Source organism: Synechocystis sp. FACHB-908 (assembly GCF_014698595.1).
Classification (GTDB): Bacteria; Cyanobacteriota; Cyanobacteriia; order Cyanobacteriales; family Microcystaceae; genus Synechocystis.
The window spans coordinates 1-56,794 of sequence record NZ_JACJTH010000023.1; the positions used below are offsets into that span (position 1 = coordinate 1).

Annotated in this window: 57 protein-coding genes and 1 tRNA gene (1 of these 58 cut by a window edge); 29 read left to right on the plus strand and 29 right to left on the minus strand. The window is 47.6% G+C overall.

Annotated features, from left to right (window positions below):
• On the minus strand, positions 1-143 hold a 143-nt coding region (locus H6G46_RS07680; protein ID WP_242021173.1), incomplete at its 3' end, for an IS630 transposase-related protein.
• A 173-nt stretch (positions 144-316) separates the two neighbouring features.
• On the opposite strand from H6G46_RS07680, the gene H6G46_RS07685 reads away from it, so the two are divergent.
• The 7 genes from H6G46_RS07685 (at position 317) to H6G46_RS07715 (ending at position 5,209) form a co-directional block, all read left to right on the plus strand.
• The gene (locus H6G46_RS07685; RefSeq protein ID WP_041428174.1) at positions 317-565 is read left to right on the plus strand and encodes a hypothetical protein; all 249 of its coding nucleotides are present in this window, start codon (positions 317-319) and stop codon (positions 563-565) included.
• A 97-nt stretch (positions 566-662) separates the two neighbouring features.
• The gene (locus tag H6G46_RS07690; RefSeq protein WP_010872426.1) at positions 663-1,223 is read left to right on the plus strand and encodes a phycobiliprotein lyase; all 561 of its coding nucleotides are present in this window, start codon (positions 663-665) and stop codon (positions 1,221-1,223) included.
• 50 nt (positions 1,224-1,273) lie between these two features.
• A complete protein-coding gene (locus H6G46_RS07695) occupies positions 1,274-2,200 on the plus strand; it encodes a serine hydrolase (protein WP_010872425.1) in 927 nt (308 codons plus the stop codon).
• Positions 2,201-2,209: 9 nt separating this feature from the next.
• Complete coding sequence (clcA, locus tag H6G46_RS07700; RefSeq protein ID WP_010872424.1) at positions 2,210-3,565, plus strand: H(+)/Cl(-) exchange transporter ClcA; 1,356 nt, start codon at positions 2,210-2,212, stop codon at positions 3,563-3,565.
• Between the two features lie 111 nt (positions 3,566-3,676).
• Positions 3,677-4,288: a sigma-70 family RNA polymerase sigma factor gene (locus H6G46_RS07705; protein WP_020861689.1), complete on the plus strand. Its 612-nt coding sequence runs from the start codon at positions 3,677-3,679 to the stop codon at positions 4,286-4,288.
• The gene (locus tag H6G46_RS07710) at positions 4,278-4,646 is read left to right on the plus strand and encodes a hypothetical protein (RefSeq protein WP_020861688.1); all 369 of its coding nucleotides are present in this window, start codon (positions 4,278-4,280) and stop codon (positions 4,644-4,646) included. The genes H6G46_RS07705 and H6G46_RS07710 overlap by 11 nt, the downstream gene beginning before the upstream one ends.
• 56 nt (positions 4,647-4,702) lie before the next feature.
• Positions 4,703-5,209 (plus strand): Spy/CpxP family protein refolding chaperone, encoded by a 507-nt coding sequence (locus H6G46_RS07715; RefSeq protein ID WP_020861687.1) that lies wholly within the window; start codon positions 4,703-4,705, stop codon positions 5,207-5,209.
• Between the two features lie 8 nt (positions 5,210-5,217).
• Here the strand turns inward: H6G46_RS07715 and H6G46_RS07720 are convergent, their stop codons facing one another.
• The 9 genes from H6G46_RS07720 to H6G46_RS07760 form a co-directional block, all read right to left on the minus strand.
• Positions 5,218-6,684 (minus strand): deoxyribodipyrimidine photo-lyase, 8-HDF type, encoded by a 1,467-nt coding sequence (locus H6G46_RS07720; protein ID WP_010872420.1) that lies wholly within the window; start codon positions 6,682-6,684, stop codon positions 5,218-5,220.
• Between the two features lie 24 nt (positions 6,685-6,708).
• Entirely contained in the window at positions 6,709-7,185 is a 477-nt protein-coding gene (gene rimI / locus H6G46_RS07725; protein WP_010872419.1) for a ribosomal protein S18-alanine N-acetyltransferase, read from the minus strand.
• The gene (locus H6G46_RS07730) at positions 7,185-7,613 is read right to left on the minus strand and encodes a hypothetical protein (protein ID WP_010872418.1); all 429 of its coding nucleotides are present in this window, start codon (positions 7,611-7,613) and stop codon (positions 7,185-7,187) included. Before H6G46_RS07730 ends, rimI begins: the two co-directional genes overlap by 1 nt.
• Positions 7,614-7,703: 90 nt before the next feature.
• Positions 7,704-9,041: an NAD(P)/FAD-dependent oxidoreductase gene (locus tag H6G46_RS07735; protein ID WP_010872417.1), complete on the minus strand. Its 1,338-nt coding sequence runs from the start codon at positions 9,039-9,041 to the stop codon at positions 7,704-7,706.
• Between the two features lie 318 nt (positions 9,042-9,359).
• On the minus strand, positions 9,360-10,769 hold the full coding sequence (locus tag H6G46_RS07740) for a Rieske 2Fe-2S domain-containing protein (RefSeq protein WP_010872416.1): 1,410 nt from the start codon (positions 10,767-10,769) through the stop codon (positions 9,360-9,362).
• Between the two features lie 209 nt (positions 10,770-10,978).
• Positions 10,979-11,818, minus strand: coding sequence for a glutamate racemase (murI, locus tag H6G46_RS07745; protein WP_010872415.1), 840 nt, complete (start codon positions 11,816-11,818; stop codon positions 10,979-10,981).
• A gap of 143 nt (positions 11,819-11,961) precedes the next feature.
• The gene (locus H6G46_RS07750) at positions 11,962-13,911 is read right to left on the minus strand and encodes an N-acetylmuramoyl-L-alanine amidase (protein WP_010872414.1); all 1,950 of its coding nucleotides are present in this window, start codon (positions 13,909-13,911) and stop codon (positions 11,962-11,964) included.
• Positions 13,912-14,195: 284 nt separating this feature from the next.
• Positions 14,196-15,410 (minus strand): NAD(P)/FAD-dependent oxidoreductase, encoded by a 1,215-nt coding sequence (locus tag H6G46_RS07755; RefSeq protein ID WP_010872413.1) that lies wholly within the window; start codon positions 15,408-15,410, stop codon positions 14,196-14,198.
• Between the two features lie 49 nt (positions 15,411-15,459).
• Entirely contained in the window at positions 15,460-16,230 is a 771-nt protein-coding gene (locus tag H6G46_RS07760) for a type 1 glutamine amidotransferase (RefSeq protein WP_010872412.1), read from the minus strand.
• Between the two features lie 119 nt (positions 16,231-16,349).
• On the opposite strand from H6G46_RS07760, the gene H6G46_RS07765 reads away from it, so the two are divergent.
• Positions 16,350-16,952: a hypothetical protein gene (locus H6G46_RS07765; protein WP_010872411.1), complete on the plus strand. Its 603-nt coding sequence runs from the start codon at positions 16,350-16,352 to the stop codon at positions 16,950-16,952.
• Positions 16,953-17,103: 151 nt separating this feature from the next.
• A tRNA-Asp gene (locus tag H6G46_RS07770) sits at positions 17,104-17,177 on the plus strand.
• 47 nt (positions 17,178-17,224) lie between these two features.
• On the opposite strand, the gene H6G46_RS07775 is transcribed toward H6G46_RS07770, so the two are convergent.
• Complete coding sequence (locus H6G46_RS07775; RefSeq protein WP_010872410.1) at positions 17,225-18,973, minus strand: peptide ABC transporter substrate-binding protein; 1,749 nt, start codon at positions 18,971-18,973, stop codon at positions 17,225-17,227.
• 118 nt (positions 18,974-19,091) lie between these two features.
• Positions 19,092-19,460 carry a photosystem II reaction center protein Psb28 gene (gene psb28, locus H6G46_RS07780; protein WP_010872409.1) on the minus strand — a complete coding sequence of 123 codons (369 nt, stop codon included), beginning with the start codon at positions 19,458-19,460 and terminating at the stop codon, positions 19,092-19,094.
• Positions 19,461-19,713: 253 nt separating this feature from the next.
• Between psb28 and H6G46_RS07785 the strand changes: the two genes are divergently transcribed.
• A complete protein-coding gene (locus H6G46_RS07785; RefSeq protein ID WP_010872408.1) occupies positions 19,714-20,190 on the plus strand; it encodes a DUF1499 domain-containing protein in 477 nt (158 codons plus the stop codon).
• Between the two features lie 15 nt (positions 20,191-20,205).
• Here the strand turns inward: H6G46_RS07785 and H6G46_RS07790 are convergent, their stop codons facing one another.
• The gene (locus H6G46_RS07790; protein WP_010872407.1) at positions 20,206-20,625 is read right to left on the minus strand and encodes a Fur family transcriptional regulator; all 420 of its coding nucleotides are present in this window, start codon (positions 20,623-20,625) and stop codon (positions 20,206-20,208) included.
• 310 nt (positions 20,626-20,935) lie between these two features.
• On the opposite strand from H6G46_RS07790, the gene H6G46_RS07795 reads away from it, so the two are divergent.
• The gene (locus tag H6G46_RS07795; RefSeq protein WP_010872406.1) at positions 20,936-21,505 is read left to right on the plus strand and encodes a peroxiredoxin; all 570 of its coding nucleotides are present in this window, start codon (positions 20,936-20,938) and stop codon (positions 21,503-21,505) included.
• A gap of 71 nt (positions 21,506-21,576) precedes the next feature.
• Here the strand turns inward: H6G46_RS07795 and H6G46_RS07800 are convergent, their stop codons facing one another.
• Positions 21,577-22,668, minus strand: a complete 1,092-nt coding sequence (locus tag H6G46_RS07800) for a tocopherol cyclase family protein (protein WP_010872405.1) — start codon at positions 22,666-22,668, stop codon at positions 21,577-21,579.
• A 58-nt stretch (positions 22,669-22,726) separates the two neighbouring features.
• Positions 22,727-23,653, minus strand: coding sequence for a homogentisate phytyltransferase (locus H6G46_RS07805; RefSeq protein WP_010872404.1), 927 nt, complete (start codon positions 23,651-23,653; stop codon positions 22,727-22,729).
• Positions 23,654-23,816: 163 nt separating this feature from the next.
• Between H6G46_RS07805 and H6G46_RS07810 the strand changes: the two genes are divergently transcribed.
• From H6G46_RS07810 to lexA, 4 genes are all read left to right on the plus strand, one after another.
• Positions 23,817-24,488, plus strand: a complete 672-nt coding sequence (locus H6G46_RS07810; RefSeq protein WP_010872403.1) for an energy-coupling factor ABC transporter ATP-binding protein — start codon at positions 23,817-23,819, stop codon at positions 24,486-24,488.
• 12 nt (positions 24,489-24,500) lie between these two features.
• Positions 24,501-25,505, plus strand: a complete 1,005-nt coding sequence (locus H6G46_RS07815; protein ID WP_010872402.1) for a two-component system response regulator — start codon at positions 24,501-24,503, stop codon at positions 25,503-25,505.
• Between the two features lie 293 nt (positions 25,506-25,798).
• Entirely contained in the window at positions 25,799-26,794 is a 996-nt protein-coding gene (locus H6G46_RS07825; RefSeq protein ID WP_010872401.1) for a succinate dehydrogenase/fumarate reductase iron-sulfur subunit, read from the plus strand.
• Between the two features lie 215 nt (positions 26,795-27,009).
• The gene (lexA, locus tag H6G46_RS07830; protein WP_010872400.1) at positions 27,010-27,621 is read left to right on the plus strand and encodes a transcriptional repressor LexA; all 612 of its coding nucleotides are present in this window, start codon (positions 27,010-27,012) and stop codon (positions 27,619-27,621) included.
• Positions 27,622-27,869: 248 nt separating this feature from the next.
• Here the strand turns inward: lexA and H6G46_RS07835 are convergent, their stop codons facing one another.
• Both H6G46_RS07835 and opcA read right to left on the minus strand, forming a co-directional pair.
• A complete protein-coding gene (locus tag H6G46_RS07835; protein WP_010872399.1) occupies positions 27,870-28,628 on the minus strand; it encodes an amino acid ABC transporter ATP-binding protein in 759 nt (252 codons plus the stop codon).
• A 57-nt stretch (positions 28,629-28,685) separates the two neighbouring features.
• Entirely contained in the window at positions 28,686-30,059 is a 1,374-nt protein-coding gene (gene opcA / locus H6G46_RS07840; RefSeq protein ID WP_014407098.1) for a glucose-6-phosphate dehydrogenase assembly protein OpcA, read from the minus strand.
• 217 nt (positions 30,060-30,276) lie between these two features.
• On the opposite strand from opcA, the gene H6G46_RS07845 reads away from it, so the two are divergent.
• The 4 genes from H6G46_RS07845 to H6G46_RS07860 all read left to right on the plus strand — a co-directional run bounded on the left by H6G46_RS07845 (position 30,277) and on the right by H6G46_RS07860 (position 34,031).
• The gene (locus H6G46_RS07845; RefSeq protein ID WP_010872397.1) at positions 30,277-31,431 is read left to right on the plus strand and encodes a tetratricopeptide repeat protein; all 1,155 of its coding nucleotides are present in this window, start codon (positions 30,277-30,279) and stop codon (positions 31,429-31,431) included.
• A 161-nt stretch (positions 31,432-31,592) separates the two neighbouring features.
• Positions 31,593-33,062: a DASH family cryptochrome gene (locus tag H6G46_RS07850; protein WP_014407097.1), complete on the plus strand. Its 1,470-nt coding sequence runs from the start codon at positions 31,593-31,595 to the stop codon at positions 33,060-33,062.
• 9 nt (positions 33,063-33,071) lie between these two features.
• Positions 33,072-33,497: a DUF29 family protein gene (locus H6G46_RS07855; protein WP_010872395.1), complete on the plus strand. Its 426-nt coding sequence runs from the start codon at positions 33,072-33,074 to the stop codon at positions 33,495-33,497.
• Between the two features lie 39 nt (positions 33,498-33,536).
• A complete protein-coding gene (locus H6G46_RS07860; RefSeq protein ID WP_010872394.1) occupies positions 33,537-34,031 on the plus strand; it encodes a nucleoside deaminase in 495 nt (164 codons plus the stop codon).
• 31 nt (positions 34,032-34,062) lie between these two features.
• On the opposite strand, the gene H6G46_RS07865 is transcribed toward H6G46_RS07860, so the two are convergent.
• From H6G46_RS07865 to rseP, 3 genes are all read right to left on the minus strand, one after another.
• Positions 34,063-34,512, minus strand: a complete 450-nt coding sequence (locus H6G46_RS07865) for a hypothetical protein (RefSeq protein WP_010872393.1) — start codon at positions 34,510-34,512, stop codon at positions 34,063-34,065.
• 593 nt (positions 34,513-35,105) lie between these two features.
• Positions 35,106-35,765 carry an endonuclease III gene (nth, locus tag H6G46_RS07870; RefSeq protein ID WP_010872392.1) on the minus strand — a complete coding sequence of 220 codons (660 nt, stop codon included), beginning with the start codon at positions 35,763-35,765 and terminating at the stop codon, positions 35,106-35,108.
• Complete coding sequence (rseP, locus tag H6G46_RS07875) at positions 35,758-36,858, minus strand: RIP metalloprotease RseP (protein ID WP_010872391.1); 1,101 nt, start codon at positions 36,856-36,858, stop codon at positions 35,758-35,760. The genes nth and rseP overlap by 8 nt, the downstream gene beginning before the upstream one ends.
• Before the next feature lie 217 nt (positions 36,859-37,075).
• Here rseP and H6G46_RS07880 point away from each other — a divergent pair, with 217 nt between their 5' ends.
• Positions 37,076-39,904, plus strand: coding sequence for a diguanylate cyclase (locus H6G46_RS07880; RefSeq protein WP_020861678.1), 2,829 nt, complete (start codon positions 37,076-37,078; stop codon positions 39,902-39,904).
• On the opposite strand, the gene H6G46_RS07885 is transcribed toward H6G46_RS07880, so the two are convergent.
• Positions 39,897-41,369: a glycosyltransferase family 39 protein gene (locus tag H6G46_RS07885; RefSeq protein WP_010872389.1), complete on the minus strand. Its 1,473-nt coding sequence runs from the start codon at positions 41,367-41,369 to the stop codon at positions 39,897-39,899. The genes H6G46_RS07880 and H6G46_RS07885 overlap by 8 nt on opposite strands.
• 374 nt (positions 41,370-41,743) lie before the next feature.
• On the opposite strand from H6G46_RS07885, the gene thrC reads away from it, so the two are divergent.
• Complete coding sequence (gene thrC, locus H6G46_RS07890; protein WP_010872388.1) at positions 41,744-43,045, plus strand: threonine synthase; 1,302 nt, start codon at positions 41,744-41,746, stop codon at positions 43,043-43,045.
• A gap of 514 nt (positions 43,046-43,559) precedes the next feature.
• Positions 43,560-44,669: an RNA polymerase sigma factor, RpoD/SigA family gene (locus H6G46_RS07895; protein ID WP_010872387.1), complete on the plus strand. Its 1,110-nt coding sequence runs from the start codon at positions 43,560-43,562 to the stop codon at positions 44,667-44,669.
• Positions 44,670-44,683: 14 nt separating this feature from the next.
• Here the strand turns inward: H6G46_RS07895 and H6G46_RS07900 are convergent, their stop codons facing one another.
• Positions 44,684-45,634: a pentapeptide repeat-containing protein gene (locus tag H6G46_RS07900; protein WP_014407173.1), complete on the minus strand. Its 951-nt coding sequence runs from the start codon at positions 45,632-45,634 to the stop codon at positions 44,684-44,686.
• Between the two features lie 49 nt (positions 45,635-45,683).
• On the opposite strand from H6G46_RS07900, the gene H6G46_RS07905 reads away from it, so the two are divergent.
• Together H6G46_RS07905 and H6G46_RS07910 are read left to right on the plus strand one after the other, a co-directional pair.
• Complete coding sequence (locus H6G46_RS07905; protein ID WP_010872385.1) at positions 45,684-46,136, plus strand: DUF4351 domain-containing protein; 453 nt, start codon at positions 45,684-45,686, stop codon at positions 46,134-46,136.
• Positions 46,129-46,566, plus strand: a complete 438-nt coding sequence (locus tag H6G46_RS07910) for a DUF29 domain-containing protein (RefSeq protein ID WP_010872384.1) — start codon at positions 46,129-46,131, stop codon at positions 46,564-46,566. Before H6G46_RS07905 ends, H6G46_RS07910 begins: the two co-directional genes overlap by 8 nt.
• Before the next feature lie 3 nt (positions 46,567-46,569).
• Here the strand turns inward: H6G46_RS07910 and H6G46_RS07915 are convergent, their stop codons facing one another.
• Positions 46,570-47,175: a hypothetical protein gene (locus H6G46_RS07915; protein ID WP_010872383.1), complete on the minus strand. Its 606-nt coding sequence runs from the start codon at positions 47,173-47,175 to the stop codon at positions 46,570-46,572.
• A 154-nt stretch (positions 47,176-47,329) separates the two neighbouring features.
• Between H6G46_RS07915 and H6G46_RS07920 the strand changes: the two genes are divergently transcribed.
• The 4 genes from H6G46_RS07920 (at position 47,330) to H6G46_RS07935 (ending at position 50,727) form a co-directional block, all read left to right on the plus strand.
• Positions 47,330-48,652 carry a methyltransferase domain-containing protein gene (locus tag H6G46_RS07920; RefSeq protein WP_010872382.1) on the plus strand — a complete coding sequence of 441 codons (1,323 nt, stop codon included), beginning with the start codon at positions 47,330-47,332 and terminating at the stop codon, positions 48,650-48,652.
• Between the two features lie 143 nt (positions 48,653-48,795).
• A complete protein-coding gene (locus H6G46_RS07925; protein WP_010872381.1) occupies positions 48,796-49,302 on the plus strand; it encodes a type IV pilin-like G/H family protein in 507 nt (168 codons plus the stop codon).
• A gap of 98 nt (positions 49,303-49,400) precedes the next feature.
• A complete protein-coding gene (locus H6G46_RS07930; protein WP_010872380.1) occupies positions 49,401-49,913 on the plus strand; it encodes a type II secretion system protein in 513 nt (170 codons plus the stop codon).
• A gap of 1 nt (position 49,914) precedes the next feature.
• Complete coding sequence (locus H6G46_RS07935; protein ID WP_010872379.1) at positions 49,915-50,727, plus strand: hypothetical protein; 813 nt, start codon at positions 49,915-49,917, stop codon at positions 50,725-50,727.
• Positions 50,728-50,743: 16 nt separating this feature from the next.
• Here the strand turns inward: H6G46_RS07935 and H6G46_RS07940 are convergent, their stop codons facing one another.
• The 6 genes from H6G46_RS07940 to H6G46_RS07965 form a co-directional block, all read right to left on the minus strand.
• Positions 50,744-52,897 carry a hypothetical protein gene (locus H6G46_RS07940; RefSeq protein ID WP_010872378.1) on the minus strand — a complete coding sequence of 718 codons (2,154 nt, stop codon included), beginning with the start codon at positions 52,895-52,897 and terminating at the stop codon, positions 50,744-50,746.
• A gap of 41 nt (positions 52,898-52,938) precedes the next feature.
• The gene (locus H6G46_RS07945) at positions 52,939-53,475 is read right to left on the minus strand and encodes a methyltransferase domain-containing protein (protein ID WP_010872377.1); all 537 of its coding nucleotides are present in this window, start codon (positions 53,473-53,475) and stop codon (positions 52,939-52,941) included.
• Positions 53,476-53,615: 140 nt separating this feature from the next.
• Positions 53,616-54,080, minus strand: coding sequence for a DUF29 domain-containing protein (locus tag H6G46_RS07950; protein ID WP_010872376.1), 465 nt, complete (start codon positions 54,078-54,080; stop codon positions 53,616-53,618).
• Positions 54,081-54,202: 122 nt separating this feature from the next.
• Positions 54,203-54,664, minus strand: coding sequence for a DUF29 domain-containing protein (locus H6G46_RS07955; RefSeq protein WP_010872375.1), 462 nt, complete (start codon positions 54,662-54,664; stop codon positions 54,203-54,205).
• A 74-nt stretch (positions 54,665-54,738) separates the two neighbouring features.
• Positions 54,739-55,215, minus strand: a complete 477-nt coding sequence (locus tag H6G46_RS07960) for a DUF29 domain-containing protein (RefSeq protein ID WP_010872374.1) — start codon at positions 55,213-55,215, stop codon at positions 54,739-54,741.
• A gap of 122 nt (positions 55,216-55,337) precedes the next feature.
• Positions 55,338-55,799: a DUF29 domain-containing protein gene (locus H6G46_RS07965; protein ID WP_020861674.1), complete on the minus strand. Its 462-nt coding sequence runs from the start codon at positions 55,797-55,799 to the stop codon at positions 55,338-55,340.
• 141 nt (positions 55,800-55,940) lie between these two features.
• On the opposite strand from H6G46_RS07965, the gene H6G46_RS07970 reads away from it, so the two are divergent.
• Positions 55,941-56,794, plus strand: partial view of a DUF362 domain-containing protein gene (locus H6G46_RS07970; RefSeq protein WP_010872372.1) — the 5' portion only. It continues 112 nt past the right edge of the window; the window shows 854 of its 966 coding nt (coding positions 1-854); its start codon is at positions 55,941-55,943; the stop codon falls past the right edge of the window.

Consider the following 56,794-nt stretch of genomic DNA (forward strand, 5'->3'; position numbering starts at 1 on the left):
TTTGTTGGGCTTAAATCTACTCTATTTAACCATCTGTATATCGAGACTTTTCCTATTTTATATATCTTGGAAGCCTCAGTTATTTTTCCTCCAGCTTCTATATAAGCTACTACTCTTTGCCTCAAATCTAAACTGTAAGCCATTGTTTAAACCTGTTCATCTTGTACACCCCATGATTTTACATTAAATTCTCTCATCGCTAATTGAAATGACTATAACTAAAACTTGCTCCTTTACCCGATCGTTAGATACTCTGTTTAGGTAGCAAAAGCGTAGCAGCGTTACCCATTGTTTTAAAGTATTGAAGGAATTTCTGATGACCTATGACAACACCGATCCCAAACAACATTCATCTTTAAAAGTTATCTATCGTTTTTTGGGAGGGGCTACAGTTGGTGCTCTTGTACTGCTAATTCCTGTGACATATTCGACATTTGACAATTTTGGACTTGTTCAGGTAGGTGTTGCATCATTGCTAGTTACATTATGTGGCTTACTGTCAATTGTTTGGGGTGAAAAATTTATTGACGTGGTAATGCGAATGCTGAATGGTACTGGTCTCTAGGCGAGTGCGATCAAGTAGTTCATTTAGACTAATTGCTAGGTTGTTAACGCCAATTTCCGCAGATCCCCTGCCATCGATTCACCCCCAATAGCCTAAAATGAAGCCTGTTGCCCCAAGAAGCTTTTTCGCTATGGATTTTTTGGAATTTATCACCGCCTGGGAAGGAAAATGGCTTTCCCAACGTACTAATTATAGTTTTGAGCAAAATGAAGCGGGCAATGCCAAATCCGATGTGACGGTGCAAAGGTGGGATAGTCAAACTGAGCTTGGGCGATCGCTCCTGGAGCGGGCCGGGTTAAAAAATCAAGGGGAGTTAATCCTGCTACAACTGAGTTGGGATAATTCCGTAGACTGGGGCAAGTCCAAACAAAAGGGCACCATCTATTATGGCTTTTTACCCGATGCTGACCATGGAGATCGGGGTCAACTATGGCGGGGCACAACGAATTCCAACTTGGCTTTCCTAAGGGGTGATTATCATTTAGGTTCTGATGAATGTTTGACCCTAAATCTAGGGGATGGGGAGACTAGTTTAACGGAAAGGCATTGGTATGCTAGTCCTAATCTCCGACTCCGCACCAGTTTGATCCAGCAGGGAGAAGGTTATAGTCATAGTGCCTTCTATTCTGATATTCGTCGTTTGCCTCCGGCAGAGTAACAGTTATCAAGTACAAGTAATAATTATCCTCAACCCGAACCGATTATTCCATGGCATTTTTTAAAGAAGACCCGGCTTTGGGGGATATGGCCCAGGCTATTCTCGAAACTACTTGGCAAACTTTCCCCCAACTTCAGCGGGATCAAATTGCCTTGACTTGGTTGGTTTATGACGCTCCAGTGGTGGTTAATACCGGGGGGGCGATCGCCGCCAATGAGTTTTGGCAATATCCGGTGCGGGGTTTTAGTTATCGGGGCATTGAACGTATTTATCCCGCCAGTGTGGTGAAATTGTTTTACCTGGTGGCCATGGCGGAATGGTTGGAAGGAGGCATGGTGAATGATTCCCCGGAGTTGGACCGGGCCGTGCGGGATATGATTGTGGACTCCAGCAACGATGCCACTAGCTTAGTGGTAGATATACTCACTGGCACCAGCAGTGGGCCCATGTTACCCCCCGGACCCTTTGAAACTTGGCAGCAACAACGCAATATTGTGAACCGTTATTTTCAATCCTTGGGCTGGGAGGAGTTGCAGAATATTAATGTCAACCAAAAGACCTGGGGTGATGGTTACTATGGCCGGGAAAGGGCCTTTGTGGGGGAACTTTACGAACAGCGCAACATGTTAACCACCAATGCTGTGGCCAGGTTATTACACAGTATCATTGGCGGGGTGGCGGTGTCCTCAACCCGTTCCCAACAAATGATGCAATTACTTAAACGAGATTTAACGGCCGCTCCGGCTCCTTTGGGGGAAGATAACCAAATTACCGGTTTTCTCGGTGAACCATTGCCTAAAGATGCCCAAATGTGGTCTAAGGCCGGTTGGACCAGCCAGGTGCGCCATGATTGTGCCTACATTGAAATTCCCCACCAGAGTCCCTATCTTTTGGTGGTGTTCACGGAAAATTCTGCCCTCGCTGGCAATCGCCGCCTATTGCCGTTTATTTCCCAAGCCTTTGCCAATGCCCACTAAATCAGAGCCATGGCTGCCGATTTTGAAACCTCTAATCGACGCTGGTTAGATAAACTTCCCAGGAATTTAACCGATAGCGCCCGTTCTCTCCATCCCCGTACCCTTGTGGCGGCCATTGTGGTGGGGCTGATTACCGGTGTATTGGGGGCCGGTTTTAAATCCGCTGTGAACAATATGCTCCAGTGGCGATCGCAATTAGCACAAATACTTGCCCCCATACCGCCCTTGGCTTGGCTGGTCACCGCTCTGATCAGTGGTGGCATGGTAGCCCTCAGCTTTTGGTTAATGAAACGTTTTGCCCCGGACACCAGCGGCAGTGGTATTCCCCAAATTGAAGGGCATTTGGAAGGGAAACTTCCCCTGGTCTGGCAGAGGGTCTTGCCTATCAAATTAGTGGGGGGATTTTTATCCTTGGGAGCTGGTATGTTGGCGGGATTTGAAGGGCCAACGATTCAAATGGGGGGAAGCATTGGCCAGATGACTGGGGGGTGGTTCAAGGCAACTCAAGAGAATCAACGAATTTTAATTGCAGTGGGAGCCGGGGCCGGTTTGGCCACCGCTTTTAATGCGCCCCTGGCAGGGGTAGCTCTGATTGGGGAAGAAATGCATCCTCGTTTTCGTAGTCAAACCTTGGCGTACCATAGCCTACTATTTGGCTGTGTGATGGCCACTATTATTCTCAGAATGATTCGAGGGCAGTCCGCCATCATCAGCTTGACTGAGTTTAAACGGGTTCCCCTGGATTCCCTCTGGATGTTCATTATTTTGGGGATTTTATTTGGGGTGATGGGTTACACCTTCAACCGGGGTCTATTCAAAGTACTAGACTGGTTCGATCGCCTGCCGCCCCTAGCAACTAAATGGAAAGGGTTTTTGCTCGGTTCCATCATTGGCATTTTGTCCCTATTTCCCCTACCCCTCACCGACGGGGGAGACAATGCAGTGCTCTGGGCTTTTAACAGTCAATCCCATTTTTCTACACTCATACTGGTGTTTTGTGGCAGATTTTTGTTAACCCTGATCTGCTACGGCTCCGGGGCAATTGGCGGTATTTTTGCCCCCATGTTGGGCATTGCTTCCATTGTCAGTGTAGCCATGGCGAGACATTTCCATTTACTCTTTCCCAGTCAAATTCCTGAACCCGCTGTAATGGCGATCGCCGGCATGGGAGCTTTAGTAGCGGCAACGGTGCGAGCCCCATTAACTGCAATTCTGTTAACCATAGAAATGACGGACAACTATTTTGTGATTTTGCCTTTGTTAGTTACCTGCCTAGTGGCCAGTGTGGTGGCGGAAGCATTGGGGGGTAAACCCATTTATACAGTCTTGCTAGAAAGAACTTTAGCTAAACAAAACCGTGGCTAAGATTTATTGTCTTGACCCCGATTCTTTTAGCGAAGGAAAATCTGGCCTCCCCTTTGAACCTTGGGTAAACCCGTGGGGTCTAAACCCCCGTAACCGCCAAAGAGGTAGGTTTTGTTGGTTAAGCCCTTAGTCAATCCAGCGGTAGAAGAAAACGAAGCTAGCATGATCCAGCGAAGTCAGCAGGGTGATGCTGAGGCCTTTCGTCAACTTTATCGTCGGTACCAGGCTAAAGTACGTTCTACCCTTTATCAACTTTGTGGACAGCATCAACTCGATGATCTAGTTCAGGAGGTCTTTTTCAAAGTGTGGAAAGGATTGCCCAAACTCCGCAATCACAATTTTTTTGCCACCTGGCTTTATCGCATTACTTGGAATGTGGCCCAGGATGCCCGTAAACAATTGGGGCGATCGCGCCAACGGATTCATCAACCCAGTACTGCCTTAGCCGACAACGAAGGGGAAATATCCCTGCAATTGTCTCGGCCCGAGGACAGTCCCGATCTGTTGCAACTCCATTACCAGGATTTGGTGCAGCAAGGCTTGGCTACCCTCAGCTTTGAGCATCGCACGGTGTTGGTGCTCCACGATCTGGAGGATTTGCCCCAAAAGACCATTGCGGAGGTACTAAATTTGCCTGGGGGTACTATCAAATCCCGTTTATTCTATGCTCGGCGGGCCATGCGGGAATTCTTGCAGCAACAGGGAGTTCAAGATGTCTTTTAACCCTTTTAATACCGATCAAGAGACAAAACTGAAGCACTTTTTGCAGGCCCATCGCCCAGGGGTTCCCGCTCCCTCGCCGGCACTAGAGGAGCAGATTTTGCAACGGATCAAGCAATGTCCCCGCCGTTCCTTGACCCCTAGTTTGTCTTGGCAATGGCTGGGGGGAGGAGTTCTACTCTTCGGCCTAGTGGGGGCAGGGCTTTTCGGTTGGCGATCGCCGATGCAAACGGCCGAAGAACCGAACATGGCGGAACTGGAAGCTTTCCTCCAGGAAACTTGGTCTGGCTCCATCTACCCCGACAGCGTCAACGGAGCTAACCAGGATTGGTGGTTACTAAGCGATCCCCCACGGGAATAAGACAATTTGTACTTTTCAATCACTTTTCAGTTAATTTTCTGAGGAACTTGCTCATCATGAAAAACATTATTATCGCCGGTTTGCTTAGCGGTTTAGCTTGTACTGTCAGCACCATGCCCGCCATGGCCCAAAATCAAAATCTGGATTTACATTGGCAAAGTGGCGATACCAGCGAGCAAATGCTAGCCCAATGGGGCTGGGGCAACAAAAAAGGTGGCCAGGGCCAGTGGATGGAATCCCTTGATTTAACTGATAGTCAAAAACAACAACTGGAAGCCATTCGCCAAAAATATCAAGGCCAAATGCAATCTCTGTCGGAGCAAATGCGTACTAGCCAAAATGAATTACGCACTCTGATGTCTGGCAATGGCAGTGACAGCGAAATCCGCGCCAAACACAACCAGGTGGCTAATTTGAGGCAACAACTGGGGGAACTGCGCTTCAACAGTATGCTGGAAAGCCGTCAAGTATTGACCCCGGAACAACGGCAAAAATTTTCCCAATTAATGCAGGAGCGTCGCAATAGTCGTCAAGGTCGCCGGGGCATGGGCAACCAACAATAAATCAGCGATTATTTGACCAATTGATAACGCCGTTTAAATTCCCGTTGTTGCTGATTGTGGTCCACTATGGGTTCTGGATAATTGACCGATCGCCGTGACCCGGGGGTAAGTTTGCCGGTTAACAAGTCCCCCGTGTCGAACCGGGCCAACTGGGGCAACCACGTGCGGATATATTCCCCCTCTGGGTCAAACTTTTGGGCTTGGGTATGGGGGTTAAAAATCCGTAGGGGTTTGGGGTCCATGCCGCTGGAAGCACTCCACTGCCAGCCTCCATTGTTGGCCGCTAGGTCTCCGTCGTAGAGGGTCTGCATAAAATACAGCTCTCCCCATTGCCAATTAAGAATCAGATCCTTAATCAAAAAACTAGCCACAATCATGCGGCAACGATTGTGCATCCAGCCCGTTTGATTCAACTGAGCCATCGCTGCATCAATGATCGGGTAACCAGTTCTGCCTTCGCACCAGGCTTGGAAATGGTCTTGGTTTTCCTCCCAGGGAAATTCCTGAAACGGCGATCGGTAAGGTCCCTGGGCCAATGCAGGAAAGCTGTAAAGGCAATGTTGGTAAAATTCCCTCCAGGCCAATTCCTGTTGCCAAGTTTCAATGCTAGCCCGGGCTTCCTCACTGCGGCTTTGCTCCCACGCTTCTAGGGTAGTCTGCCACAGGGTTCGTGGGGAAATCACACCAAATTTGAGAGCGGCACTCAGTTGAGAAGTGCCATCTAGGGCTGGGAAATTACGATTTTGCTGATATTCCTCCAACCCATGGGCCACAAACCAGTCCAATCTTTGCTCAGCTGCTTCTTCCCCCGGTGTTAATGGGAGAGGTTGATCCCAGATAAAACCTAAATCCGCTAACTGGGGTATGGCCAGGGGCTCTAAAGGAGCTAATTTTTCCTTTTCTGCTGGAGTTAAACCCTGTAAATCCTTGGGCGTGGGTACCGGACTTGTTTTGGGCAGTTGGGACCAATTTTTCCAAAAGGGAGTGTAAACCGTGTAGGGGCTGCCCGCTTGGGTCAGCACTTCCCCTGGATGGTGCATGAGTTGATCCCATTCCGTGGCGATCGCCAAACCCCTTTCCCGTAGAGCCTGGGCCACTGCTAAATCTCGCTTTTGGGCGTAGGGTTCCGTGTCTAAAGTCCAAGTAACACCGTGGGCACCTAAGGTATTGGCCAATTTGGGCAACAACTGCACCGGATCTGCTTGGAAAACCAACAACTCACTACCGAGGCGCTGGTAATGATCCTGTAAAGATTGTAGGCAACCGAGCAGGTAAGCCACCCGGGCCGGAGCCATATCTTCCGCTTGCAGAATTTTGTTATCCAGACAAAAGACACCGACAATTTTGGCAGTTTTTTGACGGGCCTTGGCCAAAGCTAAATGATCATTAAGGCGTAAATCCCGGCGGTGCCACAGCAAAATTAGGGGATGGTCAGACTGGTCAGACATGGGAAACAAAATCAACTGCCTCCCCATTGTGCCGTTTTCCCTAGCTTGTTACTAGGCAGGGGAGCTCAAATGGTTTTTCCAGAGAATTAGGGCATCCTCCCCATCGGGGTAATAACGTTTTCTGCACCCCGCCAACTGAAACCCAAATTGATGGTAAAGGTCCATGGCAGCCTGATTGGATGCCCTCACTTCCAAAGTAGCCCTTTCCAATTGTCGGTGTTCCGCCGTTGCTAAGAGGTTCTGAAGAAGGATTTTTCCCAATCCCTGCCGGCGATGGGCCTGGGCCACAGCTAACAAAGTGATGTGGGCTTCTTCTAAAATTTGCCAAAATGCCCCCATGGCCACCAAGTTCCCCCTGGCTATTAAACGAATTCCCAACAGAACACTGTGGTCACTGTCCCATTCCCGCTCGTAACCCGCTAACGTCCACATGCCCCCCAAACATTGCTGGTCTAACTGGGCAAACTGGGGCAGTTCTTCCCTGTGGGGCCAAAAAAGATCATATTTGGGGCCAAGAAGCGAAACCATCAAGTTTTTACCTGCTCTTGCAGTTTTAATTCCAATTCTTTCAGTTGTTGCCGTTGGGTTTCCAGCTCAATTTGTCGCTTAGTCAAATCTAGATTTTTAGCGGCCATTTCCTGACGCCAAGCTTCTACCCTCCTCTTTTCCTGTTTTACCAAAGAGGAAAGAGCTTGATCCGAGGAAAAACCATTGGCATTGGGGACAATTTCCAAAATTTCCAGTAGCCAGTCCAGCCCATCCCGAATTTGTTCTACTTGCTGGTCGGCATCGGTTTGAACCAACACCAAAGACCCCTCAGTCCAATGGTCTGGGTTGCCCAGGGGCAGGGTAAAGTTGCTCCTTTGCCAACACTGATGATTCTGGCAACTGGCCAAAACCGTTAGTTGATGACAATTTCCCTGCTGGTCAATGGTAATTTGGGCGAAGTGTAACATTATTTTCCCAGGCTCGGGCCCATAGCCTTATTTTCCACAGTTTAAGCCATTGTTTGCTCAAGCTATGGTGGGGTTTACCGAAATTAAACTCTAGGGGCGCACTAGTTCCTTCTGCACGGTGGAAGTGCTCTGGGGATTGGGGGTATCGGTGATGAGTCGGGCCCCCCGGCCTCTGGTGAAATAATTCCAACCCCATTGCAACATGACAATTAGTTTATTGTCGAATTCAATCAGGTAATAAACGTGGGCCCAAACCCAGATCATCCAAGCCACCAAGCCGGTAAATTGGGCAAAACCAAGGTCAACCACCGCTTTATTCTGACCAATCACCGCTAGACTACCGTAGTCAATGTAGCGAAAAGGAACCATGATTTGTTCTTTTTCCGCTAACCGGGCAGGAATGAGTTTGGATAAATAAGCTGCTTCCTGCATAGCCACGGGGGCCACACCGGGTAGGGGTTGATCACCTTGGTGGGAATAATTAGCCAAATCCCCCAGGACAAATATATTATCAAAACTGGCCACACTCAAATCCGGGTTGACCACTACCCGACCGGCCCGGTCTAACTCGGCCCCAGTGCGATCGCCAATGATTTTACCGAGGCTAGAAGCCCTGACCCCAGCGCCCCAGAGCACCGTTTTTGTCACAATGGTTTCAGTTTGGCCGTTGTTATGCACCGTCACCTGTTCCGGGTTAATGTCAGTCACCATTCTTTCAGTCAACACCGTTACCCCTAGGTCTTCCAAATCCCGTTGGGCCCTGGCCGATAATTGGGGTTTGTAGGGAGGCAGTACTCGATCAACCCCTTCAATGAGCAAAATTTTTGCCTGCCTAGTGTCTATGCGATGAAAATTATCCTTGAGGGAACTATGGGCAATTTCGGCGATCGCCCCTGCCAATTCCACCCCGGTGGGCCCCGCCCCGACAATGACAAAGGTTAACCAAGCCTGTTGTCTTTCTGGATTACTTTCCTTTTCCGCCGCTTCAAAAGCCGCAAAAATTCGTTGGCGTATGGTCAAAGCATCTTCAATGGTTTTTAAACCCGGAGCCAGGGCAGCCCAATGGTCATTGCCAAAGTAATGATGACTAACCCCAGTGGCCACCACCAGCCAGTCGTAGGCAATAGGGGCATGGTCCTCCAACACCACTTTTTGCTTATCGGGGTCGATGTCAATGACCTTATCCATCAACACTCGAATATTTTTTTGTCCCTTTAGTACTCCCCGCAACGGTGAAGCAATATCCGCTGGGGAAAGACTACCCGTGGCCACCTGGTACAACAAAGGTTGGAAAAGATGGAAATTCCGTTTGTCAATCAGGGTAATATCCACCGGCGATCGCCGTAAATTTTTTGCAGTGTAAAGACCGGCAAAGCCGCCCCCGACAATAACCACATGGGGACGACGGGGAGAGGTGGGGGAATTCATAGCAACGGCGAAAATATTACGATTTGTTAATGGTAATCATTTCCTTGGGGATTACCGGTAATGGTTGTTACAAAGATATCGATTATTCTTGGCCAAACCCTGACGTTGGAACGTGTTTGGAAAGTTTTATTCCATCCTCTAAATTAACTCACTAAGGCTCCGGCAATACTGGGGGACTTTCAGTCAGTGTCCCCCCAAATTTGGGGGTCAAGGGGGCTTTTAAACAGGCTCTTAGATTCAGTTTAATGGTCTTACTTTCGGCAATAAAATTATGCTCAATACTCCATTGCAAAGGTTTTTAATCACAGAAAAAAGCAGTTAGCCTTTATCAAGAATATTTCTTGGGGGAATGGGGTTGCCTTGGTAAAAAGATTGTTTAAATTTGCCCAAACCAGCCCAGAGTGCAAAACCTAAGCCAGTCAACACTGTCAAGCCCAATCCCAGAGCGAAATTAGGAGCTAAGCCTAAACTAGCCACTGGCAAGCAAACCAAGCAGATAATGGCGATCGCGAGGCTCCCGGTTTGAATTTTTTCAATGTTAGCAAGGGCATTGCGGCAACTGTGGCAATGTTCAGTGTGGGAATGGTAACGATCCATTAATTGCTCTACCGATTGGCGATCAGGTAACGGACTATCCCCAAAGGGTTTGACTTGATATTGCTCAATCCAACGGTGAAATTCCGCCACAAACAAATCTGCTTTAGTGGGTAAGTAACAATCTTTTTCATAATTGGGCGATCCGCCTTTGCCCTGCACAAATCTTTCTTGGAAATGGAGAAAAATTTGGTCATCTTCCAACACCCGGTTTTGTCCTAAATGGGAATACCAACGGGGCGTGAAACCAATTACTAACCGGGGAAACTTACTAGGAAATTTAAAAGGAAAACGGGCGAATAAACGACACTCCCCTGGGCGAATCGGAGTAGCGTAAACCACCGTTAAAGTTCGACCAAATTGCTTTGAAGTTAAATCATGCCACATCAACCCCGGCGCAATGAAAGTGGTGGTTTGCTTGCCCAACGTACCTTTTCTTGGTCCCTCTTCCCAAATGCCGGTAAATCCCTGACGATCGCCATGGATAATCTCCAAATCCACCGGACTAACGTTACTGCGTTTACCAACGGTTTTATGGTGGGTGTAGGGAATATGGCTCGAATCCAACACATTTTCCATCAGGGTAAAGGCGTCGTAGGGCAAATCCCGAAAAGTATTGAGACAAACCCATTCAGACTGATCCCCATCCAACACATCCACCAAGGGGAGGGCAACTTTTTCTGCTTGATCAGTTTCCCCAGGAAAAGCAAAGAGCAAACCTTGAGCCACTTGGGTTGGCAGGGAACGCACACAGGCCCGTTTACTGGTGTGGGCTTGGCCTCCGGTATGTTGTTGAGGAATCGCTTGACATTGCCCTGATCCCGCAAAAGTCCAACCGTGGTAAGGACATTCCAACTGGCCAGCCTTGTTAATCCTACCTTCCGAAAGGGGGGCCAAACGGTGGGGACATTGATCGGCGTAAACCCGCCATTGTTGACTATTCGCTTCCCACCAGATCACCAAATCTTCTCCCAGCAGGGTAAAACGAGTTGGTTTGCGTTTGTCCAAATCCTCCTCGTAAGCCAGGGGATACCACACGGCCCGACAATCAAATTTGCTTTGGTCTAGTCCCCCTGCTGGAAAGGGAGCGTTGGCAACTGGAGCTTGGGCAGAGGAGGTTAACAAACTGGTCATAGGAAGAATTAGTGGATTCTCAGTCAGGGCACAGCCATAACCATTGGTGAATTATTAAGAATTGTAACGATTATTTCCAGTCTTTGGCTCCATTAAAAAACGACCGCCTCTCGCAAAAAGTTGAGCATGGCGATCGCCGTTATTGGAGTTATTAGTTCAGGAATCCCGAGCCATCGGGCAAGCAGGAATACCGGAATCTGACTAGTATTCTACTCTCGTATTTCCAAGGGTTGGGGGCAAATTGAACTCAAGCAGGGCAAGGAAATTTTTTCCACCATGGGGGTAAAACCGAGCCATTGGTGGGAAAGCTCCGCAAACTGTTGGGGGCAGCCACTGACAGTGAAACGGGTGGCAATGGACATTTCCGAATTCCGCAGTCCCATCACTTCCAATTCCTGACGGGCCGCTTTGACCACATGGCTGGCCGGGTCTACTAGGCGGATATGGGAAGGCAAAATCTGCTGAAAGACGGGGGTTAAATGACGATAGTGGGTACAACCAAATACCAGGGTGTCAATGTCTGCATCCAGAAGGGGTTGTAAATAGCCCTTGGCCACCTCTAGGGTGTAGGGGTCATGGAGGCGGTTTTGCTCAATTAGGGGCACAAATTCTGGGCAGGCCATTTGCCAGACCAATGCATCAGGGGTGATCTCGTGGATGGCATGGCGATAGGCGTTGCTGGCCGCAGTGGCGGGGGTAGAAATAACACCGATGCGCCGACCTTGACGCACTGCCGCCCGGGCCCCGGGGAGAATCACTCCCAAAATTGGCATATTGAATTCCTGTTGCACGGTTTCCAGGGCCAGAGCAGAACTGGTGTTGCAGGCCATGATTACCATTTTCACTTCCTCTGCTGCCATCCAAGTAAGGATTTCCCGGACATATTGGAGGATTACTTGCGGGGATCTTTTGCCGTAAGGTAGCCGTGCCGTATCGCCAAAATAAAGAATTGACTCTTTAGGTAATTGTCGATACAGCTCACGTAGAACGGTTAACCCACCCACACCACTATCAAAAACGCCAATTCGGCTACGCTGGGGCTCACGCATTTTGTATGGAACTATACCTGTTAATTAAGGAAAGATGCTTGTCATTGAAACACGAATAATAGATGAAGTAAATAGGTTTTGGTCACCATATCCTTCATATAAGTCAAGTTTCTCTGAATTTGAATTCTATGGACGAATAAGTCCTACCTTTGTTGCAGATACTCCAAAACTCCCCTGGCGATCGCCTGGGCCATCTGTTGCTGAAAATTGGGATCCGTAAGTTTGTAATTGTCTTCATTGCCGGTGACAAAGCCCATTTCCACTAGGGTGGAGGGCATGCGGGAATTCCGTAGAACGTAGAATCGAGCCTGGCGTACCCGGCGGTCCCGCACATTCAGGGAATTAACCACATTGCGATGGATTGCTTGGGATAGACCTGCATTACCATGGTAATAAATCTCAAAACCATTCACATCGGGACGGCCCATGCCCATGGAGTTGGCGTGAATACTGACAAATAAATCCGCTCCGGCTCGGTTGGCCATGTCGGTACGGCCCTGGAGGCTAATGAAATAATCCCCCGTGCGGGTCATCAACACCCGGACCCCCTGTTGCTCCAAATATCGTTGCAAGTATTGGGAAACAGCCAGGACTACATCTTTTTCTTGCACGCCTCGGATACCTATCGCCCCGGGATCCTTACCTCCATGGCCGGGATCCACCACCACCAAACGGCCTCCCCGAGGAACGGATGGTAAATTACCGGCAGGGGGATTGCTCCACTCCGGGGGAAAACTGGGGGTGGCATTGGCCGGCGGGGGCTGGACAGCAATGGAGATTTGATCCCCGCTATTCCCTCTGGGTGGATTGTTAGCAGGTAAATTTCCCGTAGGACGACTGGCAGTGGTATCGGAGATCAATTCCAGGGCATAAAGACTGCCCCCAGAACGGAACAGACGGCCAAAGCGACGGCCAGTGTTGGGCCGGACCAGAATTAAAACTGAATCGTTCGTTTCCTGACTAATATTAAGCTGATAAAGGGGGCCCCCAGTGGCCAACTCTGGACTTTGGAACTGGGGAGACAGTTGGGCCCGGTCTAAACGAATTTCGTAGTTACCGGTTAAACGATTGAAATTCCCCCTAGCATTAATTTGGCGATCGCCCCGGATGATCAATTGGCTATCATCCCTGGTCACTTCAATGGCAGTGATATTGGCGAGATTGCGGTTGGAAGCCTGACTTACTAGGCGATCATTAGGGCTTCTATTACCAGAAGAACTAGGGGAAGAATTGGAAGTGTTGTTACTGACCGGAACGGCCGCCGATCCAGGCGCTGGGTTAGCCCCCCCAGACCGGCTAATCTGCTTTGGGAGCAGCACTACGCCTCCCCCAACCCGACTATAGTAAGCATTCCAGCCGCCCCCACTGTCCGCCAGGGCCAGGGAAAGGCGGGGATTATTGGGATTATCGGAAAACTTAATTTCTTCAACACCGTATTGTCCCACGGGCAAAGACTGCCCCACCAAACTTTCTGGCAGCACCGCCCCATTGAGCTCAAAGTTAACCGTGGATTGGCGAGCATTGGGTTGGATGCGGATACCACTGTTATCGCCATTTTTATCCAGACGCACAAAAAGTCCGTTGCCAGTGACCTGTAAGTACTGCTGACCGGTGCTGGGGGGGTTAGCGGCACTCAAATTCTGAGTAGGCAGAGAAGATCCGTCGGGATTGGGACCAGGGGCATTATTGTTGCTGGCGGGAGCCAATTCTGGGGTAGGTAATTCCACCACCCATTGAGTCGGGGTAATGCCCCGGACTTTAACCTGTTGGGGATCAACGGTGTAGCCCGCATCCAGTTCAATCACCACCCTGGTGGTAAAACTATCCGGTTCACCGATGCGAATTTCCCTTACCCTTCCCCCTCCAGCTTGCCTGACGGTGGGGCCCCTCAAGGTTGTACCGGGCAAATCCACCACAATGCGGGTGGGATTGGGGATCAGTTGGGCTGTGGGCTGAACCCGGGAATCGGTGTAGAAAGTCAGCCGATTCTGGGACGCATTGAAATTCCAGTTAACTAACTGCCCCGCCATGGCTGGCAGACTGGTTAACAAGACCGACAGAAAGGTAAGAGCAAAACCAGGCAATCTTGACATAGGGACTTCTCAACTCAATAAACCGCTAAACCAACCTGTTGCCTTCCCCCGGATGACCCGTCTAGGGCATGGGGGTGGTAATAGGCCATTCAGCGGATTGTTAGGGGCCGCCGCCAACGGGAACATTAATCAAAACGGTGTGGCGTATAGTCTTGGGAGATAGTAACCGCAATACAGTTCCCAAAGCAAGCAAGCAGAGCCTTTCGGGCCCCGAGCAGCCCTTTCCCCCCAGCCACCATTTCGGCGATCGCCAGGGAAGGCAGGTTTTTTAGACGACGTTTCCCTCAGGAAGGTTCATTTTTGAGCCAATCCCCCAGGGGGCGGGTCAGCCAATTCAAGCCCACAGTCAGTTGATGTTGCCAAGTGGGAAAACGGTAGAGATAGACCAAACGACGAGCCAACAAGGCGGCGGGGCCACTTAATTTAATGCCCAAACCACTCAGCACAGCGCCATCGGTGCCCAGGGCCAACATTTCCCCTAGGGGTTGATAACGACAGGGCAGCAGGGGACGGCCGGTTAAGTTAGCCCAAATGTTCCAGGCACAATAGTCCGTCTGTTGGAAGGCTCCTTGGGCCGTGGTGGGAATTAATTGTCCACTAGCATCCCGACCTTCGGCTCCGTCCCCCAAGGCAAAAATGTTAGTTTTTCCTTCCACCTGTAGTTGGGCATTGGTTCTAAGCTGGCCTTGGTCGTTATGGGGCAGGGCTAAATTACGAATCAAAGGAGAAACGGTGGTGCCCACAGTCCAAAGCACCAAGTCCACTGGAATTACATCTTCCTGCTCTCGGAACTGGAGGGTGACATCGGTGGCGGTGATGGCGGTAACGGTGGTTTCCGTATCCACCCAAATTCCCTTGGCGGAAAGACTGGCCTGGGCCTGTTGACGATTGAACTCCGGGGACATGGCTAAAATTTCTTTGCCCCGCTCAATAATGCGGATGCGGCCCCGTTCCCCTAGGCGATCGCCGAGTTTGGCCGCTAATTCCACCCCGCTGTAGCCCCCACCAACAATAGCAATACGAATTTTCTCTGCGTCGGCTTGTTCCAGTGATTTTAATTTTTGCTTGAGTTTATAGGCATCTTCCAGGGTGCGGAATCCCAAACCATAATCCTTTAGCCCCGGCAGATTTGGCAGGGGAGTTTGGCCCCCCAGGGCAATGACTAACTGATCAAACGCTAAACTTTCGGTGCCCTTGTCCTGGTCATTTAACAACACTTTTTGGTGGTCAAAATCAATGGCGGTCACTTCCGCCTGACGAAAAATTACCCCCGATTCCGCTAAAAGTTCTACAAAAGGAGGGGCAATTTCCCAAGTTTGCATTTCCTCTGTTACCAGTTCGTAGAGGAAAGGGGCAAATAAAAACCGATCCCGTTGGTCGACGAGGACAATTTCCGGTGGGGTATGGCCCTCCCAGGATAGTTGACCGAGGCGTAGAGCGGTGTAAAGTCCGCCAAATCCTCCCCCTAAAATACAAATCCGTGGTCGAGCGTCCGTCATAATCTCTGCCAGTGGTGAGGGCTTGTTACATTTTGTAATCAAATTGCTCCTATTCTAGCCGTTTGAGCATGGCGGCGCGGGCTTGTTGGGCGAGGCAGTCATCCAAGGGAGTTAACTGCACCGAATCCTGATACTTCTTCTCCAACGCCGTGCGGATTAACCAATCAGCTAAAAAGGGATTTTTGGGCAACAGAGGGCCATGGGAGTAAGTGGCGATCGCCTTTTGGTGGAAAGCCCCCTCAAAGCCATCTTCGCCGTTGTTGCCATAGCCGGTTTTAACCTTACCCAGGGGAGAAACGGTTTGGAGATAGGTGCGGCCGCCATGGTTTTCAAAGCCAATGACAATGGGAGTTTCCCCGGTCATAGCCTGTAATTCTTGCCGGAGGGGTTCAGCGGTAATTTCAAACACTACGTTACCAATGCAGCGTTTTGCTTCTGGTCCTGGATGTTTACTGACCATATCCAGCAGTCCCAAACCCTGAATGCGTTGCCCTAAGGCAGGCTCGTAATAATGCCCCAGCAGTTGGGGAGAACCACAGGTGAATACTCCGGGAATGCCATCGTCTAACTGATTTTTCAGCGCCTCTGCTTTGGATCCTTGCAAATCCCGCATGACAATTTCCTGTTGGCGATCCTGGGCCCCGCCCCCCACAATTAAGTCGGCTTGGAGAAACAGTGCCGCCTCGCTGGTCTGTTCCAGGGGCAGAATTTTCACAGGGATATCCCGCCATTGACAACGACGTTGGATGCAAATGACATTGCCCCGATCGCCGTAGGTGCTCATGAGTTTGGGATAAAGCCAGCCGATTGTTAATTCCATACTTTATTTTCATTGGGGAGAGATTAATCCCTGGGAGCAAGACACGGTTCGGATGTAAATCTTGGCACCACTGACTACAATAGTCGAGAAAATCTTCCCATTTTCCCTAGGCATTTTCCATGTTGCCGTTGATTTTACCCGCTCTCCTTTCCCTCTCCCCCGCCGCCCATCCCTTGAATCCTCACCCCAATGCCATGGTTGCTTCCATAAATTACACTGACCTCAGCTTTGAACAGGCCATTGCCCATAGCCAGGCATTATTGCTAGAAATTGCGGCAAATAATCTTACTGACCAGGAAATGACCACGGCGATCGCCAATTTGGTCGCCACTGAAAACGGGGCCCGGGGATTTTTTGTTACTTTTCTCACTGCCCAGAATTTTTCCCTGGCGGATCAACCAAACCCGGCCTTAATGACCGCTCTAGGTTCCTCTCCGGCGATCGTAGGAGAACTTTTGGTAAAAAATCTGGCCATGGCCACCGCCACAGCAATTCTCCACCAAAGAGCGGGGGACGGGGAGGCGGCCCAGGGTTCCCAGCAGGTGGCCCAACGGACTCAGACCTTAATCAACGAGCTATCCCTACCCGGCTTACCAGAAAAATTGACCGAGTTGGAACAGAGTTTAGACGGCCCCGGGCCCTACGAAGCCTTTTTGCAACGGTGGAACTATGACCAAGAGCAGCGGGAAGCCATTCGCCAGGCGATCGCCCAGGTTAAATAGTTACCCCAAAATGGATTGAGGCCGAGGGTTAGGACTACGGCAAGTTATCCGCTCCGGCCCATTTGTCTGATTGGAAAAAAAGGGAAAATTTTTCGTCAGGGGTTGACAATCCCCGGCACAACTGATGTAATGGTAAAAGTCTGAAAAACCTGGGTCTGTAGTTCAATTGGTTAGAGCACCGCCCTGTCACGGCGGAAGTTGCGGGTTCGAGCCCCGTCAGACCCGTTAAAAGAGAGCAATAATCCTTCAACGAGCCCCCCTGAGTCTTTCCACTATTTTGCTTTCGGCTGCCAATCTTTGATATTCCAAGTGGGACGATCCCAGGGAGTTAACGCCACCCCATCCAGGCGATCGCCTACTCCCACCACACTGGCTCGATGCACCACGGGTACCAAAATATAATCATCCACTAACAAATCGTTCATTTGAATGAATAGTTGTTGGCGCTTTTCCGGGTCCAGTTCAGCCACTGCTTTTTGCCAGAGTTGGTCGTATTCGGCACTACAGTAACGCCCATAATTGTCCCCACTCCATTGATTCTCGGCGGTGGGAATGGCCCCACAGGTGAAGGTTTGCATATATTTGCTCGGATCCGGGTTAGTGTTGCCCGTGGTGAACATAGACAAATCCCCCTGAAATCGTTCCAAAGTATCGGGGTTGGCCGGATCACCGGAAAAGAACACACTGGGGTCAATGCTTTTCAGTTCTACCCCCACGCCGATCGCCTGGAGAGTTTGTTTAATTACCTGTTGGGTCTTTTGCCGCAGGGGATTAACGCTGGTTTGGAATACCATTTGCAACTCAATGCCATCCTTGTCCCGAATACCGTTGCCGTTGCTGTCCTTCCAACCCGCTTGGTCGAGTAATTGCTGGGCTTCGGTGGGATTAAATTGGAAACTCGTATTTTGGGAAGCATACTGCTGGGGTAAAACCAGAACGTTGGCCGTGGGCTGTCCGGTGACACCATAGAGTTGCTTGGCAATTAAATCCCGGTCAATGCCTAGAGTTATAGCTTTCCTCACCAAGGGATCCTGCAAAAAGGGATGGGGAAACTTCACCGAGGAGCGATCGCCATTGGTGCGCGCAGGATCGGGATCGCTGAGATTAAATATTACCCGTTCACTCAAACTGCCTAAATCTGCCACAATTTCCCCTTTGCCGCCTTGGGCCAAGGACTGGAGGATATTGTCCTCCACCTGTAAATTGAGGGCAAAATCCGCATCCCCAGTTTGCAGTACGGCCCGGGCCGCGGAGGTAGCATCTCCCCCACCCTTAATTTCCACCTGTTGGAAACCGATATTTTTCCGGTCTCGATAATGGGGATTAACTTCATACAACACCACATCCCCTGGTTTAAAACTGGTGACCCGATAGGGCCCAGTACCGATGGGCAACAGATTTGCCGGTGCCTGCCGCGCCTTTTCCCCGACAAAATCTTTATAAATGTGCTGGGGCAAAATCATCCCTTCACTGCCCACAAAGGGTAAAAACCAAGCTGGGTTGGGTTCCTTAAAGGTTATTTTGACTGTATTTTTGTCCAACGCTTCCACCTTGGCGATCGCCTCATAGGTACCAGTGCTGGTGGCCCCAGTTTTGGGATCACTGAGGAATTTGTAAGTGAACGCCACATCCTCCGCCGAGAAGGGTTGCCCATCAGACCAGAGCACATCAGGCTTTAACTTCCAGGTGACGGACAAACCATCCGCCGCCACGCCGCCATTTTCTACGCTGGGAATTTCCGCCGCCAAAAACGGGACTAGGTTGCCTTCTTGGTCAAAACTTGCCAGGGGTTCCAGGGCAATACGACTAGCTTCCGCATCCTTAAAGCCCGTAGCCAAATGGGGATTTAAAATCGTGGGAGCCTGCCAAGAGAGAATTTTCAGGGTTTCTTGACCATTCTGCTGAGAGTTACCATTGCCGACATTGGGGCTACCACAGGCAAACAATAATAAGGGCAACAGCCCCCCAATTAGTTTTTGGCAAGAACGAGACTTAACGGTGGCGGGAAGATTTAGCAACACAGGCAACAGGGATAATCAAGGCTTAATTTCGCTAGATTGTCCCCTGATTAGAGTCTGTTTGCAAAGTTTTGGCCTTTGATCTCCGTCATTCCGGTTCAGCTCCGGTAACTTTTCTCCCCTAACGATCTTGGTAGCCCATGCCATTGGCCTCCGCATAGCGCTCCATGAAACGGATAAAGCGTTCCCAATGATCATTTTTAACTAGGTCAAAACTGCACTGGGCACCCCGCAGTTCATCCCCTTCGTCTCCACCAAAAATAAATTTTACTGACGATGGTTCAATTTCCATCGCCCCCTCTTCGTCAGCAAGACGTAAATGGCCGTTAAACCTTTGGGTAAAACTCTGAAACTTTTCGATCGCCTGGAGACGTTCAAAGGTCATCACCACAGTGCGAGCGCCGGTAGTAGAATTGCGGCGGAGGCTGACATTGCTGAGTTCTTCGGGGAGATCAGCAAAAAATTCGATGGTGGGAGTGAGGGTCATCATGATTCACACCGGAATGGGATTTCTTTGATCCTAACAACTTTTACTAGAGCCGGTCAGGACAGTTTAACTACTACCGGAGGGGTGGAAGGTCTGTGATCCCCGGTCGGAGTTTACCCAAGGAGCGGAGGGGTTTGCGCTGTGGCCCATGTCTCCGTTGGGCTTGGACAAATAGTTCATTGCCAACCTTGCCCGATCGCCAAGGAAGCCATAAATTGAAGGGGTCTTAATCTTGACCAATTACCGGAATTTTCTCATGGGTGCGCTATTGGCTGTGTTGCTATCGGGGATGGTTTGGTTTGCTGCCCTACCAGGCTTTGAACAAATCTTTGCCGGCTCCCCACCGGAAAACTTAGGGATCACAAGTGGACAATTAGCCCCCTGTCCCGACATGCCCAATTGTGTGAACAGTCAAATTAGTGCTGATTCTATCCACGCCATTGAGCCCCTCCATTACCAAGGAGATTTGGCCAATGCCCGTAATTTGTTAACGGAAATTTTGGGGGTAGTGCCCGGGACTACCATTGTGCAATCCCAAGATAATTACATTCGGGCAGAAGTCCGCAGTCGTTTGATGGGTTTTGTCGATGACCTCGAATTTTATTTCCCTGGCGATCGCCCTGTGATTGAAGTCCGTTCCGCATCCCGGTTGGGGGAATCGGATTTGGGGGTTAACCGCCGCCGTTTAGAACAAATCCGTTTGGCCCTAGCAGATCTAGAACAAGGCAATTAGAACATTGTTCAAAAACTAATCGCCGCAGTTTTCACAGACCCCATGGACGGTAATTTCATAACGTTCCGCCTTGAGTCCCACCCTGAGTTTGCCTAGGTCCACCGCTGGTAACTCCTCCCAATCCACATCCTCTATCGCCCCGCAATGACGACAACAAAAATGATGGTGGGGCTCCACATTGGCATCGTAGCGACAGACCCCTTCTTCCAATAGAACTTCCCGGATTAATCCCACAGATTGCAAAGCCTTGAGGGAACTGTACACCGTGGCCTGGGAAGACGTGGGGGCAGCTTGATTAAGGTCAAACAATAACTGTTCTGCGCTGGGATGATCCCGACGTTGGAGTAGATTGGCATAGACCCCATAGCGCTGGGGAGTAACCCGCAGCCCCCGCTCCTTCAGCGTTTGAATAATTTCTTCTCTGTTTAAGGGCATACTGTTCCTCCTAACATCGGTGCGGCAACATTCGCTGATTTTTGATGGGTAAGTCCCTCTGGGCAAACCTCAGGAACCATGGGTCCTGGCCAGCACACCAATGATAATGATCCGCACTGTTTGGCTATAGTCTATCTAGCTTAACATTTTCTAGAAGGACTATTAGATAGAATAATTATAAAAAAAATATTAATTTTTAAGCTTGACTTATTTCTATCTCAGAACTATTCTGAGAAAAGAGGGCAAGCATTGATGAAAAATGCTCCATCCCCTCAGAAAAATTTAGTCGTTTAGATAGCCAGAGGTAACCATGACCCCCGAACGAGTTCCCAGTGTAGTGTTCAAAACCCGTGTCCGTGACGAATCTGTACCTGGTCCCAATCCCTACCGTTGGGAAGACAAAACCACTGAACAAATCTTTGGTGGCAAAAAGGTTGTGCTTTTCTCCCTACCCGGTGCCTTCACCCCCACCTGTTCTTCTAACCACTTGCCCCGCTACGAGCAGTTGTTTGAAGAATTCCAAGCCTTGGGAGTAGATGACATCATCTGTCTATCTGTGAACGATGCCTTTGTTATGTTCCAATGGGGCAAACAAATTGGTGCCGACAAAGTGAAATTACTACCCGATGGTAACGGCGAATTCACCCGCAAAATGGGTATGTTGGTGGAAAAATCCAACCTCGGTTTCGGGATGCGTTCCTGGCGCTATTCCATGTTTGTCAACGATGGCAAAATCGAAAAAATGTTTATTGAGCCTGAGTTCGGTGACAACTGTCCCGTAGATCCCTTCGAGTGTTCCGACGCTGACACCATGTTGGCCTACCTCAAAGGTGCTGAAGCGCCCGGGGTTTCTGAGCCCGTTAAAGCTTTTGTCGGCTAAGTCTGTCAGAGCATTTCAATGTGATTACTTGACTGAAACCTAACGAATCAAAACAAGGCAGTGTTATTCCCTCAGAATGGCACTGTTTTTTTGCTCAAATTTTCCTCTGTTAAACCCCAATCACCTCCAACTTCTAGCCCCGCGGTGTCCGTTTCCCCTTGCACTATCAGGCCGTGACCCACAGATCCCAATTGCAAATACAAATAGCCCCTAGTGGTATCTCGGCAGTTGAGTTGTAAGCCCTGGGCGGTGGGAGTGTGGACTAAACTGCCTTTTTTATCTGTTTTTCCGGACAACTTGACCCAATACCTATCATTGCTGGCTTTTAATTGCCAACGGCCCCAGGGAGCTACTTGCCAAGTGACTGTGCCATGGCCCGGGCCAAATTCGTAAAAATTACCTTGGTGATGTAAGCCAATTAAAGCTACCTCTTCGGGGCGACCAAGAACAATCCGTTCCCCGCCAGCGGCAGTGACGCTCAGTCCTGGATGGTCAGGAAAATAATTTGCTTGGAGCCAAAACCAGCGGGAGGGAAAGGAGTGACCCCAATTTTTTTCGGCATAAACTAGGGCGTGGTCAAATTCATACTGTTCCCTCTGCCATTTCAGCCAGCCGTGCGCTCTACCTTGGGCTAAAAGAATTTGCCAACCGGGATCAAACAAGGGTAAAAAGGAAAGCCAACCCGCTGTAGCCCGAGGAAATCGGTTAGGACTCCCCCAAGTTACTTCCGGTTCTACGGTGAACTGCCAACGACAATGGCGATCGCCATGAATGATTTGTCCTTGGTGCTGATTTTGATGGATTTGATAACCTTCCTTGACCGTGGCAAAAAATTCTTCGGAGAGTAGGGGTTTCGCCTGCCTGTTATCCCTACATTTTCCCCAATGCCCTAGGGCAAACTGGCGAGGACTGGCCCAAAATTTTTTTACCGAGGGAAATGTCCGCCAAACAAGTTGGTCTTCCTGATTTTCTTGTTTTTTCGTAGCCGGCCCTAAAATTTGCACAGCACCGCCGCCGTAATGATGATCGCTAGCAGGATTTTCGATGGAGTACATAAAAGCAAAACTTTCCCCGGATTGGGGCAAAAGCAGGCGCACGTACCAACCTTCAAAGAAAGGTGATTGACCTTGCCAATGGTAACCACTGTGGGGCGGAAATTTCATGGAGATTGAGAGAATTTATGATGCTAATTGAAGAAGATACTAAATAGTTCTAAAAACCCTAAAAAATAGTATTAGAAAAATTAGGTAACCACAGAGCCAAGGGATACAGCAAGTACTCTAAGAAAAATAGCTTCCAAATAAACTGATAAAAACTAGCAATTTCGGTTTTGCTTTCTAAGTGTACATCTCGACTCCGCCACCAGAGTAAGGCTAATAAGCACAAATGGGAAACAATCAAGAAAGCAGTATTTAAAGGCATAGCCGCCCATAAGCCCCAGATTGCCATGGCTAAATAACAACCAGTGAGTAAAATTAAGGTTCCCCGAAAAACGTTTTGTTTGCCGATTTGCAAAGTTAAAGTTTGAATCTTAAATTGCCGATCGCCTTCCATATCTGGCACATCTTTAAAAATGGCGATCGCCACGGTGAAAACTAAGATAAATAAAGTCAAAACCCAGATGGGGGTTATTAAAGTGGGGGGATAACCTAAACCAATTCTAAAAAATAAAAATAAGCCCAAGTTAACCACAATTCCCCGCACCGTCAGAATACACAGGGCCGCCAGCAGGGAAAAGCGCTTTAACCTCACTGGCGGCACCGAATAGGCCGTGCCAATAATCAAACTAATGCCCACCGTTAGCCCCAGCCATAGCCCTAATCCCCAGGCGATCGCCAAGGAAGCAACGCCACAAAGTCCCACAATCCAACGGCCCTGGGCGATAGAAAAATCTCCGTTAGCTAGGGGCAAATTCGGCTTATTGATGCGGTCAATGTCCACATCCCACAATTGGTTGAGGCCGACAATGTACACATTACCCAACAGGCAGGCCAGCCAAGCGCCGAACACTAAATCCAGGGAAGCAGGGGAGTTAACTGAGTTTCCATCCCCGAGAATAGTTAACAGATACACAGCCCAGACGCTCAGAGTTGTACCAATGATGGTATGGGGGCGGGAGAAGCGCCAAAAAGCTTGGATAGTTGCCATGGCAATAATTTTGAGAAATGAAATCTCTTTGCAGTGTACCTAAACCCACCAAGGCCGGACCATTTTCCTGCCCTAATCCAGAGCAAAGGCAAAGTCCATTGCCCATCGACCCACATTTGGCTCGGTAACCTAGAATTGGAGAGCCTTATTCCATCACATTTCCATGTCCACCCCCGCCATCATTGCCCAGGACCTAAATTTTCAATGGTCTGCCGATCGCCCCGGTTTGCAAAACTGTAGTCTGGCGGTGCCCCAAGGTCAGTTTTGGATGCTGTTGGGCACCAATGGTAGTGGAAAATCTACCCTATTAAGGTTATTGGCGGGACTCCTCACCCCCCAATCCGGTCTGGTGAAACTGGCCGAACCCATGGGCTTTGTTTTCCAAAATCCTGACCATCAATTAGTTATGCCCACCGTCGGGGCCGATATTGCCTTTGGTTTAGTCAAGGAAAAACTTTCTCCCCAGGAAGTACAAGTCCGGGTAGGAGAAGCCCTGCAAGCGGTTAACCTAGCTGAGATGGCCCGCCGTCCCATCTATGCCCTCAGTGGCGGCCAAAAACAACGCATTGCCATTGCCGGGGCGATCGCCAGACACTGTTCCGTGCTTTTATTGGATGAGCCCACTGCCTTGCTGGACCGAGATAGTCAACAGGAATTGGTATTGCAAGTACAAAAATTAGTCAAACAAAGGGGCATCACCGCCCTGTGGGTAACCCATCGCTTAGACGAGCTAGACTATTGTGATGGAGCCTTTCTGTTGGAGGAAGGCAAAATTGTGGCGCAGGGAGATCCCAAACCCCTCAAGCAAAGAATGATGAACAAGACCGCAGTTTAACCCCACCTATCCGTGAACCAAATTTCTCCCCTCCGTATTTTTTTGTTGGACGACCACCCCTACAGTCGCATCGCCAGCGCCGACCTTTTGCGTTTGAACAATTACCAAATTATTGAAGGGGAGACCACCAAAGGATTCAGTTGTGGCCAAGTGGTGGAACAGGTGGAAAAAGTTGATCCGGACTTAGTGTTGATGGACGTCAATTTGGCCCACCAAAATGGCATTGAATTGTGTCAGGCAATCAAACATAGCCCCGTCGGGCAATATATTCCCATCATTCTCACCAATGCCATGGACGACCCCCAATGCCGTCTCCGTAGTCGGGCCAGTGGGGCCGATGCCTATTTGCTCAAACCCTTGGAGCGGGTGGAACTGCTCAATCAGGTGGATTTACTGATCCAGAAAAAGAAATTAGCCGAATCCGTAGCCCAAATTGAACAGGTTTTATTTCGCTTAGCGGCGGTGATTGAAGAACGCTACGCTGTTGGGGAGGCTAGCATCACCTGTAGTCAACTAATAGAGGGTTTTGGCGAATTTATCGGTCTAGAACAGGGGCAAATTGATGACCTTGTTTTTGCGGCTCGGCTACACGATTTGGGACTGATCCAAGTGCCCGATGAAATTATGCTCAAGCAAGGGCCCCTCAACTCCACAGAATTGGACTGCGTGAGGGACCATGTCCATGTGGCGGCTACCATTTTTGAACCCCTGGCTGGGCGTAGGGCTGTGGGGGAAATTATGCGCTATCACCATGAACGCTGGGATGGCAGTGGCTACCCTGATGCTCTCCGGGGTAAGGAAATTCCCCTGCTAGCTCAGGTTTTTCAAATCATTGATATTTTCACTGCCCTAACCAGTAACCGTCGCTATAAGGAAGCGGTGAATACGGCCCAGGCTTTGGAAATTTTACAAGGAGAAGCCCGACGGGGTTGGCGTAATCCAGAAATGGTGGAAAAGTTTGTCAATTTTATTAACAAAAATTCCATAGAAGAGAGTTTGGCCCAAAAGTTGAATTAGTATGCTCTAGGACTGGGTGAAAAGTAGTCATGGTTACCCATCCAAATCATTCGCTGCCCCCTGGGCATTAACCCATGGAAAGTATGGAAAATACGGCTAATTTAGATTGGATTTTAGGGGCGATCGCCTTGGGAATTTTAGTGGCAGGCTTAGTGATGTTGCTCAATGGTGTCAAAGACTTGGGAAAATAGGCACAATTCTAGGGGGTTCTCGACAAAAAAAGCCAGCAACGGGGTCTTAATCTAAACTGTGAGGTAGCCTCCGCCCATATTGCTTTTCCCAGGGTATTTCCTATGCAAGTCCAATTTCAAATTTTGCGCCAAAAACCGCAACAGTCTCCCTACCTAGAAAAATTTGATCTAGAAGTGGAGCCCGGTGCCACCATTTTGGAGTGTTTAAATCAGATTAAATGGGAACAGGACGGCAGTTTAAACTTCCGCAAAAATTGTCGCAATACCATCTGTGGCAGTTGCAGTATGCGGGTTAATGGGCGATCGGCCTTGGCTTGTAAGGAAAATGTGGGCAGTGAAACCAGATTATTTACCCAGGTTAACGAAGCAGGCATTCCTGTGGTGACGGTGGCTCCCCTCGGTAATTTGCCCGTCATCAAAGATCTAATTGTGGATATGCAACCCTTCTGGGACGACTTGGAACGGGTGGAGCCCTACGTTAGTACCCAGGGGCGCAAGGTGCCGGAACGGGAATTTCTCCAAACCCCAGCGGAAAGGGAAAAACTCAACCAAATGGGCAATTGCATTCTCTGTGGAGCTTGCTATTCCGAGTGCAACGCTAAATCTGTTAATCCCGATTTTGTCGGCCCCCATGCCCTGGCCAAAGCCCAAAGATTATTAACCGACTCCCGGGATGGAGCCACAGCCGATCGCCTCGAAAGCTACAACAATGCTACAGCCGGGGCCTGGGGCTGTACCCGTTGTTACCTCTGTAACGAAGTCTGCCCCATGGAAGTGGCCCCCATGGACCAGATTGGGAAAATTAAGTCTGCCCTTCTGGCCCAGAAAACAGCCCAGGACAGTCGCCCGGTGCGCCACCGCAAAGTTATGGTGGATTTGGTTAAAGCCGGTGGTTGGGTGGATGAGCGTAAGTTCGGTATTTACGTAGTGGGTAATTTCTTCCGGGATCTCAAAGGTATTGCTAGTATTTTGCCCCTGGGCCTGCGGATGATTAGCAGTGGCAAATTTCCCCTGGGCTTTGAACCTTCCGCCGGTACTGAGGAAGTGCGGAGCTTAATCGAACAGGTGCAAGAAGCGGAAAAACTTGCCAATTTCTGAGATCTTCGGCGATAACAGTAACATTTTTCGGGGTAGTCTCAATTTTGCTTTTTCGCCCTCAATCACAGCGGCGATCGCCTTCTGCTGGCCGAAAATGAGGAACCGTCGGAAGAAATGTAAAATTTTGTATCTTTTTTAGTATGATTGCCCTGAATGTTATGACTGGGTTTAAAATAGTCCTAGAGTCCTAAATACATTCCTATAGGAGATATTACATGGAACCTCTCACCCGAGCCCAAAAAGAACTTTTTGACTGGTTAGTTAGTTACATTGACGAAACCCAGCACGCCCCCTCCATCCGCCAAATGATGCGGGCCATGAATTTGCGTTCTCCGGCCCCCATTCAAAGTCGATTGGAACGGTTACGCAATAAGGGTTACGTTGATTGGACTGACGGCAAAGCCCGCACCCTGAGAATTCTCCACCAAAAACCAAAAGGAGTTTCCGTCATTGGCGAACTCAAAGGCGGTGAACTGGTGGAAGCGGACGCAGAGGAAGTGGAAAAGATTGACTTTGCCCCCCTGATGAAGAAATCATCGGTTTTTGCCCTCAGGGTCATGAGCAATGACCTCGTGGACGATTTTATTGTCGAAGGTGATATGCTGATTCTCCGTTCTGTGACTGGAGAAGAGGAAATCGAAGATGGGGAATTGGTCGCCGCCAGTATTAAGGGGGGCAAGATTGCTATCAAACGCTATTACCAAGATGGCACTAAGGTCGTACTCAAAGCCTCCAACAACAAAGGCCCTGGCCAAGAATTGAAAGCCAGCGATGTTGAAATCCAGGGGATTTTAATGGGGGTTTGGCGCAATTTCCAGGGAGTTTAGCCCGGCATTACCGGGAACAGCTCAAAAACCACACTGGTAAAACTTTTTACTTCTATCCCTAGGCTGGCGATCGCCTTTCGCTGGCCTGTTTTTATGGCTATCTAGGGTGGTCACCGGGGCATTCGTCCTAGGCGTTTTGTTTCAAAACCCCATCCCCCAAGAAAAAAGGGAGGAAAAGCAGAAAATTCGATTGAAAAAACAACCGTGAAATTACGGACAATTCTAGAAATTTTTGTGAGCCCAAGGGATTAACTGGACTGAATGCGACTGAGAAATGCCCGTAGGCGATCGCTCTTGGGATTGCGAAAAACTTCGTTGGGGTCGCCCTCTTCTTCAATGATTCCTTGGTTAAAGAAAAAGACCCGATTGGATACTTCCCGGGCAAACTGCATCTCATGGGTCACCACCGCCATGGTCATGCCTTCTTCGGCCAACTGTTTCATCACATTCAGCACTTCCCCCACTAATTCCGGGTCTAGGGCGCTGGTGGGTTCATCGAATAAAAGAATTTCCGGCTTCATGCACAGCCCCCTGGCGATCGCCACCCGTTGCTTTTGGCCGCCGGAGAGTTGGTCTGGGTAGTTATCAGCTTTAGTGCCCAAACCCACTTTATCCAGGTAGGTTAAAGCCCGGTCCTTAGCTTCCGCCATGGGAATGCGTAACACCTTACGGGGGGCCAGCAAGAGATTTTGCAAAACCGTCAGATGGGGAAACAGATTGAAATGCTGGAAAACCATGCCCACCCGCACCCGCAACTGCCGCAGATGTTTCTGGTCAATTTTAGCCCCGGATAAGTCCACCCCCGCCACTTCGAGACGGCCACCGCTGATGGGTTCAAGGCGATTCAGGCAACGCAAAAAAGTGCTCTTGCCGCAACCGGAAGGGCCAATGATAGAAATCACATCTTTGGGGTAAATTTCCCCCGTTACTCCCCGCAAAACCTGGAGGGCGCCAAAGTTTTTTTGCAACTGGTCAAAGGAAATTAACGGAGCAGTGGGGGAAGTCATGGCCGACTAAGGTTAAGAACAGATTAAGCAAAGGGCGCTTGTTGCTCCATTCTGCCATTATCCTGCCTGGGATAACTGTAAAATTGCCAACACGATCGCCATGGACTCATCGTAGAGGGCATCCCGGCCCCAGCGTTGCAATTGTCGTCCCAGTAACTGTTCCGTATTTTGATCATCCAGGGCGGTGACCTGTTGCACCCGGTAATTTTGCGCTCCCCCCCCAGCTTCCATGCGCATACAACCAACAGTGCCGGAGCACAGTACGGTGCCGCATTGGGCTTGGGTATTGGTGGAGCCCAGTTTAAGGCTAATTAAATCCCCCAGCACCTGCCCTGTATCAGCCAAGGGTAAACCGGCCAGCTCCGCTTCAATGGGCCGTTGATTGGGAGCACAGAATTGGATTTTGTGAATTTCGTACACCCCTGGCTGATAGCTATAACTAACGGGGGTCCACTGCAAACGACTGGCTACCCAGCCCAAATACATCAATGCTTGGGCATGGTTACCCTTTTCATAATCAATGGAAATTTGGTCAATTTCCCCCACTGCAGAACGACGCTCCGGCGGGTCAAAGGCTTCAGCGGTCAATTCCTGCCACGGGGCCAAGCGACTCCAATTTAAATCGGCTATCGCCTCTGGCTTATTAACCAATTGAGCCAACTGGAGCAAATCCTGTTCGGGATTGTTAAAAATGCTGGAATCCACAATGATCATGTCCGCATGGGACAACAACCGTTGAAACAGCCCATATTCCGCTTCGGGACTTGCTTTCCACCACACATATTTGGGCAGGGTCGGTAGCATCAACTCCGTAATCACACCACCAATCCGCTCCAGCGCATCGGAAGTTCCCCGTAGGGTGATGTATTCACAACAAATGAGGGTATTTTGGTGGGTCTTTTGGATCGGGCAGTAGGCGGAAAGCTGGGCCTGTACCCCCTGGTCATCCTCCGCTGTGGGGCAAAGGGTAATAATGCGGCAGGGGTTAGAGGCGGCAATGGTGTCGGCAATGCCACTCCCTTCTAAGTCCGGGGAATAGGGTTTAGTGATTCGTTCAGCGGTGCTGAGTAAATTTCCTTCCCGGTGGGCCGTTTCAAAGGCAGTTTGTAATGCTTGTTTAAACTCTGGGCTAGATAGTCCGGTAGCGGTAACGCCCAAAGCTTTTTGAGCTGATTTAATGGCGGCGGTCATGCGGGGGCCGGTAATGCCATCAATGGGGCCAGTGTAGTAGCCTAGGGCGGCCAGGAGGGACTGCACTCTGTCCGGTTCATAGACCAAAAAACTGAAGGTGGTGGCCCTAGTAGCGATTAAACCCTCCTCCTTTTGGGCACTGGTTTGCCAAATTTGGGCTAATTCAGATTCGATCGCCTCGAGGGAAACGTCCTTGGGGGCTTGGAGGGAAACGAGGGGAGGGGCTTGGGTGGTACTCATGCAATGGCTCCAATGGAATCGGACTGGGCAATGACGCTGATACTTTCCCCCCATGGTAGTGGCAGATTCTAAATTACAACCGGCGATCGCCAAAAATCCGGGGCCAAACCCCGCCAGTGTTGATAATCCCCGGGGATGGGTAAACCATGGCCTAGAATAATTGTCAGTAAGTGTCGCCCCCGTAATCCGTCAACAGTGACCGTCACCCCATTTTAGGATGCAGAAATTTTTCCAGCGTATTTGGCAGTGGATCCAACAACTTTTTGCCCCCCTGGTGGGCGGCCCAGGGCCGGGGACTAAATCTCTCCAGGAACTGCCCCCCCTGAGCGACACTGACTATGAGTTTTTGTTTAATCAACTGCTGGAAGGCATTGCCCACGGTTGGCACGAAGGGCGTATTCTCAAATTTTTTCAACAGTTAGACCACCGCTGTCGGCCTAAGCAATGGCTTGATTGGTTAGACCGTTTTCAAACTACGGTGCTAGCTTCCCCTTCTCCCAATTTAGTTCTAGCCGCCCGGATGATGCGTTTGGGGGAATTGGCCCAATCCTTTCCCCAGATTGCTCCCATTGGCGATAAATCCCAGCGCATTGGCAGGGAGCTGTATGCCCGGCAGTCACCGCCCCAGATGGATACGGTGTGGGAATATGATGGCCCCGATCTAGTTTCCATAGACCAGGCCCAAGGGCAAATGGAAACCTTCACCTTTGATGAATTGGTGCAACGGTTACCCCAGGATGCCGCTTTGGCAACCCATTTTGCTGGCTTTTTGGGCATTGAAAGCACCGATCCCCAGGTGATTTTGCGGGCATTGATGGAAAAATTCGCCATTCCAGAGGAAATGTTAACTGAAGCCTTGAACCATGGGGGTGAATCGAGCTCGGCTCCGGTGGATAGTTTAGTCGAAGATCAGGGGACTGCGTCCGCTCTGGCACAAGAAGAGTTGTGGCCTCTTGTTGACCCGGTTACCATCGACAACTCCCAATTTGAAAATAACCAAGAACCCCATACTGCCGAAGATTGGTTAAACCTTGGCATACAGCAGGCCCAGAGAGGAGAACTGGAAACGGCGATCGCCAGTTGGGGGGAGGCGATCAGTTTAAATCCCCAGATGACTTCCGCCTGGCAAAATCGGGGTAGTGCGTTGGGAGTTATGGGTAAGTTAGAAGAGGCCTTGGCTAATTTTGATGAAGCTTTAGCACAAAATCCCGACGATGCTGAGGTTTGGTTAAGCCGGGGTTTACTGCTCGAAGCTATGGAGCGCAAAGAAGAGGCTATTCCCAGCTATGAAAAGGCTTTAACTTTAGAACCTACCCTACCGGAAGCCCAGGAAAGATTAGAAGAGTTGCAAGGCCTACTGTCCCAGGATTAAGACCTTTCCAAGCTTTCAATCCTTTTGCTTATGTGTTTTTAACTATCGATGTCCATAGCTCTTGGAATTTGTTTGAAAAGTTTTATTTTGCCGTCTAAATCCTCCAAAACTAGAGGACTTTTACTTAACTTCCCCTCAAACTTGGGGGAGCAGGGGGGCTTTTGAAACACGTCCCCCCCACGGTTTTGGTTTGGTTTCGGAATGATCTGCGTTTGCATGACCATGAACCCCTGCATCGGGCCCTAAAATCTGGTTTAGCAATTACCGCTGTGTACTGTTACGACCCCAGACAATTTGCCCAGACTCACCAAGGATTTGCGAAAACTGGGCCATGGCGGAGTAATTTTCTCCAACAATCTGTACAAAATTTGGCTGAAAGCTTGCAGAAAGTGGGCAATAAATTGCTGGTGACAACGGGTCTACCGGAGCAAGTAATTCCCCAAATAGCCAAGCAAATCAACGCTAAGACTATTTATTACCATCGGGAAGTTACCCAGGAAGAGCTAGACGTAGAAAGAAATTTAGTTAAACAATTAACAATCTTAGGTATAGAAGCAAAAGGTTATTGGGGAAGTACCCTTTGCCATCCCGAAGATTTACCCTTTTCCATTCAAGATTTACCAGATTTATTTACTAAGTTTCGCAAAGATATTGAAAAGAAAAAAATATCGATTCGTCCGTGTTTTTTTGCCCCATCCCAACTGCTTCCTAGCCCCAATATTAAACTGGAGTTAACCGCACCACCGCCCGAATTCTTTCCTCAAATTAATTTTGATCATCGTTCTGTTTTGGCTTTTCAAGGAGGAGAAACCGCTGGTTTAGCGAGGTTACAAGACTACTTTTGGCATGGCGATCGCCTAAAAGATTATAAAGAAACCCGCAATGGTATGGTGGGAGCGGATTATTCTAGTAAGTTTTCCCCTTGGTTAGCATTGGGTTGCCTTTCCCCCCGGTTCATTTACCAAGAAGTGAAACGTTACGAACAAGAACGGGTTAGTAATGATTCTACCCATTGGTTGATTTTCGAGTTACTCTGGCGGGACTTTTTCCGTTTTGTGGCCCAAAAATATGGCAACAAGTTATTTAATCGAGGGGGATTGCTGAACAAAAATTTCCCCTGGCAAGAAGATCAAGTCCGGTTTGAACTCTGGCGATCGGGACAAACTGGTTATCCTTTGGTGGATGCTAATATGCGGGAATTAAATCTCACTGGCTTTATGTCCAATCGGGGACGGCAAAATGTTGCCAGTTTTCTTTGTAAAAATCTGGGCATTGATTGGCGTTGGGGCGCAGAATGGTTTGAATCTTGCCTAATTGATTACGATGTATGCAGTAATTGGGGCAATTGGAATTACACTGCTGGCATAGGTAATGACGCTAGGGATTTTCGTTATTTTAATATTCCTAAACAAAGCCAACAATACGATCCCCAGGGAACCTATTTACGCCATTGGTTACCAGAATTAAAAAATTTACCCGGCGACAAAATTCATCAGCCTTGGTTATTATCTGCCACGGAACAAAAACAATGGGGAGTGCAATTGGGAGTGGATTATCCCCGCCCCTGTGTTAATTTTCACCAATCAGTGGAAGCCCGCCGTAAAATTGAACAGATGGGTGTTATTGCTTAGGTTAGCGCCATGGAAGAATTATTGGAATTAAAACAATTAGTGCAATCTGGGCAAACCACGGCCGCTCTGGCTTTAATCGATGAATTAGAAACCATGAGCAAAGAGGATAAAATTAATAAAATTTACAGTTATTGCGTTGTTTTACTGATTCATTTGATTAAACAACAGGCGGAGGCAAGAAGCACTAATTCCTGGGAAGTTTCCATTCGCAATGCTATCAACGCCATAGAACGCATTAATAAACGCAGGAAAGCAGGGTGCTATTATGTCAGTCAATCGGACTTACAAGAAATTTTGGCTGAAGCCGATGATCGAGCTTTGGATAACGCTTCTCTAGAAGCCTTTGGCGGAATTTACAATGCTGCTTATTTGGCGGAAAAAGTAGACCGTAATGCTATTATCAGCCAAGCAATAAAGTTAATTAGTTTTGCCTGATTTTACTAACGGTTTTACAAACAAGTTTAAATAGAGTTGATGGATCAACCCCTACCCACCCATGAAGATTGGATGCAAATGGCGATCGCCTTAGCGGAGGAAGCGGGCAATGTGGGGGAAATTCCCGTGGGAGCAGTGGTTGTCAATGCAATGGGAGAAGTTTTAGCTACAGGCCAAAATCGTAAGCAACGGGATCAAAATCCCATCGCCCATGCGGAAATGTTAGCCATCCAAACTGCTTGCCGTCGGCTAGGCCATTGGCGATTGAATGAATGCACCCTTTACGTTACGTTGGAACCTTGTCCCATGTGTACCGGCGCCATTATCCAAGCCCGTTTAGGTTTATTAGTTTATGGCACCCCCGACCCGAAAACCGGCACCATCGACAGCGTGTTCGATTTGGCCGCCAGCGCTGCCTCTAACCATCACTTACAAAGCTTAGGAGGAGTGTGCCAAGAACAGTGCCGTGAACAGTTACAGGATTGGTTTGCCCAACATCGGGCTAGGAAAAAACAACAATCCCTTGTTTCCTGAAGGTTGGTATTACCCCGTTGGGACTTTGCAACTACAGCCTTTGATGGGTATGGGAATGTTGCTTAACGTTATCTTCAGCTTTAACCACTTTGCTGTCGTTGAGAATGCGTTTTTTCTCCAAAGAAAAGTTAAATTTGTCCCATTTTTCCCCAATGGCTAAATGTTCCTTAGCTTGAGGCCGAACTTGGTAAGTACGGGCCGCCGCTGTAAACCGTTCCGCAAAATCGTCACAGAATTGGGCACTTTGATCAAAAATAGCTGGTTTTTTAATTTCCTCCCCCTGGAAAACTTCCCCCGCCCGCACGGCGATCGCCCATTGGTAAGAAGTGGGCACCTGTTTGAGAATGGCTTCTAGGGCCGCCGAGGGAATGGGTTCAATGATGTCCACCGCATGGAAATCACCATCTTCCCGCAAAAAGCAGGTGGCTAAACCAAGGACGCAGTAATCATCGCTAGCTAGGGAGGTGGGAGAAATGGGCATAAACAAGAAGAATTTATTAATTTAAAACGGACTGAGGCTTAGTATTTCCCCAGTATATTCATTGGGTCTGACCCTGCCGGAGACTAGGCCGCCTGCAACCATACTAGTTGGGTTTATCTGGAGTAGGGCCAAAAAGTCTCATTTCTCGGCCCATGCCAGGGTAAAAATTTGGCGATCGCCTAAGAACGTGTTCGGAAAGTCTTATTTCGTCCCCTAAATCTCCTCACTCAAGCTCCGGCCATAATGGGGGACTTTCACTCAGTTTCCCCCCAAATTTGGGGGCCAGGGAGACTTTTAAAGCTGGCACCGATCGCCTGTGATTAGAATCACCATTCACCAGTGACCCATTGGCTTGTTGACCCCCAGTGAGAATCAGATAATGAGGGCAGGATTCAAAAAAGCGGGTGCACAATGTAGCACAGGGTTAGTTTCCGAACCTAATCAATGGGGACGAAACTGGCCGCTTTTTTTTGCCGTTCCACCAGTACTAATCACTTTTTTCTAATCTTTGACCAAGTTACAGGTTTTAATTTCCCTATGGAGAAGTTGGGGGAGCTCGGTAAACTGATTCCAATTCAAACCTTCAGTGGATCTCAACTCGCTTGGGCACTGGGACAAAGATGGGCCAACTGACATTCCCCACAGAGGGGCTTGCGGGCCGCACACACCGCTCGACCGTGATAAATAATATGGATAGAAAAATTTTCCCAATCCGGCTGGGGAATCAGTTTCATTAAATCCCGCTCAATACGAATGGGATCGGTCGCTTTAGTTAACCCCAACCGTTGGCTCAGGCGTTTGACGTGGGTGTCCACCGTTACCCCGGCCAGGATGCCAAAGGCATGGGCTAGCACCACATTGGCCGTTTTGCGGGCCACCCCCGGTAGGGTCAATAACTCTTCCATTCTTTGGGGCACTTCCCCGTCAAATTCCTCGACAATTTTGCGGCAAGCTCCCTGAATATTTTTAGCTTTATTGCGGAAAAAGCCGGTGGAGTGGATTAATTCTTCAATCTCTTGGCGATCGCCGTAGGCCAGGGCGTTGGCATCGGGATAACGCTGAAACAGGGCTGGAGTCACCTTGTTGACCCGTTCATCGGTGCATTGGGCCGAAAGAATAGTGGCCACCAAAAGCTGTACTGGGGTTTGATAATCCAGACTACAGGTGGCCCCTGGGTAAAGTTTTTTGAGAATGAGCAGAATTTCCGTTGCCCGTTGTTTTTTACTGGCCATTTTCCGTAACAAACTACTCATAGCCCGTAAAGGAAGGCAAAAACTCCTGCACAAAGGTCAAATTGAGGGTATCCCGCACAATTAAAAATACCCCTAAGCTCAGCAGAAGCACCAACCCCGTTTGCATTACGCCCATCTGAAATTTTTCCGGTAGGGGTTTGCCCAGGAGTCCTTCGATGAGCAGGAACACCAATTGCCCACCATCCAAAGCAGGTAGGGGCAGAATATTAATCACAGCGAGGTTAATGCTAATCAGCGCTCCAAATTGGAACAGGTTACTGGCATCGGAGCGGGCAATGTTAGCACCATACTCAACAATTTTCACTGGCCCCGCCACCTGGGAAGCATTGTCGGCAAAGTTACTGATTAATTGCCAAAAGCCCTGGGTCGTTAGTTTCACAATGCGTTCAAAAGCCTCGGCGCTGTAGGTTAAAGCTTCCAGGGGATTGCTAGCCCGTTTGGTTTCCACGTTGGGTAGCAGAGCAACGCCAATTTTTCCTTTACCTTCCGCATCTGGGGTGGGGGTAATGGTCAAGGTTTTAGTTTCTTCCCCCCGTTGCACTTCTACTGTGATAGGCACCGACGGCGATCGCCGCACAATGTCGATAAACTGGGTGGTGGCATCGGGAAAACCGGGTAGAGTGTTGCCCTGGAGGGAGAGTACAATATCCCCTGGCTCCATCCCAGCCACCTGGGCGGCGGAGGCACTGTCCACTTGGGGAATAACCAAACCAGGTTGAATATTCTGGAAACCGATGGTGCTAACTTGACCAATCAGGAGAAAGTAAGCAAAAACTAAATTGGCAATTACCCCAGCACTAATCACAATGGCCCGGTCGAGGATGGGGCGATTTTTTAGTAAGTTAGGATCGTCGGCAGGGATCTCACTGTCTGGATCATCGTCGGGGAACGCCACGTAGCCCCCCAGGGGAATAGCCCGGATGGAATATTCCGTTTCGGCACCTTGGTATTTCAACAGCGGTGGCCCAAATCCTAAGGCAAAGCGAGTGACATGGATGCCCTGTAAACGGGCGGCCGCAAAGTGGCCCAACTCATGCACAGCAATTAGTACTGCAAGTACTCCGATCGCCGCCAACGCCGCTAAAACTGACATAAATTTCTCAAATAGGAAAAAACTGGGGACGAAATCCCGCCGAACGTGTAATTCCCCCGATTTTAACCCAACGGCCGCCAGACCGTGTTCCCTGGCCCATGCAAACCCCTAAGTTTCTGTTAACCTGAAGAAGGTGAGGGTATCTGACAAAAATTCCAGATTACACAGTTATCAATATCAACTCTATCCGTTAGTCAATGGCGGCTCTCAGAATTATATGGGCGATGAGCACCAAGATATTGGCAAGGTAATAGCAAAACTGGAAACTTCAAAGGAAGTCGTTGCTAACCTAAAACTCCAGACCTTTCTTCGTTCTGCTTTTCTCTCAGAGGCATCACATATTAACAGTGGTGAGGATGTCGGCAAATTTCTAGAGGCTATCCTTCAAGAAGGGGAAGAAATGTTTAATTACCTTGCCAACCACGCCCCGGTTTTGATCTGGATTGCTGGCTTAGACAAAGGCTGTTTTTATTTTAATCAACCTTGGCTCAATTTTACTGGTCGCACTCTGGAACAAGAGCAGGGCAATGGTTGGGCTGAAGGGGTTCATCCCGACGATTTTGATCGTTGTTGGCAAACCTACGTTGAAGCTTTTGATGCCCGGCAACCGTTTACGATGGAATATCGCCTGCGGAATCGAGGGGGAGAATACCGTTGGTTATTAGACAATGGCGTACCTCGGCTTGCTCCAGACGGAGAGTTTTTGGGTTATATCGGTTCTTGTATTGACATTACTGAACGTTATGAAGCTCGCCAAGCTATTGAAGAAAGTGAAGAAAAATATCGCAGTTTAGTGGAGTCGATTAACACGATTATTGTGCGCTGGTTACCGACGGGGGAAATCACCTTCGCGAACGAATATTGCCACAACTTTTTTGGTTTTAGCAAAGAGGAAATGGTGGGCAAGTCGGTGTTCGATACCATCGTGCCTAGGACCAGCAGCTCCGGTCAAAATCTGGAGGCAATGGTGGCAGATATTTGCCGTAATCCTGAGAATTATAAATATAACGAAAATGAAAATGTCCGCAAAAACGGCGATCGGGTTTGGGTCGCTTGGACTAATGAACCTATTTTTGACAGCCAAGGCAATCTTCTAGAAATACTTGGATCGGGTATAGATATTACTTCCCGAAAATTAGCAGAGGAGCAACTACGGCAACGGGAAGCAGAACTATCGGAAGCCCAAAGCTTAGCCAAATTGGGCACCTGGAAATTTTTGTCGGGCTCCGGGGAAATTCAGTGGTCGGAAGAGATTTTACGCATGTTTGGTCTGGAACATCCCCCCAGCTATGAAGAATTAACCGCATCCATTCACCCCGGCGATCGCCAACGCCATGACGAAGTGGTGCAATCGGTTCTGGAAAGCCAAAATTCCCAGGATTTGGTTTACCGTTTTTTCCGCCAGGACGGCAGTCAGGGCTGGCTCTGGGCAAAAATTGAAGCTCTGGTCAATGGGGCGGGAGAAATGATTGGTCTCCATGGGGTGGCCATGGATGTTACTGAGCAAAAAAGTGTCGAAACCGCCCTTCAGGATAGTGAATCTCGCTTTCGTAAAGTGTTTGAGTCCGCTGTTGTCGGCATGATGTTTGCCAATATCAATGGCCAAATTACTGAAGCTAATGATTGCCTCTTGAAAATGCTCGGCTACACCAGAAAAGAACTGGAAGCCGGTTTAATGCGTTGGGATCAGATTACGCCCCCAGAATATAAAAGCCAAGACTTGGAAGCCATCGAAAATCTACGGATATATGGTTTCACAAAACCCTGGGAAAAAGAGTACTACCACAAAAATGGCCGCCGCGTTCCCATTTTGATGGGAGCATCCCCCTTTGAAGGGGAACCGGATTTAACCATCTGCGTGGTGGTGCCCATGGAGGAACAGAAAAAAGCCCTGTATCAACGGGACAGAATAGAAGCGGAGTTAGAAAAACTCAATGCCAAATTGGAACAAAGGGTTTTAGAACGCACCCAAGCTTTGGCGGAAAGTCAAGAACAGGTCAATCGGGTCAATGAACAGTTAGCGCAACGGTTGGAGGAGTTAAAACGGCGCAATCAAGAGATGGAATTGCTTTCCACCCTGAATCAATATTTGCAATCCTGTGTGGTGGTGGCCGATGCCTGTGCTAGCTTGGCGGCCTTGGCTCCCCCGTTGTTTCCCAACATTGCTGGCACGATTTCTATTTTTGACTCCACTGCCAACTATTTTGAACAGGTCAAAACTTGGGGAAATTTAGCCTGCTCCGAACCATTATTCAATGGCACAGATTGCTGGGCTCTGCGCCTGGGACAGCCCCATTTGGTCGGGGTGCAACAGCACGATTTGTTATGTAGCCACCTCAATCCGGAATGTTTGCCCCAAGAAAGTCTTTGCATTCCCCTCATCGCCCAGGGGGAAACCCTTGGTTTGCTTAATCTTTGCAGTGATCGGGCTGGGGTAATTAGTTCTGACCAACAACAGTTAGCCAAGGCGGTGGCGGAACAGGTCAGTCTGGCGATCGCCAATATTAAATTGCGGGAAAGGTTGGAAAATCAGAGTATCCGGGACCCCCTCACGGGGTTATTTAACCGTCGTTATTTAGAACAATTTTTCTTACAAGAGATTGGCCGGGCCAAGCGCTATAACCATTCCATTGGGGTAATTATGGGAGACATTGACCATTTCAAGCAATTCAATGACCAACTGGGGCACGATGCCGGCGACCACGTACTGAAAACCATTGGGCGCATTCTGCAAAGCAATATTCGCGGTTCTGACATTGCTTGTCGGTATGGTGGGGAAGAAATGACCATTGTTTTGCCCCAAACCTCCCTGGAAGATACCCTAGTCAAGGCTGAATCCCTCCGTCAGGCGATCGCCTCCATGGAAGTGGAATACAAAGGAAAGGAATTGGGCACATTGACCGTTTCCCTAGGGGTAGCCTGTTATCCCAACCATGGAGAAACCATGGTCAACATTATCCAAGCCGCAGATAGGGCTCTCTATCAAGCCAAGGCCGCCGGCCGTAATCGAGTTGTGATGGCGGATGAGGTTTTTCCAGTCAATTAGTCTGGGAAAAAAGGGTATAGGCACTGTATTGAGTCACTTGATTTAATTTTGATGCAATTTCTGGAGGAAACTCTTTAATCGCATCAGTGCGAATAACAAAATAATTGCGGTTATTATTGTTGAGAACAGCGGCTATTTCGTGCATTTCCACTTTTTTTGCTTTACCAGAAGAATAAAATTCCGCCGAGTAGGGTCGATTAAACACATAAAACAACTGACAGTTAGGTTCCTGTACCGATTCCCTACAGGATTGTTGATATTGTTCGACGACATATTTCTGCGAATTATTATTAGCTACATTTATGACTATTGGTAAAGCAAAGAGAAATACTAAAGGAATTAATAGACCAGGAGCAATGAGATATTTATTGACTGGCTGATCGTGCCAAACCATGAATAATAATTCCGTCAACAGCAAAGCAAATGCCGGTAAGCCTGGTAAAACATAAGTCCATAAAATATTGGCCGAGGGGGTAAAGAAAACCATTGGGGCCACAGTCCACAACAGCAAATAACTAAGCCATTCCGAGTCTAATGTTGGTAAAGTCAGCTTAGTTTGTTTGACTTTAATTTGCCAAAAAATCTTGCCTACTAATCCCAACGTTAGCAATGACCAGGGAAATGCCGCTAGCAACCAATACACCCAGATCATGCCGTAGGGATGGGCGTGGCCACTGCCGTATAAATCTCCCTCCCAACCCTTTTCCACAAAGCGCTTCCAATGTTCTCCGACAATGAAATAATCCAAAAAACCGGGGGTTTTAGCTTCCGCCAAAAGATACCATGGCACTGCTATTAATGCCGTCAATAAAATACCTTGAATCCAAGGTAATTGTCTCCAAACCCTGGGCAAATTTCTCTGCCAAATTATCCAAATAAATAGGGGGAGAAAAACTAATACAACTCCAATGGGCCCCTTGGCTAATAAACCGATCGCCAGCCCAACAAAAAATAGATATCCCCAGAGACGCCCTGCATTAGATTCACCCCGGTAAGCTTGCCAAAAACCGACCATAGATAGGGTAGTCCCCAACACCAAAGCTGGATCTGTCATTACTGCCCCACTGCTGACAAAGAAGCCCAGGGTAGTAATCAAGATCATGGTGCTAACTAAGGCGTAGTTAATTCCCTTATTTTTTGCCAATAAATAAACCAAGTAACTGGCTAATAAAATGGGAATAAAAGAAGATAATCTAGCCGCAAATTCGTTAACACTAAAAACCTTAAATGATGCCGCCGTCAACCAGGTAGACAGGGGGGGTTTACCCCAAAAAGGTACACCGTAGTCGATTTGGGGAGTAATCCAGTCGCCGGTTTCTGCCATTTTGCGGCCAATTTCTGCGTAGCGGGCTTCAGTTCTGTCCGCCACAGCGTAGAGGCCAAGGGTCAAAACCCGAATGAAAATGGTCAAGTAAATGATGACCGAGATCAACCGACGCGAGGAATTCAACCAAGTTAGTTTCATTAATTTCTCGAATTTTCTCGAATTTCTCTGGGTTTTTAGAGTGTGTTTGCCAAGCTCGTCGCCCCATTATTTAGTGGTCATAGGCTCAAAATTGCCCAGCCTCACTAGGGTTTTCGGGGGTTCAGTGGGGAAGAAACACCCCATTTAACAAACCGTTGTCTAGGAACCAACCAAAGTTACGGGGCTTAATTCCCTTGGGGAAAACCGACCTATTTTAGCTCGCTCCCTGCCGAGTCTTCCCATCAATGCTGGGTAAAAAAAGGTCATTTTGGTGCAAGAAAACTAAACCCGATAAAATTAGTCGGGATTAATTGACGCCCATTTTGCCCCGTGTTAGCATGCCGAAAGATTAATGAAATTTAGGACTTTGCCCCATGACCACCGCCACCACCACGGCTCCAGAATTTATTTCCGCTTGTACCAAACTGGTTTCCAAGGAAGGCAATACCGAATATCCCCTCAAAGCACTACACATCTGTGAGGAAACCTTTGCTCCTCTGGAAGTGGCCTACGACTACGATTTAATCCGCCGCCACGTTACGAGGGAAACCATTGAAGCGGGTCCTAATTCCATTTGGCGTTACCGCGCCTTTCTGCCCGTCACTGGTAAAGATGTAATTGATGTGGGCACTGGCATGACCCCCTTGGTTAAATCCCATCGTTTAGCCCGCCGCCTGGGGCTGAAAAATCTCTACATTAAAAACGATGCGGTTAATATGCCCACCTTGAGCTTCAAGGACCGGGTGGTGTCCGTTGCTCTGACCAGGGCCCGGGAATTGGGCTTCACCACCGTTTCCTGCGCCAGCACCGGTAATTTGGCCAACTCCACTGCGGCGATCGCCGCCCATGCCGGTTTGGACTGCTGTGTGTTTATCCCGGCGGATTTGGAAGCAGGCAAAGTATTGGGGACCTTGATTTACAATCCCACCCTAATGGCAGTGAAAGGCAACTATGACCAGGTCAATCGTCTCTGCTGTGAAGTGGGCAACAGCTACGGCTGGGGTTTCGTGAACATTAACCTGCGCCCCTACTACTCCGAAGGCTCCAAAACCCTGGGCTTTGAGGTGGCGGAACAATTGGGTTGGAAATTGCCCGACCACATTGTGGCTCCCCTCGCTTCCGGTTCCCTGTTCACCAAAATCCACAAGGGCTTCCAAGAATTTATCAAAGTCGGTTTGGTGGATGATAAGCCAGTGCGTTTCAGTGGTGCCCAAGCAGAGGGTTGTTCCCCCATCGCCACTGCTTTCCAAGAGGGCCGGGACTTTGTTAAGCCAGTCAAACCCAACACCATTGCTAAATCCATTGCCATCGGCAACCCCGCTGACGGAGTTTATGCCCTGGACATTGCCCGCAAAACCAATGGCAACATTGAAAGCGTCAACGATGCCGAAATTATCGAAGGGATCAAGCTGTTGGCGGAAACCGAAGGCATCTTTACCGAAACCGCTGGGGGCACCACCGTTGCAGTGCTGAAAAAACTAGTGGAAGCGGGCAAAATTGATCCCGAAGAAACTACGGTGGTCTACATCACTGGTAATGGTTTAAAAACCCAGGAAGCGGTACAAAGCCATGTGGGAGAACCCCTCACCATCGATGCCAACCTGGATAGCTTTGAGCGGGCCCTGGAGCGCTCCCGCACGTTGGAACGCTTGGAATGGCAACAGGTTTTGGTCTAGATTTCAGCAGGAAACTAGGGTTATTGACTGATTTGATTGGATTTAATTGGTTAACTGCCGTATTTTTCCCACTAATTTTCATTAATCATTCCTTTTAGGAAATTGTCCGCTGTGGTTTCACCAGGGCGGATTTTTTTGGCAATTTTAACGTTGATCGCCTTGAAATTAAGGAAAGCTGACAAAAATGGCGATCAAATCAAGTTTGTATCACGAATTACACTGCCGTGAAAATTTAACGATATTTTGGACAGATAGATATTAAAAAAAACTAAAGTTTTGCCATTTTTGGAAAATCAATGACACAATCTAGCCACGGGGACTGGTATCTGGTTCTGGAACACCACTACCGCAGTGCGCATAGCTGAAAGTGGAGAGCCTTAACCGTTGGGGTGGTCTATCTGGATGATGCTCTGGCCGATTGGATAATTTCTGGTTGTTTTCTGTTTCCTTGGGTGGCCTTGTTGTTGCCACATCTTTTCCTTTCTCGATTGTTTCCGTTTAGTTTTTTCAACCTATGAGCGATATGTCTTCCCTCTCCACCCCCAACACCAGTGCCGTTGACCAATGGCAGGCTTTGGATGGCCTCGCTGATGGCCAGGCGATCGCCAATGATGACCCTCCGGCGATCGAAGTCACCCTGGGAGATGGCCAACAAGGAAGTTTTAATAAAGCAGTAAGTGAAGACACTGTGGGGGCTTTTTTTAAAGAAATGGCCCGCTATCCCCTCCTGAGTGCCGCCGAAGAAGTGGAATTGGCTAGACAAATCCGATTGTTGGTCAGCGCAGAAGATGTTAGACAACAACTCACCCAACAACTGGAACGAACGCCTTCCCTCCAGGAGTGGGGGCAAGCCCTAGAATTTCCCCAGGTCAGACAATTTGAGATTTGGCTTTATCAACTGCGGGCTGCCAAACGACGGATGATCCGCTCCAATCTCCGCCTAGTGGTTTCCATTGCCAAGCGTTACCTCAACCGTGGTGTTCCCTTCCTCGACCTGATCCAAGAAGGGGCGATCGGTCTCAACCGAGCCGCAGAAAAGTTTGATCCCGATAAAGGTTATAAATTTTCCACCTATGCCTACTGGTGGATCCGCCAGGCCATCACCCGCACCATTGCCAATGACGCTCGCACCATTCGTTTGCCCATCCATGTGGTGGAAAAGCTCAACAAAATCAAGAAAGCCCAACGCAGTCTCAAGCAGGAATTGAAGCGCAATCCCAACGAAGGGGAATTGGCCGCTGCTTTGGACATTACCCCTGCCCAACTAAGACAATTACTGCAATTGCGTCGTCAGTCCCTGTCCTTAAACCATCGGGTAGGCAAAGGGGAAGACACCGAGTTGGTAGATCTACTAGAAGATCAACAACTGCAGTTGCCGGAGGATTTGATGAATGAATCCATGTTGCGGCGGGAAATTGTCGAAGTATTGGCCGAGGTACTAACGGAACGGGAAATGGAAGTGATTTGTCTGCGCTACGGCATTGCCAGCCACCAAAGTTACACCCTTGAGGAAGTGGGCAATATGTTTAATCTTTCCCGGGAAAGGGTTAGACAAATCCAAAGCAAAGCCATGCGGAAACTCCGTCGTCCCCAAGTGGCCCGCCGCCTCAAAGGTTGGTTATAGATACCGTAAAATTTCTAGTGGTGACGCACTTGCCCATCCGGCATAGTCGCCCCTTGAAAATCTGCCCCCACCATATTGGCACTCATTAGATCCGCCCGCACCAAGTTGGCATTGATGAAGTTGGCCTCCGTCAAATTGGCCCTGGCAAAAAATGCTTCAATCAGCTCTGCTTCCTGTAGGTTAGCTTTAGTCAAGTTGGCCCGACTCAGGTCGGCACTGTTCATGCGGGTGAAGCTCAAATTGGACCCCGTGAGATTGGTCCGATTCAGGTTGACATGGGTCATAATGGCCCCCTGGCAATTCACTGCCGTCATTTCTGCCTCAGAAATCTTCGCTCGCATCAAATTGGCATTTTGTAAATCGGCACCATTTAACTTTGCCCCCGACAAGTTAGCGTCAGTTAGCAGGGCCCCTTTTAAGTTGGCGTAGCTCAGGTCTGCCTTACGCAAATCCACATCTCGCAGATTAGCCTCCTTCAAGTTAGCGTAGCTTAAATCTGCCCGGCTTAAATCTACCCCCTTCATGTTGGCCCCCTGGAGGTCTGCCCGACCGAGGATAGCGGCCTGGAGATTGGTGTAGTAGCCCTTTTTTTCCTGACGCATATTAGCTCCCCGCAAACAGGCCCCGGTGAGGGTAGCACCACTTAAATCCGCTCCCCGTAGATCCGCCCCAATTAAATTCGTATCCTGGAGCATGGCCCCGTGAAAATTGGCACTGCGTAGATCGGCTCCGGCCAGGTCTGCCTGGTTTAAACTAGCCCCACTTAGGTTCGCCGCCACCAAATTAGCCTGACCTAGATTAGCCCGGTTGAGGTAACAAAAAAGCAGGTTAGCCCCCCGTAAATCCGCTTCATTGAGCACAATACCGATCAAATCGGCGGCTTCTAGATTAATCCCCGGTAATTTTAGCCCTGTAAATAAAGTTTCGCCGTTGCGATAGCGTTGGACCAATTCCTTGGCTTCCATAAATTTTGAGAGGGGAAAAATCAAATCAACTCTCTAATCATCTTAAGTTATGGAAGAATCCGTCGGAGTCAGTTTACTAGCCAATGTGGCAAGGCGAGTGGATATAATCGAGGACAGGGCTGAACGAAATAATGTAGCTGCCTGTCTTCAGTTATTAGCTGGGATCAATTTTGAAAAGTCTTTGATTAACCTATACCTTAGGGAGGGAGTTATGCGGGAATCGGTGGTTTACCAAAGTATTGTGGCAGAGTCGATGCGGAAAGGCGAACAGCAGGGACTGGAACGAGGTCTGAAGTTAGGACTTCAGCGGGGAGAACAACGGGGGGAATCACCCTTGATCTTGCGGATTTTAACCCGGCGGTTTGGAGTATTGCCTAATGGTCTAGTGGAGCGGGTTCGACAGTTGGGGACGATTCAGTTGGAAAGTTTGGGGGAGGCGTTGCTGGATTTTGAACAATTGTCAGAGGTGGAAGATTGGTTGGGAGAAATCGGCCATGGATAGTCTTCTTTATACTGAGGATTTTTTTACTTGGACTCAGCAACAAGCGGATCTTTTGTCTCAAAAACGTTTTGAACAGTTAGATTTGGAGCATTTGATAGAGGAGATTCAAGATTTGGGGAATCGTCACTATGACCAACTTGAATCACGCTTAATGGTTTTAGTCGCCCATCTTTTGAAATGGCAGGTTCAACATTGGAAACGGACTAATAGCTGGCGGGCAACTATCCGAGTTCAGCGAACATCCCTAGCCAAGTTGTTAAGACGGAATCCGGGACTAAAATCCCGTTTGGACGAAGCGATGGCGGAAAGTTGGCAGGAGGCGAGGGATTTGGCCATTGCGGAAACCGATTTACCGGATGATCAATTTCCGGATAGTTGTCCATTCACCATTGTAGAAATTCTAGATTCAGATTTTTGGCCCAATACCTAGGTCTCACCAGTTTTTGGGCTGGAACTCGTCGCTATTTAAAATGCTGACGCTTTCTCCGGATTGGGTCAGCACGAATAAGCCCTGGCGGTAGGCATATTTATCGGCTCCTTCTTCAATGTCCATGGCGGCAACGGCACCGTAAACTTGTTTTTGCTCATATTCGGGAAAAAATCTTCTAAATTCTGCCAGATTAGTCAAAAAATCTTTGACATCCTGCACACTAAGCTTACTTTTGACTTCTACCACTAGGGCGTGGTCTTGGTTGAGCACGAGAATATCTATTTCCAGGGTGTCACTGTTCAGGCGTTTTTTAACCCGTTGACTTACTTGATGGACGGGAATACCCCGGTCTAAAAATAGGGTTTCACAGGCAGGGGCGACCATATTTTCAACAAATCGTCCCCAGGATTGCCCTAAGTTACCCAATTCCTTGCGTAACTGTTTGAAGCCTTTTTCGTTTTCAATAATGGATTTTTGAAATCGTTGTTCCGATTCCCGTAACTGGCGATCGGTTTCTTGAGATTGTTCCCGCAATAGGCGATCGGTTTCTTTCTGGGCTTGGGCGACCTGTTTGAAAAGGTCGAGCACTTCGTCGAGGGTGGTGGTCATGGACTTCTGGCAGTAAAAGAGGGGGCTTTTCCATTGTAGTTTTGTTGAAGCTGTGGAATTAGGCGATCAAAAGGGAGAACCAGATACCAAATTTGGGTAGTCTGAGGAAAGGCTTATTAATGATGATGGCTTAGGTAATAAAAGGAGTGACCCGATGGCTGAGATGAAGCGAGATTATTTGGAAAAGTCCCTAAAGCAATTCGAGAGTCATCCCTATCCCAATATTCCCATCGAGGAATCTCCAAAAGACAATGTGAAATTGCTTTACGAGGGCAGTTTGGTCACGGCTCGCTATCGACGGGATGGTAAGGTGATCACTGATCTGGAAAACCGGGTGATGCTAGATGTGGCCTGTGGCACAGGTGCAACAACGTTAACGATGGCGTTGGCCAATCCGGGGGCGAAGGTGGTGGGCATCGACATTTCCCCAGAGTCCATTAAGATTGCTGAGGAGCGTTTGCAATATCACAAAATCGACAATTCTGAGTTCCATGTGCTTGCTCTGGAAGATTTAGATCAGTTGGGACAAAAATTTGACTACATTAGTGCTAGCGATATTTTATATTTACTCCCGGACTTAACCTTGGCCCTGCAACAGTTAAGGGCAATCCTAAAGCCTGATGGCATTATTCGGGGTAATCTCCACAGCTATTATCAACGTTTACCCTACTATCGTTGTCAGGAGTTGTTCGGGAATATGGGGTTGATGGATGATAATCCAGAGGAAATGGAGCTTGGTATTGTCAGAGATTTTTTTACAGCCCTACGGGACAATGTGGACTTAAAGGTAAGGGCTTGGGGCAATAACTTTGATAAGAACGATAATCACCGCTTGTTAAGCAACCATTTACTACAAAACGACAAGGGCTTTACTATGCCCCAGTTGTTAAAATGCCTCACCCAATCTAGTTTGGAGCTAATCAGCATGGTGGACTGGCAAGATTGGGATTGGCGGCAGTTATTTAAGGAACCAGATAACCTTCCTGCTTACTTGGCCATGGGACTAGAAAATGCTGACCTAGAAGAAGAGCTTTGTTTTTACGAACTGATTCAGCCCAATAAGCGATTGTTAGATTTTTGGTGTGGGCATCCCCAACCAGAATCTGCTTTGCCTATTCTAGATTGGTCAGAGGTTGCTAGTGAAAGGCTTTGGGTGCATTTCCATCCTTGTTTGAAATCAGAGTCATTCCACGAGCAACTAACCATACCGGGAGTTGTGGCACCGATGGATCTACGTCGTTTTTTCCCTTTTTTGCAGGAAAGTATCTGGTCTGATCGCCGTTCAGCCATTGCAATGTTCCTATCTTTGTGGGATGGGGCCAAGCCGTTGTCTTTCCTTTTGGAACGCTGGTTGCAGGTTTCTCCGGTGGATGCGGTCACTCTGGGGCCGAATGATTCCCAGCGGGAAGAATCCGCATTGGGGGGAGCATTGGTGATGTATGAGGAACTGGGGTTATTAATGCTAGAAGAACGGTGAGCATAGGTTGAAAATGCTGGCCAGTCCATACAACAAAATTTTTTGAGCAGGGTGATAGGCAAATGAGGGGCGATGGGTAAGTTACAGCTAGAAGGGTTCCGACCAGTTATTTAAATTTCCCCTACAGAAGGAAGAAGACAATCATGGCTAGTAATTTTAAATTCAAACTCCTCTCTCAACTCTCCAAAAAACGGGCAGAAGGTGGTTTCACCTTAATCGAACTGCTGGTTGTTGTAATTATTATCGGTGTATTGGCTGCTATTGCTCTGCCTAACCTCTTGGGTCAAGTTGGTAAAGCACGGGAGTCCGAAGCTAAATCCACTATCGGTGCTTTGAACCGTGCCCAACAAGGTTATTTTACTGAGAAGGGTACGTTTGCAACCGATACGGAAACGCTTGAAGTCCCAGCTCCTGATGGTAATTTCTTTAGTTTTGCAGTTAACACTGCTGACAACACAGAAGCTATCCAAGACGCAACGGCATTGAATTGGGAGGCTGACGGCACCCGCTCCATGTCAGGTGGAACGTTTTACGATTCAGGCACCCGCGCCTTCAGTACTGTTGTTTGTCGGGCTGAAGCAGGTAGTGAAGATACTCCCCCAACCCCAGGAGGGGCTAATGATTGTGGTGGTGCTGAAGTAATTAAATAGGACCCTATTATGTTTTGAGTGGTGCGGGAATGATGAGCTGGTCTTATCTTACCTACTGCACCCTCTTTTTTTTGGGTTAATATTTTCACACTATTGTTATGAAAGCCCAATTTTCTATCGGTAGTTCATCTAACTGTCGGCATTTCAATGGTACCCGACAAAGAGGATTTACTTTGCTGGAACTGCTTGTTGTGGTTATTATTTTGGGAGTGTTGGGAGCAATGACGTTGCCGAATCTTTTCTCCCAGATAGGTAAAGCGAGGGAAGCTGAGGCCAAGCAGATACTGAGTGCGATTGGTCAAGCCCAGCAGTCCTATTTTTTTGAAAAAGCCTCTTTCGCTGAGAGCAACCAAGCTTTAGAAATTAGTTTTCAGAGCAATTATTATGATATTTCAGAGCCTCAATTAATTGGAACTGATGTAGCCAAAAGTAGTGCTACAGCAACTAATGGTGTTCAGCAAAATGCCCGTAATTTTGCAATGGGAGTGTACTATGAGAACCAAACTTATAGAGTAGTATTGTGTCAAAGTCCTGTTCCAGCCGAGACAAACAGCACAGAGGCACCAAATAACTCATCTGGGGACTGTGTAAACGGTATTAAGCTTTTTTGATATGGTATTTAAGCTGAATTTACACGCTCGATTTGTTTTTCAAAATTTATTTTCTCCCTGTTTAGCATTTGCCAGTCTAATTGGGTTGATTACTCTACAGCGACCCGCTCTTCAAGCTCCAGGGCAGTCTTTGACTGAAGAAGATTACAAAACCCTTGAAGCAGATGAAAAAATAGATATAGAAATACTAGGCAAAATACCAGCCCTTGGATTTGATAATCTTGTTGCTGATTGGCTTTATTTGCAATTCATACAATATTTTGGTGACAGTGATGCCAGAGATTTAGTTGGTTATGGGTTAAGCCCAGAATACTTCAAATTAGTATCCGAGAAAGATCCTTTGTTTGTTAACGCTCTCCTAAGACTCGAAACTAGCACTTCTATTTTTGCTGGTTATCCTAAAATTAGTGTTGAATTGCTTGGCAAGAGTCTGGAAAAAATGCCCGAACAGTTCCTTTCTCCAGGTACAGCACCTTACTATGTGTGGAGAGCGAAAGGAACTAATGAGTTATTGTTTTTAGCAGATCCACAAGCGGCTAAGGAGTCTTATAAAAAAGCTGTTGAATGGGCACGACATTCCCAAAATGACGAAAACCAGAACTTTATCAATGTCACCACCGATAGCATCAAATTTTTAGAAAAAAATCCAGATAGTAGAAAGGCTCAAATTGGTGCCTGGTTAAGCATTTTGGGCAGTAGTCAAGATGCTCAGACCTTTAAAAGAGTCGTTAAAGAAATAGAGCGACTTGGCGGGAAAGTAACTGTTGAGCCAGGTGGACAAATATCAGTTAAAGTTCCCGATGATTTTGACTAAAAAAAGATTGATAATTTTAATCTAGATCTCCATTCCACATTCCTTCATAAGCTAGTTCTAACTCCTGAGTGAAATCTTTCGCTCTCCAAAGTTTAGATTTATACTTGCCCAAGTTCAACTCATTTTTTACTTTTTCTCTCAAACTCTTCTCTAATCCAAAACGAGTGCCCCAATAAACATATTCTTGATCATTCCAAGCGAGGCCCTCCCTAATATTTAACTGAGTCAAGAAAGTATAACTATTGCGGGACGCAAACTGTTTTCCTACCCGTGTTACTAACGGTACTTCCATCCATAACGTTTCCAACGTCGTCGTTGCACCATTGTAGGGGTAGGTATCCAACACCACATCGGCAATGCTCAGGTTAGCCCGATGGGTCATCTCATCCCCATCCTTGGGTAAAAACCGAATCCGATGAAGATCAAGCCCCATTTCCTTGGCCAACTGCTCCACCATTGCCCGAATTAACTCATTATCACCACCTCCCTTAATCAGAAACACACTATCGGGCACTGACTGCAAAATTTGTAGTTGTAACTTTAAGATATTGGGGTTCGATTTGATCTTATTCTGTACCGAAAGATAAATAACCGTATTGGGCTTAATTCCCAATTGCTCCCGACTTAACGTTGGTGTTCCCATTTCAAAACCATCCACTGCCAGATAGGTCTGGGGCAAACGCCATAATTTTTCCCGGTAATAGCCCTCGGCATCGTCAGGAACAACATAGGGATCAACAATGAAATAATCAATCGCCGGTAAACCTGATGCATCCGACCCTAACCAACTAACCTGAACAGGGGCCGGTTTGTGGGCCAACACCTGGGCCGTAATATTATGGGTCAGCACATCCAAATCTACCAAAATTTGAATTTGATCTTGCTTAATTTGCTTAATAATTTCATTTTTATCCCGACCAAAGTGATAGTATTTACTGACATTAGGATAAATCCAGTTTTCGGTTAACTCATCTTCTGGTTGTCCGATCAAATAAACAAAAATTTCAAATTTTTCCCTATCATGATACTTAAATAACCAACGGCATAGCCATCCCACTGAATGTTGCCTGAGAGTATGGGCAATATAACCAATCCGTTTTAGAGAAACTTGTTTTTTCTTAGGCAAATTTTCTTCTTGGCAAATAGTCTTATTTTGATTCTCAGTTAAATTTTGCTGAAAAATACTAGCGTTAAAATTTAAGCATCGACGATTAGATTCAGGTTCATCAAATAGGTAAAGTAGAGAAAACCCCAGTCCCCAAAAGCGGTCTCTTAAAAAATTATTTAAGACAACAGACTTTTCATTTTGTAATAAAATAAAATAATCTTTGAAAATAGAAGCTATACTTTGAACTTGTTCCCAATCATTGCCTGTCATAAAAGCAGATAATAATCTTGATGATAAATAAAAACCAAAATCAGGCTCAAAGTCTTGTTGTCTGAAAATATTTAATAGATTTCTTGCTGTTCTTAATAGAGCATCTTGATCTTTACGTAGTCCGTAAAATCGGATAAGATCATTAAGAATAAAAAGATTATTCGGAGAATATTGAAGGCAGATTTCAGCAATTTCAACACCATAACTAAAAAGTTGCTTATCATAAACCATACTATTAGCAAAAGCCATAACAGCATCACACCAAGGCAAATTGACTAAAAGTGGAATACTAGATCTTAAAAAATCAAGGGAAAGGGCAGTGGGAAACTCTAAAATTGATAGAGTGGCCCTTAATAAAAGCTCTTCTTCTTGTTGACTAATACAACCAGAATCAATAGAATTAATTAACGCAACTGTGCCTAAATAAGCCAGCTTCTCAGCCGAGAATACCTTAAGCTCACAGGCAACAACAAGTAAATTTAGATGTCCTGCCAGGTAATTGGGGACTATCTTGATTATCTGTTGCCATAATATCAACACTGTTTGTTTATCATTTTTATTAAGCTCTATGTGTTGTTCAATAAAGCCAACTAGTGAAAGCAACCCTTCATCAAAAGATGTAAAGCATTGCAACAAACCCAGCGACCAAATTTCTTCCGCTTTTTCTTCCCCTACAGAGATAAGATAATTCAATCCTAACTCCCAATATAAAATAGGGATAAAAGGATTATTTTCCAGTTCTTTTTCAAGTTCAATTATTCTTAAATCATTAACTTGCTTTTCAATTTTCATTTGTTTGATAATTTATTTAATGTTTTTTACACTCATCATAGTTACTTCAATGCAATAACATTTAAGCTTATGTAAGTATCTGCAAGCCTAATCAGACTACAGTCTTGAAATAAATCAAATTCAGTAACCCTTTCATAATTTTCAAATCCCGCCATTTCCAAATACATCCCCAAAATTTCTTCATCTAATCCCACTTTATGGACATCATAAACATCCATTTGTCCACCGAACATCATTCTCATAATGTGATGACGTTCCAGTGGATGGGAATTTGGGTGCAGATATAACCAACACAAAGTCTTCAAGTCTGGGACACTAATCATTAACTTACCCCCTATCCTAAGCACTCGGTGCCATTCCTTTAATGTACTGGTCAACTCATCGTCGATGTTGTAATAAAAATGTTCAAGGACATGGCTAGCATATATTACATCAACCGAATTGTCCTCGAACATTGATAAATTGCTGGCATTGCAAACATAATCAACCTCTGGACGATCTAAAACATCAACAATCCTCCATTCAGGGGAGACTTCTTTGCCGCCAATGTGTAACTTAATAATCTCAGTTTGAGTCATAAATCTTTAGTTATTACGAGTAAAATCATATATTCTAATATCATGCTTCAAATTTACTTAGGCGAAACGTGTCCTCAAAAAAACTTAACCTTAACAGAGTCTCTTTCCAAGACTGACCAAATGACGACCCCATTTAAAGACTACTGTGGCAACCAATCTTCATCCAGTACTTGTTCAAGGGTAGCAATGGGCTCCTCTGGAAATTTACTGAGGGGAAGTTGAGAATGTTTAGCTGCTAATTTTCTACCTTTTTTGTACCCCTCCACTAAATAGTCTCTTGCATAGTTACGTAAACTCGGATTATCCTCTAACACCTGGAGAAGCTGTAGGCGGAAATTCAAGATTTTCCTTTCCCAATGCCCTTGATTCCGGATAAATTCTGCTTGCCAGTAAACAATCAAAAGGAGATGTTCAAAAATATGATTGAGAAGACTTTGTAATTTATGTTTATCGCGCCGACTCAAATCTTCTACCTCCTCAATTAAATTTTCCCAATCTAGAGCATCCAAGTCTTGATTTTTAAGTTTAGCAACAGTTTCTAAAACCCAAAGATTGTAATCTGTCTCATAAAGATTTGTATTGGTTTTGTGGAGTTCAGCAACCATAGTGTTGACCTCGTTGATTAGTTGTAAATTTTATTCTAGCTTCTACCCAATCAATGGTAATACCATCTATAAATCGAAATGAATTATCTGGCGATCTCGCAGAGATCCGCTGCGCGGTGCGCCTAGGGCAACCAATCTTCATCCAGTACTTGTTCAAAGGTAGCAATGGGTTGTTCGGGAAAATTTTCAATCGATAAGCCCGAACTATCAGAAGCTAAACTTATGCCATTTTTGTAACATTTATCAAAAATCTCTGACAAATAAGGTTTTAGGCTTGGGCTGTCACTTAGCAATCGGTCAATTTGAAGACGAAAATTGCGAATTTCTCGCCTCCAATGGTTTCGGTTTCTTTCTTTTTCTGAATGCCAATAGCCCAACTTTAATAAATGCTCGAATAGTCTGGTTAGCAAACTAGCTAGTTTGTGCCTATCTCGCCGACTCAAGCTTAATACCTCCTCAATCAAATATTCCCAGTCTAGATTCTCTAAATCTCGGCATTGCAACTTTTGTACGGTTTCTAGAATCCAAAGATTGTAATCCGTCTCATAAAGACTTGTATTAGTTTTGCGGAGTTCGGCAACCATGCTGTTTTCCCAAATGATTAATCGTCAATCTTATTTTAGCTTCCACTCAATGAGTGGGCACACGATTTGCCTCATTATCTGGCGATCGCATAGGGCAACCAATCTTCATTCAATATTTGTTCAAGGGTAGCAATGGGTTCCTCTGGAAATGTACTGAGGGGAAGTTGAGAACGCTTAGCCGCGATCTTGCGCCCATACTGGTAACATTCTTGCCAAATTTCTTGCAAATAAACTTTGAGACTAGGACTATCTGCTAATTCATCCTCAATCAATTGACGAAAATTAATAATCTCGGCCTCCCAATGATTACGATTGTTCTGCTCCTCACTTTTCCAATAGGACAATTTTAATAAATGTTCAAATAATAACCTCAAAAGACTTTTGAGCTTTTTTTTATCCCGCCGACTCAAATCCTCTACCTCCTCAATTAAATTCTCCCAATCCAGATTATCTAAATCTTTATTTTTTAGTTTGACAACAGTTTCTAAAACCCAAAGATTGTAATCTGTCTCATAAAGATTTTGATTTGTTTTGCGGAGTTCAGCAACCATAGTGTTGACCTCGTTAATTAGTTGTAAATTTTATTCTAGCTTCTACCCAATCAATGGTAGTACCATCTATAAATCGAAATGAATTATCTGGCGATCTCGCAGAGATCCGCTACGCGGTGCGCCTAGGGCAACCAATCTTCATCCAGTACCTGCTCAAGGGTAGCAATGGGGTGTTCGGGAAAGATGCTGAGAGGAAGTTCGGATTGGTCAGCAGCCAATTCTCTCCCATCACGATAACATTTATCAAAGATGTCACTAAGATAGTTTCGTAAACTTGGACTACTTTCTAACTCTTCATTAATCTGTTTCCGGAAATTACGAATTTCTCTCCTCCAATGGCCTTCATTCCTTTGAAGCTCAGATTGCCAATATGTGAGTTTAAGAAGATGTTCACACAGTAGACGTAAAAGACTTTTAAGCTTTTTTTTGTCGCGCCGACTCAAATCCTCCACCTCCTCAATTAAATTGTCCCAATCTAGACCATCCAAGTCTCGACTTTTCAACTTGGCGACAGTTTCTAAAACCCAAAGATTGTAGTCTGTCTCATAAAGATTTGTATTGGTTTTGCGGAGTTCAGCAACCATGCAACCTTCCTCAATCATTTGTCTTAAGCTTCATTGTAGCCTTAGCAAAAATTGTCCCCAAAATTGGCATCTTGAGCCGGATGTGACTAGAATCGGGAATAGGTTTATATTCATATTTGTTTACAATCAACCTCCGCCACCATGGTCAAATCCGTTAGCTTGCTCCGGTCCCAATCCTACGAAGCGGGCAGTTTGCTGGCTTCCCTAAGAACTTTACTCGAACCCTTGGGGGGCATGGGCAACTTCGTCAAACCAGGCGATCGGGTTTTGCTGAAGCCCAATTTGTTGACTGGCAATCGGCCGGGCAGAGAATGTATTACCCGCCCCGAAGTGGTGGCCGCCGTGGCCCAACTGGTGCAGGAAGCGGGCGGTAAACCTTTCATGGGGGACAGTCCTGCGTTTGGTTCGGCTCGGGGCGTGGCAGAAAATAACGGTTACTTACCTCTGTTGCAAGCGTTAGACATTCCCATTGTGGAATTCCGAGGGGGACGCTACGCCACCGATAGTGATAGTTTTAACCATTTGCGCTTGTCCAAGGAGGCCATGGATGCGGATGTGGTGATTAACCTGCCCAAACTCAAGTCCCATGCCCAATTGACCATGACCATGGGGGTTAAAAATTTATTCGGTTGCGTCCCCGGCAAAATGAAAGCTTGGTGGCATATGGAGGCGGGCAAAGATGCGAATCGCTTTGGGGAAATGCTGGTGGAAACGGCCAAGGCGATCGCCCCGGATTTGAGTATTTTGGATGGCATTATGGCCCATGAAGGCAATGGCCCCATGCACGGCGACCCCAGGGAAGTGGGGTTATTGGCCGCTAGCCCCGACGTGTTTGCCTTGGATTTTGTTATTACCGATATTTTGCAACTAGACCCCGCTACTATTCCCACCATGGCGGCCCAGGAGCGCCTAGGACTAAATCCCACTGCGGCTGAATTGACCTTTCCCTTATCCCATCCCCGGGAGTTAGTGGTAGATAATTGGAAACTACCGGA

Coding starts and splice junctions, on each gene's coding strand:
- H6G46_RS07835 (WP_010872399.1), bottom strand. CDS start 28,628: ATGACTTCCCCCACTGCTCCGTTAATTTCCTTTGACCAGTTGCAAAAA.
- rimI (WP_010872419.1), bottom strand. CDS start 7,185: ATGGTTTCGCTTCTTGGCCCCAAATATGATCTTTTTTGGCCCCACAGG.
- H6G46_RS07685 (WP_041428174.1), top strand. CDS start 317: ATGACCTATGACAACACCGATCCCAAACAACATTCATCTTTAAAAGTT.
- H6G46_RS07720 (WP_010872420.1), bottom strand. CDS start 6,684: ATGGGGAGGCAGTTGATTTTGTTTCCCATGTCTGACCAGTCTGACCAT.
- H6G46_RS07950 (WP_010872376.1), bottom strand. CDS start 54,080: ATGGTTGCTGAACTCCACAAAACCAATACAAATCTTTATGAGACAGAT.
- H6G46_RS07865 (WP_010872393.1), bottom strand. CDS start 34,512: ATGCCCATTTCTCCCACCTCCCTAGCTAGCGATGATTACTGCGTCCTT.
- H6G46_RS07695 (WP_010872425.1), top strand. CDS start 1,274: ATGGCATTTTTTAAAGAAGACCCGGCTTTGGGGGATATGGCCCAGGCT.
- H6G46_RS07790 (WP_010872407.1), bottom strand. CDS start 20,625: ATGCCCTTAAACAGAGAAGAAATTATTCAAACGCTGAAGGAGCGGGGG.
- H6G46_RS07915 (WP_010872383.1), bottom strand. CDS start 47,175: ATGACCACCACCCTCGACGAAGTGCTCGACCTTTTCAAACAGGTCGCC.
- rseP (WP_010872391.1), bottom strand. CDS start 36,858: ATGTCAGTTTTAGCGGCGTTGGCGGCGATCGGAGTACTTGCAGTACTA.
- H6G46_RS07910 (WP_010872384.1), top strand. CDS start 46,129: ATGGATAGTCTTCTTTATACTGAGGATTTTTTTACTTGGACTCAGCAA.
- clcA (WP_010872424.1), top strand. CDS start 2,210: ATGGCTGCCGATTTTGAAACCTCTAATCGACGCTGGTTAGATAAACTT.
- H6G46_RS07810 (WP_010872403.1), top strand. CDS start 23,817: ATGTCCACCCCCGCCATCATTGCCCAGGACCTAAATTTTCAATGGTCT.
- H6G46_RS07795 (WP_010872406.1), top strand. CDS start 20,936: ATGACCCCCGAACGAGTTCCCAGTGTAGTGTTCAAAACCCGTGTCCGT.
- H6G46_RS07825 (WP_010872401.1), top strand. CDS start 25,799: ATGCAAGTCCAATTTCAAATTTTGCGCCAAAAACCGCAACAGTCTCCC.
- H6G46_RS07960 (WP_010872374.1), bottom strand. CDS start 55,215: ATGGTTGCTGAACTCCGCAAAACAAATCAAAATCTTTATGAGACAGAT.
- H6G46_RS07925 (WP_010872381.1), top strand. CDS start 48,796: ATGGCTAGTAATTTTAAATTCAAACTCCTCTCTCAACTCTCCAAAAAA.
- H6G46_RS07715 (WP_020861687.1), top strand. CDS start 4,703: ATGAAAAACATTATTATCGCCGGTTTGCTTAGCGGTTTAGCTTGTACT.
- H6G46_RS07860 (WP_010872394.1), top strand. CDS start 33,537: ATGGATCAACCCCTACCCACCCATGAAGATTGGATGCAAATGGCGATC.
- H6G46_RS07755 (WP_010872413.1), bottom strand. CDS start 15,410: ATGACGGACGCTCGACCACGGATTTGTATTTTAGGGGGAGGATTTGGC.
- H6G46_RS07690 (WP_010872426.1), top strand. CDS start 663: ATGAAGCCTGTTGCCCCAAGAAGCTTTTTCGCTATGGATTTTTTGGAA.
- H6G46_RS07895 (WP_010872387.1), top strand. CDS start 43,560: ATGAGCGATATGTCTTCCCTCTCCACCCCCAACACCAGTGCCGTTGAC.
- opcA (WP_014407098.1), bottom strand. CDS start 30,059: ATGAGTACCACCCAAGCCCCTCCCCTCGTTTCCCTCCAAGCCCCCAAG.
- lexA (WP_010872400.1), top strand. CDS start 27,010: ATGGAACCTCTCACCCGAGCCCAAAAAGAACTTTTTGACTGGTTAGTT.
- H6G46_RS07965 (WP_020861674.1), bottom strand. CDS start 55,799: ATGGTTGCTGAACTCCGCAAAACCAATACAAATCTTTATGAGACAGAC.
- H6G46_RS07740 (WP_010872416.1), bottom strand. CDS start 10,769: ATGACCAGTTTGTTAACCTCCTCTGCCCAAGCTCCAGTTGCCAACGCT.
- H6G46_RS07735 (WP_010872417.1), bottom strand. CDS start 9,041: ATGAATTCCCCCACCTCTCCCCGTCGTCCCCATGTGGTTATTGTCGGG.
- H6G46_RS07800 (WP_010872405.1), bottom strand. CDS start 22,668: ATGAAATTTCCGCCCCACAGTGGTTACCATTGGCAAGGTCAATCACCT.
- H6G46_RS07945 (WP_010872377.1), bottom strand. CDS start 53,475: ATGACTCAAACTGAGATTATTAAGTTACACATTGGCGGCAAAGAAGTC.
- H6G46_RS07845 (WP_010872397.1), top strand. CDS start 30,277: ATGCAGAAATTTTTCCAGCGTATTTGGCAGTGGATCCAACAACTTTTT.
- H6G46_RS07765 (WP_010872411.1), top strand. CDS start 16,350: ATGTTGCCGTTGATTTTACCCGCTCTCCTTTCCCTCTCCCCCGCCGCC.
- H6G46_RS07880 (WP_020861678.1), top strand. CDS start 37,076: ATGGGCGATGAGCACCAAGATATTGGCAAGGTAATAGCAAAACTGGAA.
- H6G46_RS07750 (WP_010872414.1), bottom strand. CDS start 13,911: ATGTCAAGATTGCCTGGTTTTGCTCTTACCTTTCTGTCGGTCTTGTTA.
- H6G46_RS07920 (WP_010872382.1), top strand. CDS start 47,330: ATGGCTGAGATGAAGCGAGATTATTTGGAAAAGTCCCTAAAGCAATTC.
- H6G46_RS07710 (WP_020861688.1), top strand. CDS start 4,278: ATGTCTTTTAACCCTTTTAATACCGATCAAGAGACAAAACTGAAGCAC.
- H6G46_RS07940 (WP_010872378.1), bottom strand. CDS start 52,897: ATGAAAATTGAAAAGCAAGTTAATGATTTAAGAATAATTGAACTTGAA.
- thrC (WP_010872388.1), top strand. CDS start 41,744: ATGACCACCGCCACCACCACGGCTCCAGAATTTATTTCCGCTTGTACC.
- nth (WP_010872392.1), bottom strand. CDS start 35,765: ATGAGTAGTTTGTTACGGAAAATGGCCAGTAAAAAACAACGGGCAACG.
- H6G46_RS07900 (WP_014407173.1), bottom strand. CDS start 45,634: ATGGAAGCCAAGGAATTGGTCCAACGCTATCGCAACGGCGAAACTTTA.
- H6G46_RS07905 (WP_010872385.1), top strand. CDS start 45,684: ATGGAAGAATCCGTCGGAGTCAGTTTACTAGCCAATGTGGCAAGGCGA.
- H6G46_RS07805 (WP_010872404.1), bottom strand. CDS start 23,653: ATGGCAACTATCCAAGCTTTTTGGCGCTTCTCCCGCCCCCATACCATC.
- H6G46_RS07760 (WP_010872412.1), bottom strand. CDS start 16,230: ATGGAATTAACAATCGGCTGGCTTTATCCCAAACTCATGAGCACCTAC.
- H6G46_RS07955 (WP_010872375.1), bottom strand. CDS start 54,664: ATGGTTGCCGAACTCCGCAAAACTAATACAAGTCTTTATGAGACGGAT.
- H6G46_RS07730 (WP_010872418.1), bottom strand. CDS start 7,613: ATGTTACACTTCGCCCAAATTACCATTGACCAGCAGGGAAATTGTCAT.
- H6G46_RS07930 (WP_010872380.1), top strand. CDS start 49,401: ATGAAAGCCCAATTTTCTATCGGTAGTTCATCTAACTGTCGGCATTTC.
- H6G46_RS07885 (WP_010872389.1), bottom strand. CDS start 41,369: ATGAAACTAACTTGGTTGAATTCCTCGCGTCGGTTGATCTCGGTCATC.
- H6G46_RS07785 (WP_010872408.1), top strand. CDS start 19,714: ATGGGTGCGCTATTGGCTGTGTTGCTATCGGGGATGGTTTGGTTTGCT.
- H6G46_RS07935 (WP_010872379.1), top strand. CDS start 49,915: ATGGTATTTAAGCTGAATTTACACGCTCGATTTGTTTTTCAAAATTTA.
- H6G46_RS07855 (WP_010872395.1), top strand. CDS start 33,072: ATGGAAGAATTATTGGAATTAAAACAATTAGTGCAATCTGGGCAAACC.
- murI (WP_010872415.1), bottom strand. CDS start 11,818: ATGCGTGAGCCCCAGCGTAGCCGAATTGGCGTTTTTGATAGTGGTGTG.
- psb28 (WP_010872409.1), bottom strand. CDS start 19,460: ATGATGACCCTCACTCCCACCATCGAATTTTTTGCTGATCTCCCCGAA.